This window comes from Mesobacillus sp., from assembly GCF_057785455.1.
Window position 1 is genome coordinate 1 of sequence record NZ_JBYNSB010000042.1, and the last position, 57,671, is coordinate 57,671.

Below are 57,671 nucleotides of genomic sequence, written 5' to 3' on the forward strand. Positions count from 1 at the left end.
CCCCGCAGGAGCAAAGCGACGAGGAGGCTCAGCGCACGCCCCAAGAAGAATTCGCTCTTGAAAAAGCCGGCATTTGGGCTTTTTCATAATTCTTCAGAGGAAAGCGAAGCGCCTGGAACGAAAATCAACAGCCTAGTTTAACAGAGCTTTTAACAAAAAAAGCGGATATAAAAAAGAGGTTGAATTTTAAAAGTATGCTTTTGCCTCATCTATCAAAAAATAATCTAGGCAGAAGAAAGGAGGGAATTCAGTGAGAAAAGGAGAAGGAAAGAATACTGAACTTGCGGGCCGGACATTTCACACTTCTGATTATCAGGGGCAGGACCAAATTTCGAATGGATTAGCAATCACACATGAACAGGCTAGTGATAGCTATATGGAAGGGGAAATTGGCGGCAAGATAGAACGCTCAGCTGGCTCTGAAGACGAATTGAATAATAGGGGTTACCAATAAGTAATACACATTGTTTGAAGAGAGGGAAGATGATGTCAAACAAAGGCGAGTTTCAATCCCACAGTGAGCAATATAAAATGCCAGAAGCATTAAAAAAAGAGAAAGATTTTGTCTACCGAGTTGGTTACACTGCCAGCACTGGGAACCAGACTAACCAACAGACTGAACCAGGAAAAAGGTCTGATTTATAGATGCAGAAAGGCCCTGATTATTGCAGGGCCTTTCCCGTTTGGATAGAAAGACTTATAAAAGTATCACCGGGGCCGGGCGATAATGCCGTTATGTACTTTGATGTAGCCATGTTTTAGAATATCCATTCCATTTTCGTATAAATAAAGTCCCATTTGTTCAACCGTCATGAGTTCCCGGTAAGTATGGTTCATCACGTCGGCCATGATTTCATAATACAGCTTTGATTTCAACTGGGCTCTAGGTGTAGTCATTATAATATACCCGCCAGGTTTTAGGAATTTCCTGTGCCAATCAATAACCTCTTTTTTTATGCTGTCAGGAAAATGTTCAAGAAGGCCTACGCTTAAGACGATATCAAATTCCTGTTGAAAAGGAAGCCTTCGGATATCTTCAACAACATATTCAGCAGTGAAGTCATTCTTATGGTAGATTTTTTCGCCACCTGTCGCAGGATTGACACCCAGAAAGGGATAAGCTTCAGGAAAATCAGCAAATCGTGTGTCTTTGCAAAAGGGGTCATAGTCTACAAGCACCATTTCACCACCAGGATACAGGGCACTTAACTGCATTGCTTCATAGCCCTCAGCAGCCCCCAGGAAAAGAATCCGGGGTTTAATCAAGTCAAGTCCTTCAAAAAGTGCCCGCTTTCCACGGGGATCCCAAATGCCGTCTTCAATTCTGTGAGCATAATTCCAAAGGTGGATTCTAATTAAATCGCCTATAGCGGATTTCGTATCTTCAAACTTGAATCGTGTAAGTGAGTTTATGAAATTCCTCTTGGTATGATCCATTTCAGAAGGCACATCTTTTACAAACCATTCATGAAAGGATTTATTAAACATTTGCCATGAAATTTCTGGAGGCATGCTTGCTTTATTTTCCTTTTCCCATTCTTTTCTTTCGCTGGCAAGTGAGGTAACCTCGTAGGGCCTGCCAATTTGTTTCCAGGATAGCTGGGACCAGTCATTCACTGAGTTAAGCTTTACGAATTTGTTGAATTCTTTCTCGGAAAATTTTCTGAGATCGATTCTGAATGATGCTTCAAGCCTGGTTCCATTAGGATCAAGGCTAACTCCGGTTTCATATTGAAGCAAATTTTACACCTCGCTTATTATTTTATTTAAGGCTGTTTTAAAAAGGCTAATTTCTATTACTTTGTTGCTAATCTCTTTTTTGAAATCTCCTTCTAAATGTATTTTAAAGAAGACTTTGCAATAAAAATGCTGTTGATTTCCGTTCCAGGCGCTTCGCTTTCCTCTGAAGAATTATGAAAATGCCCAACTGCCGGCTTTTTCATGAGCAAATTCTTCTTGGGGCGTGCGGTGAGCCTCCTCGTCGCTTCGCTCCTGCGGGGTCTCACCTGGCCCGCTTCATCAGGAAGAAGTCTGCGCGCCTTCCACTACAATCAACAGGATTTTAATTCAACATTGGTGAAAGCAACAATCTTTGCACAAACAGGCTTTAAAAAAGAGCCTTTTAAACCAATTCTGTGGTGATCTAAAAAATCCTTCAATATTCTAAAAATACCGAAATTAATAAATGTAAAAAGAAAAATCGCACCAAAAAGGTGCGATTTTCCTGGAAAGAGGATTTGCCCAATTAAAGCTTTCCACGTCGAATCATTTTGTTGGGGGTAAGGGTGCCATTCTTTAGATAGACAAATCCTCCTTCAAGTGCAGAGCCAATGACTAGTTTGGAAGATGCCGATAAAACCTTCATCTGCAATCCCTCCTATAAGATATGGCTTGCATTTGTCCTTTACCCCATCAACAGAGCATGAAACCTTCATTTATTATAAGAGGTAACAATAACCCATTCTGCAGCTTTTAGTTACCAGGGTAATTATAGGGATCGGCCGCATCATAATAGGCTTTCTCTGCTGCTTCCTGAGAGCTAAAGAGTGCATCATCATCCTCGATAACATGAAAGGTTTCGTTCAAGAACAACGCAAGCGCATTTGGATCCTTTGGGTGCTGAACGATTTCGGCAGCCTTAATATTCGAAACAGAGGGGACATGTGGATTTCGGTAAATCACATATACCTCATCACCATTCTTTAAATCCTTTGGGTCTATTGTATCCATAGAGCAACCTCGCTTTAGAAATTATAGATTTTCATTTTGCTGTTTAATTTCATCACCAGTCAGTATGATATTTCCAGCTTCGATGTCACGGTGCTCATCCACAGAGCCGCCAGGAACGAATCTTTGATTCGGTGTATATGTAGCTTTCAGTGTCTTTTCCTGATTTTTCTCACTCTTATGTTGGTCCATTGCTTTCACCCCCTGTTTAATAGTTTTTGTATAAGGTTATACAGTTATTCGTACAATTAGGAAAGTTGATTTTGACACGGATTTGTCACAAAAAGGTGGTTTTACTGCATTCTGTAGTTGGTATAATAAAAGTGTAAAAAGAATTCTAACATCTTAGGAGGCTCAACCAATTGTGTCCGTTCCGTAGTGAACGAGTATAAGATTATTCCTATTCAATTCTTGTAAGCGATTGCAAGGTGCTGTTTTAGCATAGTGACTAGCCTCAATAGCATTTGAAAGGTGTTATACCTGATAAGAGGTAATAATCAAAAGGGGAAAAACTGAAACTCAGCTTATGCTGTATAACGGTACGCTGATTGGAGGTTTTTCACCTAAAGAATCTGTTAACGTCATAGTTATCAGATTTGGATAAAGACCTCAAATCCTTCCCGGGAAGAACTGTATCAGGATTGTTCTATCGCCTTTTGAGCGAAAAAGCTATGTTAGGCCAGTTTGACATTTAAAAATGAATGCTATAAGAACAGCATTAATCGTATATCTTGCTTACAGAATTACAGGGAATATGAGTCTCTCGGTGATTATACCGAAAAATGTGTTTGTAAAGGATCGCCATAAAATCAGGTAAAACCTTTTTATGGATAGATACCTTTTATGCGGAACAAGCACACATCGGCTATAGTAATGAAGATCATACAACTAAATAGCTCCAAAAAAAGTTTTGGGCTGATGCTGGTTGGGTCTCCTAAGATGTTAAAAAAGAAGCTCTTGTATGGAGCTTCTTTTTCTTATTTTTTGTATACAATTATATATAATCCTGAATGCCATTCCTTAATGCTGCTTCATCACCATTTTCTATTCCATGCAGTGCTTCCTGCAACGCAAAAGTACTTCTGTAAAAATAAACTCTATCCTTTATCTGCTGGCCACCCGGATAAAGCTCTGTACATATATTAAAGAAATCTTCCCCATAGCTGGATAATAAGCCAGCAAAATCATAGGCAGGATCTCCTTGTTGTGATCCCCCAAAATCTATGATTCCAGTGATTTCTTCCGTTAGTGGATCCCATAAAATATTGGATGCTCCGAAATCTCCATGAATCAAAGCTGTAGGAGTACTTTTAGTCTTCTGTTGTTCAATGAAAAGCTCAAACCTTTCTGATACTGATTCGCGGGATATTGGACTAATTAAAGGGAAGATGTTGTCCTTTAGCTTATCATATAGGATTTCAACTGCCCGATGAGGTCTTTCCGCGTTTTCTTGAATTTCTCCAGGAAGATCATCAGTTGGAATTGAGTGGAGCTCATATAAGAAGTTAACGAGCTGAGAGGCAATTCTCTCCTTAGATTCTTTATCTGTTAGGCTAAAATCTTGGTTCCACATAGGTTGACCTTCAATCATTTTATAGCCGGCAAATGCCTTTCGAGGATTCTTATCTTTAAATGAATAATAAATTGGATATGGAATAGGAAGAGTGATGCGCTGTTTTATTGTTTTTAATAAAGTAACCTCCCGTTCCAAGTCGGAAATTCCTTTAAAATATTTGGGAAAGCGAAAAACATACTCATCGTTCACTATAATGACATCATTATTTTGACCATTCTCATTCCTCACAGCCTTATTAATCGCTAAATCAGGTGAAAACTTGGCTATGTGCATTTTTAACTCTTCAGTAACCATCTATAATGCTCCTCTGTTTTATATTTCCTCTTATAAATAATGAATAAATTCCTGTTCTGAAATTTATTTTAAGTTAAGATCTTTTCCTGTACTACTAAAAAATTAAATGTTCTGTTTAATTGATTTGCCGAAATGTATACACTGTGAACGAAAGTCTGCAGCTAAAGAAACTAGAAAAACAAAAAACTGCAGACAAGCACGATTTTCATCGAGATCGTCTACAGTTTGGGGATGCTAATCTTAAAGGAGCTGTATTTATTCTTCTCTTTTGGACAGGCAGCGATCGCATTCCATTAAGTAAGATTCAGCTTGCTCATGCATTCTTTCACCACATTCAGGGCAAACCTTCTTTGGTAAATTGCGAAAAAACTCAACCGGACTCATCATGAATAATCATTTCCTCCTTTTATAGTACAATTTATAAATTAATTAACCTGTTATAGTACAGTATAAACATTAAAAACAGAATTGTGTAGCCTTTTTTTGAAAATTTTTTAAAATGTGTTTTTGTACCCGATATAGGAATTGAATCCGGGACATACTTACCAGTTGAAAACGGTTTGTTTAAAAAGCCCTATACAGTGGGAAGGAAAGAAAATAAAAAGAAAAAGTCAAGCCATTAAAAGTGACAACTTTATTACAAATTGTTTAATAAACACTTTTAATCGAGACAGTTTTAACATACAATCGAAATGAAAACTTTAAACGGGGAATGATGCCTTAATGGATAATGCAGAATTATCCTATAATCCAATTTTATTATTAGTTGCCATATTGCTGACAGTAATGTCTTCTTATACAGCATTGGATTTATTTAGTTTGATTAAGTCCTCTGACAGGAATAAAAGATTTCTTTTCCTCGGCGGAGCTTTTTCACTGGGGATTGGGATATGGGTGCTAAACTTTTTTGGCATGCTGGCAATGGACTTGAACCGGTCTGTGACCTACCAAATTCCGATCACAATACTTGCGATTATACTGAGTATCTCTTTTACAGCAATTGCCTTTTATATTTTGACTGGTAAAAAGGTCACCAAAGGCAACCTGTTCACCGGTAGCTTTTTTATGATGCTTTCTGTACTGGTGGTCCATATTCTTGGCATGTATTCAAGAAAACTGGAATTCAGTTACCAGACTCCAATATTGATTATTGCATTGGCAATTGTAATAGGTTCTTTTTATTTCTCTTTTTGGCTGCTATTTTCAGCAAAAGGCTTTTCACAAATGAGTCACGGGTGGATTAAGCCTTTAAGCGCATTGGTTGTGACAGCTGCCATTGTCGAGGGACATCTCCTGCTTACCAGGGCATCTTCCATTTATCATATGGGTGGTGCAGTGGCACAATCTGCTTTGCCTGAATCGCTGCTTAGCTATTTAATCATTTTTGTCTCTGTTTTGATCCTGGCTGGTTTGATTGGGTCTAGTGCACTTGTCAGCAAGCGCCTTGCAGTTACGGATACAAATTTAAAAGATATAACTGATGCATTAAATGCATCAGCAATTGTAGCAATAACAGATCCAAAAGGAAATATTACCTATGTCAATGACAAGTTTATAGAGATTTCGAAATACAGTGAAGCTGAACTGCTGGGTGAAAATCACTCGATTCTCAACTCCGGCATTCACCCAAAGGAATTCTTTAAAGAAATGTGGAAAACCATTGGCGCAGGGAAGGTTTGGAAAGGTGAAATACGGAATAGAGCAAAGGATGGATCCTATTACTGGGTTCACACCACTATCGTTCCTTTCCTGAACAGCAAAGGAAAACCATATCAATATGTTGCGATACGTTCAGATATCACACAAAGGAAGGAAGCCGAGGCGAGCCTGAAGGAAACGCTCAAAGAAGTAACCGATATAACATTCGCCCTCGATCAATCTTCCATTGTTGCCATTACAGATGAAAAAGGAGTCATCAAAAGCGTTAATGATAAATTTTGTGAGATTTCCAAATTTAGCAGGGAAGAATTGATCGGCCATGATCATAGTCTTCTTAATTCAGGCTTACATTCCAAGGAATTCTTTAAAAACCTATGGAAAACAATTGGATCCGGCCAGGTATGGAAGGGTGAAATCCGCAACAGAGCAAAGGATGGGTCTTTCTACTGGGTTGATACCACCATTGTTCCCTTCCTGAATGACAAAGGGAAACCTTATCAATATCTCGCAATAAGAAATGATATAACTGAGAAGAAAAAATCTGAGGAGATGCTTCATCGCCAGGATAAATTAGCTGCAGTGGGACAGCTCGCCGCCGGGGTGGCCCACGAAATACGTAACCCGCTCACATCAATGAAGGGTTACGCTGAATTTCTTCAGCTAGATGAAGAAGATCCGCAAAGGCAGGAATTCTTGGGAATTATCCTAGATGAAATTGACAGGGTCAATAATATTGTGGAAGAATTCATGGTGTTGGCTAAACCGAAAGCTGTTGAACTTGAAGAGCGGAATATTGTCTCGATCGTTCAGAATGTCGTATCGATGCTGAAATTCGAAGCCAGGAAGAGAAACGTAAAACTGTCCTTTGAAGCCGATGCTGAAATCCTTCAGATTGAATGCGATGAAAACAGGTTGAAGCAAGTGTTCCTGAACTTCATTAAAAATGGTATTGAGGCTATGCCAAATGGCGGCGATTTAACAGTGAAAACTGAAATCCAGGATGGAAACGTGCTAATATCAATAAAGGATACAGGTGTTGGAATTCCGCCTGACACTTTGAAAAAAATTGGTGAGCCATTTTACACTACCAAGAAGAATGGAAACGGGCTGGGCTTGATGGTAAGCTTTAAAATTATCGAGAGCCATAACGGAAAAGTATATATCGAAAGCGAGCAAAACAAAGGAACAACCTTCAAAATTCTGCTTCCGGCTAAAACAGCATAAAATTGGAAAACAAGACAGGCCAAGGCCTGTCTTGTTTTATTGTGGGCATGTATTTTTTATATTGATGATCGGTTGTTTTTTCTGTGGTGTTAATTCAGCATTGGTGCGTCAATAATCTTTACGAAAACAGCCAAATTTTTCCATATTCCTTACTCAGGCTAATAACATGGATTAAAGATTTGACTTACTAACCCTGTATATGTATCTTGTCGATAAAATGTTGATAAAACGACAAAGTTTTCTTAGAAAATTCCAACATCACTGGCAAATTTTAGACTACTATGAAAGTAAGTAAGCTTTAGATAATAAAATGCCGGGAGGGGATATGTTTATGGTCAGCCAGGTTAAAACGGTTTGTGGTTATTGTGGAACAGGCTGTGGTCTTATCTTGGAAGTGGAAGACAACAAAATCATCAAAATAAGAGGAGATAAAGAAGCGCCGGTCAATAAAGGCCAGACATGTGTAAAAGGGGCTTTTGCCTACCAATATGTTCATGCACCTGAAAGGCTTTCTTCACCTATGATCCGCAAAGCGGGGAAGCTTGTAAAGTCAACATGGGAGGAGGCATACAAGTACATTGCTGATAAATTGTCAGCAATCAAAGCGGATTTCGGACCTGATGCGATTTCTATGTTTGCTTGTGCAAGGACAACGAATGAGTCAAATTATATTACGCAAAAATTCATGAGGGCAGCGATCGGCAGCAATAATATTGATGGCTGTAACCGAACGTGACACGCTCCTAGTGTCGCCGGTCTGGCGACTATTTTTGGAAGCGGTTTCCCGACTAATACGCTTGAAGATATTGATGAAGCAGAGGTGCTACTGCTTATGGGCTCCAACACGACTGAAGCCCATCCAATCATCGGCAACAGAATTAAAAAAGCAACAAAGGCCGGATTAAAGGTCATTGTCATCGACCCTCGAAGAATTGATATAGTCAAGTCTTCCCAGAAGCATTTGCAAATCCAGGTAGGAACCGATATCGCCCTTATAAACGCCATGATCCGGGTCATCATAACAGAGGGATTATATGATAAGGGATTCATAGGGAGACATACCGAAGATTTTGATGCTTTGCTGGCGAAGGTTGACAGGTATACTCCAGAATTCGCATCCGAAATAACAGGCATTGCTGCTGATGATATAGCAGAGACCGCTAGATTGTATGCATCCTCAAGCAAGTCCATGATTGCTTATACACTGGGAATAACAGAACACCACTGCGGTGTGAATAATGTATTTGATATCGCCAATCTTGCACTGTTAACTGGGCATATTGGCAAAAAGGGATCAGGCATCATGCCTTTGAGAGGGCAAAACAATGTTCAGGGAGCCGGGGATATGGGCTGTCTGCCAAACCAATTAACAGGTGCCGTCAGCTTATTGACTGATGAATACCGTTCTCGATTTGAAGACGCCTGGAATGTGGAAATCAGCCAAAAGGTTGGGGATACCCAGACTAGGACTTTTGACAAGATCGAAACAGGTGAAATCAAAGCACTTTATTGTATAGGAGAAAATCCTCTTCTTGCTGATGTTCACATGAACCATACAAAAAAATTATTAGAAAAGCTGGACCTTCTTATTGTACAGGATATATTCATGACAGAGACTGCCGAGCTTGCAGATGTTGTTCTTCCAGCTAAATCGTGGGGGGAGGTAGACGGAACCTATACAAATACTGATCGGAGAATCCAGCGTGTACGCACTGCTGTTAACGCTCTGCCTGACATAAAGGAAGATTGGGAGATTCTATGTGAGCTTTCCAAAAAGATGGGGTACAAGATGGATTATGAATCCAGTGAGGAGATTTGGGATGAGGTCCGAAAGCTTGCCTGGGAGATGTACGGCGGAATTTCATATTCGAGATTAGAGGAGCTATATGGCATCCATTACCCTTGTCCGGATGAATCGCACCCAGGAACCAAAATTCTTCATGAAAGGTTCCATATGGAAAGCGAAAATCACAGAAAATCAGGATTTGTGCCGGTAGGCTATACGCCCCCTTTAGAGCAGCCGGATGAACAATATCCATTCACGCTGACTACTGGGCGGAGGTATGAATCATATAACACGCATACTCAAACTAGACATTATGCAGCAGGAGTTAAAATAAAGCAGACAGAGGAAACACTCGATATCCATCCTGATGATGCAAAGAAGCTAAATATAAGTGATGGAGAAATGGTAAGAGTAAGTTCCAGGCGCGGCACATTGACGGTCATGGCGAAAATCACAGAACAAGTTGTTCCGGGACTTGTTTTTATGAGCTTTCACTGGTCAGAGGTCCCAACCAATGTATTGACCCTGAATGAATACGACCCAATTTCCGGAACTGCAGAATTTAAAGCATGTGCAGTAAAGATTGAGTCTATAGCATGATGATGAAGCTAAAACCTCTTGCGGGTTTTAGCTTTTTTTTGATGTGGTATGTAAAATTGCTATCAAGAAATGAGTAAGAATCTTAGTGGTAAAAACAAGTTTAAAGTCATAATCATAAGATTTCGTAAAAAAAATGCATTCGAAAGCAGATGGGAAATAATGGTTAAAAAGTAAATACATAGAACAAAATGTAATTTTTAAAAAAATTATTGATTAAAAAGTAATATATTATCTGAATATTAAGAAAAATAGTCATATTCTCGTTATATTCCTGTTATTCTCGTAATGGAATTTAAATCTGACTGTTCTTTTTCTCCGTGAAAATTATGTTACGATAATCCACGTTAGAAAAATTAGCCGATGGGAGGCAAACAAATGAAAAAGTCATTATTATCATTGGTTGCTGCTGCGGCAATTTCTGGAGCTGCCGGCGCACAAGTACAGGCTGAGGAAATCGTCGTACATAAAGGAGATACTTTGTGGGGTCTTTCAAAAACATACGACGTCTCAGTTGAATCCATTAAAAAATGGAATAACCTATCTAGTGATGTGATTCATCCAAACGAATTGCTAGAAGTTTCTCCTATTAAATACGTACAGGTTAGAGAAGGAGATACACTCTGGAATATTGCAAAAGCACACGGAGTATCCGTAAGTGAACTAAAGCAATGGAACAAATTAACGTCTGACCTTATCCGTCCAGGGTTCAGATTAACAGTATATACAAATATGCCGGCTGAAATGAAATCTAATGATACATCCGTTAAGACCGCTGCAGCACCTGTGTCTGCGCCTGCGAAGGAATCTGCAGTTCAGGAAAAGTCAGTTACGACTGCGAAAGCAACGCCAAAACAGCCAGCTGCAGCTTCGAAGGAAATAGTTGTAGAAGCAACGGCCTACACCGCAAGCTGTGAAGGATGCTCGGGCATTACAAAAACAGGTGTGAATTTAAAAGCGAATCCTGATGCCAAGGTTATTGCCGTCGATCCTTCAGTAATACCATTAGGTTCGAAGGTTCACGTGGAAGGCTATGGATATGCAACAGCAGCTGATATTGGAGGAGCCATTAAAGGCAACCGAATCGATGTGTTCGTACCGGAACAGAATGATGCAATCGCTTGGGGCAGAAAACAAGTTAAAGTGACAATTGTAAATTAATGCGAAAAGCATTGGCCGTTGAGCCAATGCTTTTTTTATTCTTCCCTGCGTTCTGTGATTTTAATCCTTTTCTCTTGGAGCATTTTCTTTTGAGAAATATTGGGCATGATAAGGCTGAGGAAAAATTGGGTTATTTTTGAGTATTGTTCTTCTATTTTATTTAATACAGCATTTGCTTTTTGGGATAAGGAAGTCTTGATATCAGTTAGCTGGCCAGTGATTGTTTCGCCTAAAGCATCCTGCTTGCCCAAGCGCTCCATGATTGTTTGATGGAATATTCCCTGCAAGTCAGCTTGCCTAGCCATCAGTTCATGAAGCTCTTCCTGCTTTTTTGCCTGTATGACGAGGGCCGTGGTAACGTCTTCGTATTCGAGCAGTTTTCGGTTTAAACTCTGGATCATTGACTCCTGATGGGCAAGCTGATCAAGTATAGCCTGACTTGTTAATTCCTTGCTCAAAAAGTTTTTAGCGAACTGTTCATGCATTTCCTCAAGCTTTACCAGCTTCTCATCTATTCCAGTAGTGGATTCCTGTTGTTCGTAAATATTTTCAATTACTTTTTCAGACAAATTTTCCTGCCTGGCAAGGACAGAGGCCAATTCCTGGAAATGTGTGTGCTGTTCTTTTCGTGATTTGGTTAATGTTTCATCAAAAGATGAAACAGTCCCTGTTAATTGAGTATTGATTTTCTGCTGCTCGTGTAAAAGTTCCTGTAAAAAATTCAAATGGTATTTATCCTGATTCTGATACTCTTTTATTTCTTCAGGCTTCTGAAAAACCTGTGGTGAAATACGTCCATTTACAAATAAAGGCATAGGCACCACTCCCTGTTGAAAGTTTTCATATATAATATGAAAACAATTCCAAAAGTGGTACTAGCGGAAAACATAACACTTATTACCTTTTATTAAATACCGCTTATTGCAGCAAGCTAAGAAAAACCGCTATTTAAGAAAGGAGCAGCTGATATGCTTACAAACGGGCAGCTGTCGGCATTCAAGGCAGAGCTTCTCAAAAGTAAAAAGGACCTTCAATCCCACCTTGACGAAAATGATCACTTTGATTTAAGGAGCGGGCATTTCCATGAGTCGATGGGAGAGCTTTCAAGCTATGATAACCATCCGGGGGATGAAGGAACTGAATTATACGAAAGAGAAAAAGATATCGCTCTAAATGATCATGTCGAATACCAGCTTCAGAATATAGATAGGGCATTACAGGCTATTGATAAAGGAACATACGGGAAGTGTGAGGAATGCGGGCGGGAAATACCTGTAGAGAGACTGGAAGCAATTCCGGAGACCACCTTTTGTATCGAACATACACCTGACCGCACGGTTTCCCATAACCGTCCTATAGAAGAAGGCGTTCTTATGCCGCCTTTTGGAAAATTCGATCTGGATAATAAGGATGAAAATGTGGCATTTGATGCTGAGGATTCATGGCAGGAAGTTTCCAGCTGGGGAACATCGGAGTCTCCATCAGATTTTATGACACCACAGGATCATTACAATGACACATATATAGAATCTGAAGAAAATGTCGGTTACGTCGAAGACTTTGAAAATTTTGTAGGTAATGATATTACAGGCAAAGAAATAACGGTTTATCCGAATAAGCAGCACGAAAAATATGAAGCTGAGCTGGATCAGGAAGGAATCATGACTGCATTTGGAGATCTTCCTGCCTATGAACATGACCCTTACGTTGAAGATGAAAAATAGTCAAGAAAGGACCATTTCCCTGAAGTGGTCTTTTTTTTGTGGGAATTTTACTGGTTATATTTATGATGATTAGAAATACCCTTGACGGGGAAAAGACAAGCATACTTAAAGACCATCGAGAGGTGAGGCGTAAATTGAAGGACAAAATAATATATTATGGGAAAAGCCTGTTAGGCGAATTAAAAGAAGACCGTGCTACTGGATTGGCAGCACAGCAGGCATATTATTATATGCTAGCTTTATTTCCAATGCTGATTCTATTAATTGCTATCGTTCCTTATTTAAATATCGACCCTCAAAAAGCAATTGATGTCATAAATAAATTGCTTCCTTCCGAATCTGCACAGCTGCTGAAAGACAATGTCATCAGGCTTGTTAGTGAACGGCATGGAGGATTACTGACATTCGGTATTATCGGAACGATCTGGTCGGCATCTAATGGTATGAATGCGTTCATGAAGGCGATGAATATCGCGTTCGATGTTGAGGAAACTAGATCCTTCATCAAAGCTCGGCTTGTATCGATCCTGCTGACAGTCGGATTGATCCTCGCATTTGTGGTTGCGCTTTTGCTCCCTGTGTTTGGGAAAGTATTGCTCGATTCCATACAGTCATTTATTCATATCCCAGAACCATTTGAAATAGTATTCCGCATTGTTCGCTGGGTTGTAGCGTTTGTTGTAATGGTAGCAGTGATTGCGGGTCTTTACCGTATTGCACCAAACAAGCATTATCCTTTCAAGCATGTAATTCCAGGAGCAGTCTTTGCTACGGTGGTTTGGCAATTGATTTCACTCGGTTTCTCTTTCTATGTGAGTAACTTTGGCAATTATTCGGCAACATATGGGAGCCTCGGCGGTGTCATTGTGCTGATGCTATGGTTGTTCCTGACGGGACTGGCACTTGTCCTTGGCGGGGAAATCAATGCCATCTATCACCGTGAGAAGTCGGGAGAGGAGCCTGTTGACAACAAAAAAACGATGTCAGCGAGAGGCTAAAATGGGCATAAGAAAAACAGCAGGGTTCCCTGCTGTTTTTTTAGTGTCCAAGCTTTTTGGTTTTTGAGGGTTTCAGGCCGAAAAACCACCAGTTCCAGTCTCCGAGAAGCTTCATCAAAGAAGGAACAAGGACCATTCGGACGATTGTTGCATCTATAAAAATTGCGAGGGCGATCCCGACTCCCATTTGCTGTACTGGTGCCACTCCAGTAAAGGCAAATGCGCCCGTTACGACTATCATGATGGCAGCAGCCGAGGTGATGATTTTACTGGTGGAAATCAGGCCGGTTAATGTTGCGTGATTATTGTCCTTCGTTTCCAAATATTCCTCATGTATGCGTGATATAAGAAAGACTTCATAATCCATTGATAACCCAAATACCAGGCTGAAGACAAATACAGGCAGAATCAGGGCAATGCTGGCTGGCTCAACCCCCAGATGTCCCTCCTGAAAAATCCATACTACAATTCCGAAGGTAGCGCTCAGGCTCAAAATATTCATGATGATCGCCTTAAGCGGAATCAATAGGGATCTGAAAGCCGTCATCAGAATCAAAAAGGTTGAAATAAGAATTAACAGAAGCCCTTGTGGAGCTTTTTGGAAAATTTCATCAAAGATTTCCTGCTCGAATTTAGGTGTGCCTCCAAAGGATATGGAAACAGGATAGTCTTTTGCCGCAGCATCCCTTACCCAATCCTGCGCATCATCCGCACTCAAGCTGGTTTTTAAATAAATGCTTGCTGTCATCTTATTACCCGCAATGTAATGGTCTGCTGCTTGCTGGATAGGACTGTTTTCCTGAGAAACAGCATAAAGCAGCGCTTCCTGATCTTCCATTTTAGTAACACTGAAGATGGAATCGATTGCCTGGACGGCTTCGTCATTCTTAAACCCTTCAAGCACATTTTGGAGCGCCTCAAGATTCTCTTTAGTCAAAACATCGCTTTCTGTTTCAAGTACAAGTTTGACTTCCTTTTCACCGCTTTTATTTTTATCAACAAATTCATCCTGGAATTTGTCATATGCAATCCTTGAATCATAGGAGGCAGGCAGGGCATCTACCCCAGGAACAGTGAGTTCCATTTGCTTAACTGGAATCAGTCCTGCAATCAATAAAGCAAGAGCCAGCAAAGACATAATCACTGGACGCTTCATTACAAAGTGGGCAAATGCGCTCCATATCCCCGGCTTGTCATTCTTTACTCTTAGCAAGCTTAACGCGTGGACTCTTTTACCCAATAGGGCCAATATCGCAGGAAGAAAAGTAATTGCAGACAGCGCAGAAATCAACACCACTGTCATGCCGCCAATTGCGACATTTTGAAAAATATCAATTTGAATGAATATCAGCCCAAGAAGCCCTATGAAAACGCACATTGCAGAGAATATGATGGAACGTCCTGCAGTTGCAATTGTAGTCTGGATAGCCTCTTCAACTGAATGTTTATCAATTTCCTCTTTAAAACGGTTTATGAACAGTAATGCAAAATCAATACTTAATGCCAGTCCAATCATAGGAATGATGTTTAAAATGAAAATAGTCAAGTCAAACCAGTAGCTGAAGAAATATACTGCTCCCATCGTTGTAAGGATTGAAAATATCCCCACAAGCAATGGAAGCCCTGCAGCCACGAGACCGCCGAATGCCAGGATCAGTACGATAAGGGCAATTGGAAGGCCGATCATTTCAGCCTTGGCAAGGTCCTCCTGGCTGGCCTGATTTAGGTCCTTTACAATGACTGGTTCACCTGTCAGCGATATCGTAAGGCCATTTTTATTCTTTAATACATCCCGCAAATTGTTTATTTCATCCGTCATGGATTCAGCTGATTTATCGAATAGGAGAATTCCATATGCACTGTTGTCTTTTAGCATATCCTCCTGCTGAAAGGGAGAAATACTATCCTCTGCTTTAGAAGCTTGTTCTGCTTTTTCAAAGGAATCCTTTATAAATAAGTGCCAATCTTCTTCTTTTATATCTTTGTCCTTTTCAAATAAGACAATGATGGAGGAAGTATGCTGACCGAAATCTTCCTCGAGAATTTTTTTGGTTTGTTTATACTCGCCATCAAATTCGAATCCATTTCCGCTCAATACCGACGGCAGCTGTAACGCAAAGAATCCGAAACAAATAATAATCCCTATCCAAATGAATAGTACAGCCTTTTTATATTTTAAAATTACGCTTCCTAATTTCTTCACTTTTACCTCCATTTAAAGGTTTTTCATAGAATAACTAGATTATATAACAATCATACAAGGGTGACATGGAAATTGATTGAAAGGTTTTAGAAGAAGATTGGTGAGGTTGTGAGTCGATGAACAGGGAGGAGGGTTCCTCCCTGATGGTTAAAAAAGCAGCTCATATACTTCATTTAATTGCTGGGCACGTTTCTCATCCTGTTCGTTCTTGGCATATTCAATAGCTTCTGGAAGGATTTTGTCGAGGAACTCGATCTCTTCAGCGGTCAATTCTCTGACAAAAGCTCCTTCTGTCGGAAAATTACCAGCTTCAATCCGCTGGTAAATCTTCTTGCTAAGAGGATATGTTTCTGTGTAATCAGATAAGATTTCCCTTAAGTAGGCTAATGTTTTTTCCATGGTTACTCCTCAAAATAGTCATTGAATTTTTCAGAATTTGATGTGTGTCCACTTTCAAAATAAGGGTTTTCCTCTTTAACATCTTTTGGGTCAAGATTCGTTTTTATAACAAGCTGTGGACCAGTAGAAGGATTTGCGATAATCCGGTCGTGCAATTCCTTGAAATCAGGCAGATTCTTGCTGCCGGGTTGATTCGGTTCCATATAAAAAACACCTCCATTTAATAAGGTGCATTATAGAGTGAAAGTTATGTATGCAGCTAATTATTGGAAAAGCTGCCAAACATGTTTTTATTTTAAAATCAAGGGAATTCTTCTTAATGTAAATAAAGGAATGGGGTGGAGTGAATTGAAAGCAGTTACGTATCAAGGTTCGAATGATGTACAAGTCAAAAATGTTGAAGCTCCGAAAATAGAACATGAAAAAGATATGATTGTTAAAATTACCTCGACTGCTATATGCGGTTCTGATCTGCATTTGTATCAGGGTAACATGCCATTGCGTCCTGGCTATATTATCGGCCATGAACCGATGGGAATTGTTGAGGAAGTAGGTCCTGGAGTTACAAAAGTGAAAAAGGGCGACCGGGTTGTCATTCCATTCAACGTATCGTGTGGTGAGTGCTTTTACTGCCAAAACCAAATGGAAAGTCAATGCGATAACACCAATGAATTTAAGGACACTGGCGCGTATTTCGGTTATACAGAACAATACGGGAACCATCCGGGCGGGCAGGCTGAATATCTAAAGGTGCCTTTTGCGGATTTCACTTCATTCGTGGTACCTGAATCCTGTGAGCTTGAGGATGAGTCTTTGTTATTCTTATCAGATGTTATCCCGACCGCGTGGTGGAGTGTTGAACATGCAGGTGTGAAAAAAGGGGATACTGTCATCGTCCTTGGGTCCGGGCCGGTAGGATTGATGACCCAAAAGTTCGCCTGGATGAAAGGCGCAAAGCGAGTGATCGCAGTGGATCATCTGGATTATAGGCTTATGCATGCCAAATCAACAAACAATGTTGAAATTTTTGATTTTACCCAGCAGGATGACCCGGGGAAATTCCTTCAGGACCTGACTGATGGCGGGGCAGATGTCGTCATTGACTGCGTGGGTATGGATGGAAAAAAATCAGCAGTTGAGAAAGTCGAACAAAAATTGAAGCTTCAGGGCGGAACTCTATCTGCAATTGAAATTGCCCATACAGCAGTTCGGAAATTTGGAACCGTCCAGCTTACAGGCGTTTACGGTTTGCGTTACAATATGTTCCCGCTTGGCCGCTTCTTCGAACGCAATATAACAATGAAGATGGGTCAGGCACCAGTCATCCATTACATGCCAAAGCTATTCGATATGGTCGTGAATGGAGAATTTGATCCAACCGATATCATCACTCACAAGATCCCATTGGAGGACGCTGCAAAGGGATATGAAATATTCAATGATAAGAAAGATGACTGTATTAAGGTAGTGTTGAAGCCTTAAAACGGTATAGAGAGACAGACGCTTATGCTGGCGCCTGTCTTTTTAATGAGGAAAGTTTTTCAGATGATCAAGCAGATTGGTTTGAACTGTAGTCGGGAAGAAAATGTATCACGGTTACATACGGCTGAATATGTACCACATCCTTCCTGTTCTATTTAGGGATTACATGAATAGACTTATCAAAGGAATTGTATGAACTTCTCCCCAAAACCTGTAACTTTTAAGGGGGTAAACAGAATTGGCAAATACCTATATGACCGACAGCGAGATTGCTGCCACTTTTTCTGAAATGCAATATATAATGAGCATGATTTATTCAGTACGGGAGCTTCAGGTACGCAATTATGCATTAAATCAACTTTGGACTATGATTGCTCGTTTAGAATTCCTGACACATCTTATTCAGATTGAACGGAATAAAGCTTTACAGCAGCTGCAGAGGCCAAATAGCACTCATCCTTTCCAACAATTTAATATACCGGCAATTCCTGTTCAGGGTGTTCCTGTTAAAGCCAACGGCCGCAAGACTCAATCAGCACTGCCCGGATACTCAGCAGCTCCTCAGCCCCTTACACAGCAGGTTTATCCCACAGCCCCACCAATTCCATTCCAGCCAGCAAACCAGGATACACAGACGCTCTCAAGTCAACCTGCAAATCCCCTGACATCAGATACTGGAAATCCAAATGGCCAGACTTTCACAAGGGAGCAGCTTGCTCAATTCACGGGGCTGAACGGAATGCCTGCATACGTTGCGGTGAATGGGATTGTCTATGATGTTACCAATAATGCGGCCTGGTCTGCTGCGACTCATTTTGGACTGAGAGCAGGCAGGGAATTGACCGCGGAATTTGCAAGCTGCCATGCTGGGCAGCAATGGATATTGGCTCAGCTAAAAGCGATTGGGAGGCTGGCAGGATGAAGAACTCGAAAGCTGAAGGAATACTGCCTCCTGAGCCAATGACGAATGAGGCGGTGGCGAAGAGATTATATGCTCAGGCAATGAATGGTTTGCAAAATAGGCAAGTGGAAAAGAAGAAGCTTGTCTGGCTGGAGCTTAATGGCTGTTCCGGTAATGTGATTTCTTTGTTGAATGGATTTCAGCCTGACTTTGAGTACGCGATCACCCAAATGGTTGATTTAGTCTATAGCAACAGCATGATGGTTGCAGATGGGGATAACGCAATAGACAAATTATTTGAGCTTGCTGAAAGTGGAGAGGAGTTCATTCTAGCTGTCGAAGGAGCTGTTGCATTAAGGAACGAAGGAATGTTTCAGCTAGTCGGCAGCAGGCAAGGAAAACCTGTTACCGGTTTGCAGGCAGCCAAAATGCTTGGGGAAAAGGCAAGCTCCATTATTGCAATTGGTGCTTGTGCTGTTGATGGTGGCCCGTCAGCTGCCAGGCCGAACTTGTCGCAGTCGGTCGGGCTCCAGGCAGTATTGACAGAAAGGGAAATGATCAAACTGCCTGGATGCCCTGTCCATCCCGACTGGTTCCTCGGCACTCTGGCACATCTGCTGCTTTATGGACAGCCGGAACTCGACAGTCAGCAGCGGCCGAAAATGTTCTATAGTGATTTAATCCATGATCGATGCCCTCGCAGGCCATATTTCGATAAGGGGATTTTCTCTGAGACGCTGGGAGAGCCTTATTGTTTATTCAAGCTCGGCTGCCGCGGCCCGGTAACAAGAGTAGATTGCCCGACAAGGCAATGGAATGGACATGTGAACTGGCCAATAGGGGCAAGTACTTGTATAGGTTGTGCTCAATCAGGATTTCCTGATCGAATGGCCCCTTTCATTTCATACAACACCACAAGGGAGTAGAAGATATGTCAGGAAGCAGGAGGATTGTGATCAATCCGGTTACAAGGCTGAGTGGCTTTTTGGAGCTCGATGTGCAGGTAGAAAATAATGAAGTAGCAGATGCTAAAACCAAGGGCGTGATGTTCCGGGGATTTGAACAAATGATGGTTGGGAGGAGCCCTTTTGATGCGATTTACCTGACACAGAGAATATGCGGAATCTGTTCAACAGCACATTCTGTTGCATCGTCAACCGCACTTGAGTCAGCGCTGGACATTGAGGTAACAGACCAGGGCAGATATATCCGCGATTTAATTCATTGCTGTGAGTTTTTGCAAAATCATCTAAGGCATTTTTATCAATATTCTCTGCCAGATTACGTAAAGATGCCTGCGGAATTCCCGCTATTTCATTCTGAAATCACTGATTATAGAATACCAGAGAACATTAATAACAGGCTGGCGGAAAACTATTTCGAATCATTGAATTATAGCAGACTAGCCCACCAGATGCTTGCAGTACTCGGAGGGAAGGCACCTCATAACCATGGAGTTTTTGTAGGTGGATTCACCACACCTCCAGATGCTGAAAAAATCGTTCATATTAAATCAATCCTTGATAAAGTTAGCCGTTTTATAGAAGAAAAAATGATTCCAGATACTTATACAATTGCAAACTATTATCCTGATTTATACCAGCTGGGCGGGGGACCGGGGAACTTCATGTCGTTTGGTGCCTTTCATAATTATGAGAAGCTCGGTACTTTATACACAGCTCCCCTTGTTTATATAAATGACCGTATTGAAGCCTTTGACGCGGGCCAAATAGAAGAAAAAATCCGCTATTCCTGGTATAAAGGCAATGAATCTTCCCGCCCTTTTGACGAAATGACAGAACCCGATATGGAGAAGGAGGAGGCCTATACATTTGTTAAGGCGCCTCGCTACAAGGGTGTTCCAATGGAAGTAGGCCCTTTGGCAAGGCTATGGCTGAGCGGGGATTATCGTAATGGAATATCAGCGATGGACCGGACAATTGCCAGGACTTTGGAGGCTAAAAAAATATCTGAGATTATGAAGGTGCTAATTGATCAAATCATACCTGGTACCCATGTCCAGAAAAAGTGGCAGATACCGGACCATGCCCAGGGAGCCGGGCTGGTTGAGACAACAAGGGGCTCATTAGGGCATTGGGTGAAAATCGAAAATGGTGTAATCTCGTTCTACCAAATTATCACTCCTTCCGCATGGGATTTTTCAGCAAGCGATGAATCAAGCAAAGGAACAGCAGAATTGGCCCTAATGAATACAGTTCTTAAGGATCCTGATAATCCAGTTGAACTCGGCCGTATTTTACGTACATTTGACCCCTGCATGTCATGTGCCACCCATGTTTATCGGCCAGGGAAAAAAACGCGGTCCATTAAGGTGTTTTAGATGCTAGTTATTGGGATTGGAAATATATTGATGCAGGATGATGGAATAGGTGTGTACCTTGCCAGGGAGCTGCAAACGGAAAATAAGAACGAAAATATCCGTTATCTTGCAGGCGAGACAGATGTAGATTACTGCCTTTCAGAGGCTGAAGAGGAGGAATACCTCATCGTCCTTGATGCCGTGCAGCAAGGAAGGGAAAAGGGGAATGTTTTTCAATTTGACCTTGCTGAATTGTCCCGGCTGGATTCAGGTTTTGCAGCCCATAATTTCCATTTGCTTCATATGCTTGGGAATAAAAAGGGCAAACTTATTGGGATTGAACCATATCATATTGATTTCAATTACGGACTCAGCAGCCCAATGAAGTCAAAATATAATAAAATTAAAGAAGAAGTAAAAGAATTGATCAGCATTGCCGCCAATATCTATGAACAGTATAAAAATAGCCTTGAATAAGCTGATTAGCTTTTTTAGGCTATTTTTTTTATAATAAACAAAATGCGATGTTAGGAGTTTGAATGTGGCCAAGTTATTTGCTAGTTTATATGATACCTTAATGGGTCCTCTTGAGAAAAAGTGGATTGCTAGAGTCCGAAAAAATATTGTATCCGGCCTTGAGGGAAATATACTGGAAATAGGTGCGGGAACCGGGGCGAATTTTCAGTATTATTCCTCGGACAAGGTAGCAGCTGTAACTACAATTGAACCTAATCCCTTTATGATCGAGCAGGCTAAAGAGAAGGCAAAGGAAAGTGGCTTACCAATAATCTTCCATCAGGGGGTAGCCGAGGATATGCCTTTTCGGGATGGAGAATTCGATACCGTTGTTGCAACATTAGTGCTGTGTTCCGTCAATGATCCACATAAGGTTTTTCAGGAAATGAGAAGAGTCTGTAAAAAAGGTGGCAGAATAATTCTATTTGAGCATGTAAGGACAGAATCCGCTTCTTTGGCAGCTTTACAGGATATTCTGACTCCCGCCTGGAAGAAGCTTTGTGACGGCTGCCATCTAAATAGGGATACAGGCAGATATATGAAGGAATCGGGCATCGACGTAATTAATGAAAAGCAATACTTAAAAGGGATCTTTATTGAATTTGAAGGAATTAACAATAAATAAATACATGCACAGTAATCACGCCTTCCCATAGAATGATAAAAATAATTTGGGGAGGTTCGTGTATGTATCCTTATTATTATCATTACAGACAAAATGAAAAGCTGATCAATGACCTGACGAAAGCGATCAATGGGGAGTATACTGCAACGCAATGCTATGCGCGACTCGCTCAAATGGCACCCAACGAGGTGCAGCGTGGGCAAATTAACGAAATACTAAGAGATGAAAAAAAACATCTTCAGCAGTTTACCCAAATCTATGTAAACCTGACTGGAAGACAGCCTCAGCCGCAAATGTCAGAGGAATGTGCAAATACTTACCTTGAAGGACTTGAAGCTTCTATAAAAGATGAACAATTGACTACGGATTTTTACCACGAAATTGCTGATGAGGCAGCAGATCCTGCAGTTAAAGATGTTTTTCGCAGGGCTGCTTTTGATGAACAAAACCATGCGGTGTGGTTCCTTTACTTTTTTACAAAAGAAAAATAGGCTGCTATTGAAAGAGTAGGTAAATCCTGCTCTTTTTTCTATTTGAACAGTTTTCATCATTTATACATATTTAACCTGAAAAAAATGAATCCATTTATACTAATATGGGTATATAGGAAGTTGATTATGAATCTGCATAAGGAGGAAATAGCATGAAAAATAGTCTTGCAATCATTATTGGTTTTTTAATTTTCGGTTCATTATTGGTCGGCTGGAAAATCAGTCAGGACCTGGGCCCTACAGAAACTGCAGTGGCACCGGAGACACAAACTGAAACTGCCAGCAACGAAATTGAATTCAATCCGCCAAGTATGGATGATGTCCCAGACGGTCCACTCGGAGAAAGCATCAAATATGGTCATCAATTGATGATGGAAACGAATACAGTAGCGGATGGGAATGTAGGAAATAACCTGTCATGTGCCAGCTGCCATGCGAACGGCGGAATTGTTAAAGAGGAAGCGCCAATGGTCGGTTTATCAGCGGTCTATCCTGAATACAGACCTCGTGAGGGTGAAGTTTATACGCTGGAAGATCGAATCAATGGCTGTATGATCCGCAGCATGAATGGTGAAATGTTTCCGAATGACAGTAAAGAAATGCGAGCGATGATTGCCTATCTGCAATATATGTCAGAAGGTGTACCAGCAGGGGCCGAGCTTCCCTGGAGAGCAGCGAAAGAACCTAAACAATTCCCAGTCCCAAGTGTTGAGGATGGCGAAAAGTTATATGCACAATCATGTGCAAGCTGCCACGCAGCTGACGGTGGAGGAACCGGTGCAACTACTGGTCCAGCAGTCTGGGGTGAAAATTCCTTCAATGATGGAGCAGGGATGGCCAGGCTGACTAAGATGGCTGGTTATGTGCAGAAAAACATGCCTAAAGGACAGGGAGGTACTTTATCAGATCAGGATGCTATCAATGTAGCCGCGTATATCCTGTCACATGATCGTCCTGAATTCGGCGGCCATGACAAAGATTGGCCAAAGGGCGGGAAACCTGCTGATATCATGAATAAGGAAAAGCGTGAACAAATCAAGAATGGAACCATCGATTGGGAAGCAATCGTGTCTGCAAAATAAAAGCTAGAGGAACCCGGCACAAAAAAGTGCCGGGTTTCTTCATAGTTCACCGTTATAGATCCGGAGGAATCCAAGCTCATAGGAGGACCAGGCACTGATTAAAATGACAGAAATCATGATAATCATGAATAGCCAGTCGGTTCCTGAGATTCTGATGACCCGGTAAAACTCCCTGTTTTTTTTGCCTGTAAACCCTTTTGACTCCATAGCTAATGCTGTCCGCTCTGCTTTTCTGATGCCGCTTGCAAGCAGAGGAATGGAATACTTCTTGATTTGTTTTACCTTATCCATAAGCGTCAGGGTCCTGCCGGCGCCTCTAACCTGATGTGCACACTTGATGATTTCATATTCTTCCTTCATTAGAGGAATGAACTGATAGCCTGCCATGATGGAATAAGCAAGTTTCGGAGGCATTTTGCATTGCTGCATCAGACTGAGTAAAAAATCGACAGGATTAGTAGTCAAAGCAAACATTAGCGATAAAGATGCAAAGCTAAGCATCCTTAAACCAAGAGACATGCTTCTTTCAAGGCCGTCCGCTGTAATGGAAATGAAAGCCCATTCCCATATTATTTTATCGCCAGGATCCACTCTTGGAAATACAAGTGATGACCACACATAGACTGCAGACATAAAAAGAAATGGAGCAAATAAAAGTATCCATTTCTTGAAGCTTACCTTACCCAGTATAAAGGTTAAGAATATCGTTATACCCAAACTGACCAAGGGTGTAACCGGGTCAAAGAAAATTGACAGCAAAAAGATGCAGATGACAATGCTGATTGCTTTGATACTCGGATTCAAATCATTTAACAGCATAACTTCCACCTTGATTCTGCTTCATTTTGTTTTCAAATTCCATACTGAAAGGGAGCTTTAACTTTGCTGTTGAAAGGATTTCTTCATTTCTCCATAATTCAGATGGAGTTCCAAAAAACAAATCTGACCCTTTGTGCACTACCAGTACCTTATCAGCATATTGATCGATTATGTCCATGTCATGTGTAATCATGATTACGCAGCCTGTTTCTGGTACAGAATCAGTGACCCACTCGATTAATTGCCTGGAGGTATTAGCATCCTGTCCAAATGTTGGTTCATCTAGAATTAAGACCTGCTGGCCATTAATCAGCATAATTCCTACACTTAGCCTTCTTTTTTGCCCCTGGCTCAGGGAAAAAGGGTGCTGGGAAAGTCGACCTGATAAATTGAGCGAATCAGCAATTTCTTTTATCTTCCCATCTGTATCGCCGTCTGTATGAAGACTGAATTTAATTTCTTCAAATACTGAATCTGTAATAAACTGATGTTCAGGGTTTTGAAAGACATACCCAATTCTCTTCCATTTTTCTTCTTCTCGCCATTTAATGAGGGAGATTCCTTCAAATGAAATACTGCCTGCGGCAATCGACTGAAGTCCTGTCAAGCATTTGGTTAAGGTGGTTTTGCCCGAACCATTCATACCTGCAATAGCAATGAACTCTCCTGATGCGATTGAAAAAGAAAGATTACTAATGAGTGTTGTACCAGCTTTAGAACAACTTATTCGATCGACATGGAAAACAGGTTTTTTTTCGAGTGGAAAAGAGCTGATTCTTGTATTTTTTAATAATGACAAAGCTTTTTCTGTGTCGTCGATCTGTTCAATTAGTTCTTCGACTGACAGTGGATAGGCAGAAGAACTTATCAACCCTGATTCCTCCAACTTAATAGCAGCGCAGACAGTCCTGGGAAGCCAGATGCCTTCCTTTGCCAGCTCATGTGCATAATCAGTAAAACAAACTCTTGGATTCCCATCGAAAATCAATTGTCCTCTAGCATTTAAAATCACGCAGCGGTCAATGATTCCAATCCAATTTTCCAGATTATGCTCTATGATTAAAATGCTCAGAGAGTTCTTAAGCTTTAGTTCCTTCAATGTCTCAGTCAATTCCATGCTTGATACAGGATCGAGATTAGCTGTTGGTTCATCCAGGATCAGTAATTCCGGTTTCATTACAAGGGCACATGCAATTGCTAACTTTTGCTTTTGCCCGCCGGACAAAGTATGGATCATTCGCTCTTTCATTGATAACATATCGACTAAACTTAAAGCCCAATCGATTTTCTCTGTCATCTGTGATCTTGGTGTCTGGATGTTCTCTAGTACGAAAGCGAGCTCATCTTCCACTGTCAGCATACAAAATTGTGCATCTGGATCCTGGAGGACAAGACCAACTTTTTGATTTATTTCGCCCGGGCCAAAGGATGATGTGTTTCTGCCGTGAAACTGGATTGTACCCTCCATAATTCCATCAACGGAAGATGGGTATATATTATTCAGGCAATAAGCTAATGTGCTTTTACCTGAACCGCTTGGCCCAAGCACCAGTACAGTTTCATCTTTTTGCATGCTGAATGAAATGCCATTTAACACTTTGCCTCCGGTATCGAAAGCAAAGGAGAGACCAGATACAGTTAGGAGGTTTTCTTTAGGCTGAGAATTCATGATTCTGCTTTGCCTTTCTGGTTTCTTTGCCAATTGGGAAGCTGTTCAGTGCGCCAGTCTTTGCCAGGCTGTCACTAATAAATTTCCCCAGAAGACCGGCCAGGAGTGCCCCGCTTGCAAGTCTAACCAAAAACATGGCTGTTACATATCCAGGAGATAAAGCGGTGTAACCGGACAGAAAATAACCCCACAAAAAACTTGTTACAGACGATCCCATTCCTGCTGCCATAAGAACCCAAACAGAATAGTTTTTCCATCTCCCAGCCGCAAAGACAGCCTCTGCACCGAATCCCTGTATGATTCCTGCAAGGATTAAACGTGGGCCTGCTGCGTTGCCAAGCATTACTTCAATCATCGCGGCAATTGTCTCAGAAAGAAGAGCTGCGCCAGGTTTTCTTATGACATAAGAAGCAATGATGGAAACGATGAACCAAATCCCGAAAATAAAATCATATCCGATCAATCCGAACATACCTACCAGCACATTACCAAGCTGAAGGAATAGGAGATATATAATCCCAAAGACAACTGCAAGGACAGATAATACTACCACCTCACGAAGTTTCCAGTTTGTAAGCATTATCTCTTCTCCTTTCTTGATGGGCTGTTGGCTGACATTGTGACAGTCATGACGATATGTGAAGAATCACTCTTTCTTGCGCCATCGAAAGCCATCTCGAGTGCTTCAAATACTTTATTTGCCTCTCCGTCCATCCTTGACGCATAGTGGACCCCGCCTGAAAAAACACCTTGTTGCTGTGCGGCTCTGACCTGTCCCATTATGACATCCATATATGTAGGTATCCCAAGCGGATATAAGGCGAATTGGACTGCTACCTCTTGTTTTATTTCACGCGAGCTCAATTCGTTCATACGTAAATGATCATTTGTCATAAAGGCATCTCCTGTGGTATCACCAGGACAGCCGTTAGAGAAGGTTGCATTCAAGACCACATGATGCCCTGTTTTAGCAGCGTTTAGATAGATAGCTTTTACTACATCGAATACGTGTTCAGAATTGCCCCTGACACATGTGCTTATATCGTCAGTCTCTATCCAGACCTTTGAAGTATCCACCTCATTTAAAGTTGACATAATGATTCCTGCAAAATTGTCTGACATAGGATAGATAGAAAATCTTGCTCCGGAAATTTCGCTTGTTCCACATAATCTTTTACTCACTGCTTTTCATCTCCTCTTCATTTTTAAGCTGGCTTTGTAAAGCAACAGAGATTCCTGTCGGCACAACAGTTGAATAACGCGATTGCCTTATAAATAGCCATATGTAAAAACAAAAAACTGCACCCCATGGGAAGGGTGCAGTAGAATACAGCCGTTTCTGAATAGCGTAACGGAAAGGTTCTTCTGCACTTCCCCACGCTGGTATTATCCAGATCGAGTAATAAGGGTCAGGACGTAGTCCTTCTCAGCGAATAGCTCCCCTAGTGCCAAAAATATGCAGTTATTGTTTCAAAATCATCTTAAAGCAGTTGGTTGAAGTTGTAAATATAAAAATATTAATTTATTTTTCATTCGAATTTTTTTGGTGCTTCCTCAGTCGATATTCGTGGGCAGATCCAAGCTCTTGGTTAAGCAGCCATTCCATTTCCTCAAGAGCTTCCCTGGTGACAACAGGATCATGCCAGGACCAGTGTACCGTGTATACGAAATAATAGTTTTTGATTTTCCTAAATACGACGATTGAGTTTGGATAATCATTAAACTGGGCTTTGATATTGTATCTCTTTGCGTATGACCATTTAGTTAATTCCATGTCAAAACCCCATGTCTATGTTTTCATTACAATTACCCTGACTGACAAAAGGCAAAACAGACATAAAGCCAAAGGAAGTGTCAATACCTGTCTGTATGTGGTAAAATAAGTGGCATTGAGAAATTGTTAGCGACAAATATCTGCATGATACCACCTGCTAGCAGGTTGATAGTTAAATAATATCGAGTAAACGCGAAACCTGGAGGGAAATAAGCAATGAATGAACCCCAAAGAATACAACTCAATGTAAGAGTAGCTAAGGAAACCTCAGATATGTTGGATGAGATTGTGGAATATTATCAGGAGAATACCAAAATCGGCAGGATTTACAAAGGTGATGTCTTGACAGATATTATCCAGAAGTCGTATGAAATTATGCAGAAACAAAAAAGGCTGAACAGATAAAACAGTATTGATGCAATAAAGCAATTTTACGGCGAATGTTAAGACAAATTGTCATAGCTAAATGTGGCAAAATTATGAACAAAACAGTTGCACTTGGCAATAATAAGTCGTATTATTTTAATAATCTGATAATTAGACTTAAGGTGGTTATACTTATGATGAGAATGGCTATTGCTGGTGTTGCTGGTTTTGTTCTCGTGTTTATAGAGTCTTATATTGTAATGGTTATAAAACAATATGAAGCAGTAGACTTTGGGGGAATTGCTCCATTTGTCAGTGTATGGACGATGAATTTTTTCCTTGTGTTCTCAATTCTTACTCACATCAAATTCTGGTATGAGGAAAGAGAGGCACAGCGAGAGGAAGAAGCTGCAGAGAGAGACCGGTTTATTAATTAGAGATGTTAAAGGCAGCCATGATGGCCGCCTTTTTTTCGTTCACAATGAAATCATTCTTTCGCGACAATTTTAGTTTTTATTACCTTTGATCATCATAGTCTTTCTCAGCTTCTTCAGCAGCAATTCTCAACTCCTGAAAAAATAATTGGTCATTGCATACCATGCTATGTTTTTGCTCCTCATCATTCAGATTATGATTTTGTGTTGTCTGATCTTTTTTCATTTGTATACCTCCTTTTGTTTTATTCCTATTTCCCTTTCAAGAAGGCTGTTATGCATCTTGGTGAAAAGAAGCAGGGAAAGCAATGCTCCGCTGAATGTAAGGAACATATCCCATTGAGTATCCCAAAAATCCCCCTGTGCTCCGAGAAAATCGTGAGCCGCTTTACCTCCTCCTGTAAGAGTTGCAAATAGCCATTCAATAATTTCATACAGAGCTGCAATCGACAGGGTTACTGATAAAGCCAACCAATTTACCAGTGCTCCTATAGAGAGAGGAGTTTTTCTCATCAGGATCTCGCGGAAAATGATGACGATTAGCCCTTTCATCAAGTGTCCAAACCGGTCATAATGGTTTCTTTTTAAATTAAAATGATCTTTCAGCCAATCGAATAGCGGAACATTTGCATAGATATAGTGCCCGCCAATGAACATCAGAATTGTCACAAAAGCAATGATGGTATAAGACAGAGTGGTTAATGGGAATCTTTTGTATAGAAAAGCCGTTACTGCGATCGCCACAATAGCTGGTAAAACCTCTGCCACCCACGTTGGTAAATAGGCAGGCTTTATCGCTGACCAGGCAAAAAAGGCTAAGACAATAATAAATAAAAGAATATGTAGATTTCTTTTCTGCAAATAACCAACTCCTATGAACAAAATGATTATGTAAAGTATTTGATTTATTTCCATTTTTAATCCTTAATTCTACTTTTCTTAACTAAACTCATACATAATGGAGGTTTCCCATGTCTGGAATCAAGTGCATATACAGCTTTGATGAGGAAGAGCAATATTTAAAGATCGATTTTTTACCGGCGGACAGTGATGGATCTCAGTCCTGGAAGGCTTATGTATTTGATGAAAATTGGACTGAATTAATTGGCACGGCAGCATCTGTATCAAAACGATTTGCAGATGTTTTGGAATATGCGTATGAAAGGCTGAGTCTTAGGGGGAGGATTGCCGTTATCTCAGGTCTTGATGCTGCAGGCAGAAATGTATCAGCGGTAGATACTTCGCTTTTCCACCTGCAGGCATTGCTGTATTCTTCGGCGATCCTTGTCATTGAGGATTGGAAAGAATTCGAAGAGTTTGGCTTCAAGAGTGATAAATTATCCAATGGCGAAATATTTTATTACCTTGCATCAGAAGATACAGCACAGGACTCTTGCCGTTTTTTGTAATTTTATCTAAATGCGTTTCGTGAATTTTGTTGATTTGCGTACTCTGGACATAGAATTTGGTGCAAGGAATACGGGTTCAAAGAGTTAGTCGAAATGAAATATTAAAACGTCATAGAAGCTTTTTAAAAGAGTGAATGGTCTGTCGCAGATTGTTTTTATCAGGCAAAACAAATGATCAAAGCCCTTTCGATTTTTCGAAGGGGCTTTTTAATTTTAAGCTCTGTTAAACTAGGCTCTTGATTTTCGTTCCAGACGCTTCGCTTTCCTCGGGGCGTGCGGTGAGCCTCCTCGTCGCTTTGCTCCTATGGGGTCTCACCTGCCCGCTTCATCCCGAAGGAGTCTGCGCGCCTTCCACTTCAATCAACAGGGGTTAAAAATCAACAATCGGACTTAACAGAGCCTAATTTTTTTAAAAAATTAGCTTTAAAAGGTTAAGTTTTTATTTCGATAGGGTAGTGAGGAATAGGGCTATTTTAAAAAAGAAAGGAAGATGAGGCTTTGTCTGGCAAAATTAATGTAACCATCAACGGTGCTGAAGTGGCAGCAAATGAAAATCAAACAATCCTTCAATACCTTTCTGACAGCTCGATTGAGGTTCCCAGTGTATGCTACCATCCGAGTCTGGGCCCAATTGAAACCTGTGACACTTGTTTAGTCGAAGTAAATGGGGAAATGGTCAGATCGTGTTCAACAAAAATGAAAAACGGAGATATTGTTGATACAGTCTCTCAACATGTGAAAAAAGCACAAACAATCGCCATGGATAAAATTCTTTTTAATCATGAATTATATTGTACGGTTTGTGATTACAACAATGGGACTTGTGAGGTACATAATACCGTCAAAGAAATGAAAATCAACCACCAGAGCATCCCGTTTGATCATAAGCCATATGAAAAAGATTATTCGAATCCATTCTACCGGTATGATCCTGACCAGTGCATTTTATGCGGAAGATGTGTGGAAGCATGCCAGGACGTACAGGTTACCGAAACTCTTAGAATTGACTGGGATCGTGACCGTCCCCGTGTAATCTGGGATAACGATGTCCCTATCAATGAATCTTCCTGTGTTTCATGCGGACATTGTTCAACTGTTTGTCCATGTAATGCAATGATGGAAAAGGGAATGGAAGGAGAAGCTGGATTCCTGACTGGAATTGCAAAAGAAACACTCCGTCCGATGATCGAAATTACCAAAGGTGTTGAAACTGGATACGGTTCTATTCTGGCTATTTCGGATATGGAAGCAGCCATGCGCGAATCCAGAATCAAGAAGACGAAGACCGTTTGTACTTATTGCGGTGTAGGCTGCAGCTTCGATGTTTGGACGAAAGGCCGGGAAATACTTAAGGTTGAGCCGCAGATTGAGGCACCTGCCAATGGAATTTCAACATGTGTAAAAGGGAAATTCGGCTGGGATTTTGTTAATAGTGAAGAACGTCTGACAAAGCCGCTTATCCGTGAAGGCGACAGCTTCCGAGAAGCAGAGTGGGAGGAAGCACTTAACCTGATCGCGTCCAAATTTACTGATATCAAGAATGAATATGGACCAGATTCTCTTGGTTTTATCACTTCCTCTAAGTGTACAAATGAAGAATCGTATTTAATGCAGAAGCTTGCAAGAGCAGTCATTGGGACAAATAATATCGACAACTGCTCAAGATATTGCCAGACTCCAGCTACTGTGGGCTTATTCAGGACTGTTGGTTATGGAGGAGATGCGGGGTCCTTTAAGGATATTGCCATGTCTGACTTAGTCATTATCATTGGCTCTAACACATCAGAGGCCCATCCAGTCCTGGCGACTCGCGTAAAAAGGGCCCAAAAGCTGAATGGCCAAAAAGTCATAGTTGCGGATTTGCGGAAGCATGAAATGGCTGACCGCGCGGATCTGTTTATTAGGCCAAAATCGGGAACCGACTTAATCTGGCTTTCGGCAGTTACAAAATATATCGTAGACCAAGGATGGGCAGACGAGGAATTTTTAAATAATAAAGTTAATGGACTTGCAGAATATGTAGATAGCCTCGAAGGGTTCACATTGGAGTATGCGGAAAAGACAACTGGCCTTTCCAAAGAAACATTAATCGAAATTGCTGCTCATATTCATGAAGCAAAGAGCGTATGTGCTTTATGGGCCATGGGTGTAACGCAGCATCTCGGCGGCAGTGACACCAGTACAGCTATCTCCAACTTGCTGTTGATTACTGGCAATTATGGCCGTCCGGGAACAGGGGCGTATCCTCTTCGCGGCCACAATAATGTACAGGGAGCCGGTGATTTCGGAAGCAGCCCTGACTCACTTCCGGGATATCAGAAGGTTTTTGATGATGTTGCTCGCGAGAAATTCGAACGGGTATGGGGCACGAAGCTTCCGGCTGAGCCAGGGATCAATAATCATGACATGATTGATGGCATGCATAATGGAACGTTGAAAGCTCTGTACATCAAGGGTGAGGAAATGGGACTGGTTGATTCTAACATCAACCACGTTCATGCAGCCTATGAAAAATTGGATTTCTTTGTTGTACAGGATGTGTTCTTCTCAAGAACAGCTCAATTCGCTGATGTAGTATTGCCAGCAAGCCCAAGCTTTGAAAAAGAGGGAACATTCACAAATACTGAACGCAGAATCCAGCGTTTATACCAGGTATTCGAACCGATGGGTGAATCGAAGCCTGATTGGGAAATCCTGGTTGAGGTAGCTAACCGCCTTGGTGCAGGCTGGACATATCAGCATCCAGGTGAAGTCATGGCGGAAGCTGCAAGCCTGATGCCAATTTACGCAGGAGTTTCATATGAACGGCTTGAAGGCTACAACAGTCTGCAGTGGCCCGTAGCACAGGATGGTACTGACAGTCCAGTCCTTTATTTGGATGATTTTCCATTCCCTGATGGCAAAGCCCGACTTCACCCAGTAAAATGGTCAATTCCAGTGCAGTATGGTGAAGAATATGACATCCATGTAAACAATGGGCGTTTATTGGAGCATTTCCATGAAGGGAATCTAACATATAGATCTGAAGGGATCACGTCAAAAACTCCAGAAACGTTCCTGGAAGTTTCTCCAGAGCTTGCGGAAGAACGGGGCTTAAAGGATGGCACACTTGTAAGGCTGACATCGCCATATGGCAATGTGAAGGTTAGATGTGTTGTTACCGACAGAGTCCAGGGGAAAGAAGTTTACCTGCCTATGAATGACCAGGGTGACGCTGCGATCAATCTGCTTACAAGCAGTTATGGCGACAAGGACACTGACACTCCGGCTTACAAAGAGACAAAAGCGAAGATGGAAATTTTACAATACGAAGGAGTCAATCCTTTGCCGAGGAACAATTTCCGATATGGGAACCCACAGCCGCAAATCGGCGTCCAGGTACAGAAGAAGTGGGCTCGCCGTGATTATATCTTCCCGGGTGATCTTGTGAAAAAGGAGCGGACCCAGCATGGCTAAAGCGATAAAGAAAATACAGCATATCGAGTTGACCGAGGAGCAAAAAAGAAAAGTAGATTTAGAGGAAGTCGAGACTGCTTTACTTGATAACAAAGAAGCAATCCTGGAATCGCTGGATGTCATTAAGCATATGCATAACCGCGGTGTTCTTTCATTGCTTGGAGGATTGTTCGCAGAGGGCGATAAGGTAATGCATGTCCTGGTGAAGGCTGCAGATAAGCCCGAAGCAACCAATACTCTTAAAAACCTGCTTTTGATGGTTGGAGTTCTTGGAACAATCAACGTGCAACAGCTCGAACCACTGCTGCTTAAACTGAACTCTGGAATTGCGAGAGTTGCAGAATATAGGGAGAACGATGATAAGTTGGGATACTTTGATATCGTCCGCTCCCTGAAGGATCCAGAGATTAACCGAGCCCTCTCTTTGCTATTCGAATTCTTGAAGGGTATGGGTGAAGATACAAGCGGACTTGAAAGAACAACACAGCTTCCGGAAGAACAGGATATACACCAGAATAAAGAAGGAACTTTGGAACCCAAATAGGACTCAGTCAGGCAGGCTGCAGGTATCACTACCTGTAGACCTGCTTTTTATTATTCCACTCTATTAATCTAACAATTAAGACATGTGCCTGGACTGAGCGGGTTTTAAAATTTGGAAGTTAGGGTTATAGGATAGTAAAGAAAAACAACTTTAGAGAGGGTGTCTGTCATGGAACCTGTTGAAGTGAAAAGAGAAATTCTTCGTTTTGGGGATGGCCAGGCCGAGAGAGTGGAAGACACGATCGTGACAGAATACACCGTCACCGTAAAAGTGAATGGACAGGAATTTGTTACGATGGTCTGTACTCCCGACTACATTGAGGATATGGTAATTGGCTATCTGGCATCAGAGGGTATTATTAAAAAATATTCTGAGATTGAAGAAATCTGGATTCAGGAAAAAGAAGGCTTTGTACATGTCAAAACGACCAGGGAAAATCCATTTTATAAAAATTTGCAAGGGAAGCGCTATTTAACCTCCTGCTGCGGAGCAAGCCGTTCAGGCTTCGTCTTTGCTGCAGATGCTCTGACAGCCAAAAAGCTGCATAGATTCCAAAACAAAATAGAAGTAGAGGATTGCTTCAGGCTAATGGACGAAATGCAAGGTTCTGCAGAGTTGTTTAAAAACACGGGCGGGGTCCATAATGCAGCTTTATGCACTTTGTTTGGCCCGGTCGTCTCGCGTGTGGATATTGGAAGGCATAATGCACTTGATAAAATTTATGGGCATTGCTTGAAAAATGAAATTCCAATCCATGATAAAGTAATCGTGTTCAGCGGCAGGATTTCTTCTGAAATTTTACTTAAGGTTGCTAAAATTGGATGTCCAATTGTGTTATCCAAGTCCGCCCCTACAGAGCTGGCATTAAAACTTGCGGAAGAATTGGGAATTACAACGATTGGATTCATTCGTAATCGCTCGCTTAATGTCTATACACATCCAGAACGTATAGCAGAACAGGCTGCCATCTCTCAGTAAGCCGGGGTAAAAAACTCCCGTTTTTTTTAGGCTTCAGCCTTTGCTGAAAGCAAAGCGCATGGAAGGCAAAACAGCACTCAAATTTATGAAAGCCTTTTAAAATAGTATAATGATTGGGGAACTATGGAAAAATGGAGGTGAAAGCCGGAGGTATAATTGAATGGGAGAACATCACTTAGAAGAAATGTTTGATTGGGCAGGATTGTCCGAGGTTTATGAAAAACATGGTTTCAAGATGTGGCTGTCAGGGATGGAAAATGAATTGGACGCAGAGCTTTTAGACCATTTTTCAGATGCATACTCACTGGAAAATGCAGCGGAGATGTATTATGACGAATTTCTTTTTCACCTGAGAATATTCCAGGGAATCCGAAATTTCAATGATCTGCCTCCGCGATTTTGAAGAGTAGATAAGAAACCAAAACCTTGCAGGAGGGAATAGGAGAAATGGGGATGGATACAATTGCGGATCATTTACGAAAAAATCTGGATGTCATTTTCGTTGGATTCAATCCAAGCATCCGTTCTTCAGAAACGGGACACCATTATGCCAATCCAAATAACAGGTTTTGGCGAATTTTATATGAAGCAGGCATAACACCCAGGAAATACGATACAACTGAAGACTTCAAGCTATTGGATTTAGGTTTTGGAATGACGAATATTGTAGCCAGGCCAACTAAAGCTGCAGACGAAATTACGAAAGAGGAATATCAGCAAGGAAAAGAAGAGCTCAGGTTAAAAATAATTGCTTTTAAGCCGAAAATTGTTTGTTTTGTTGGAAAAGGGGTGTACCAGCAATACAGCGGCAGAAAAGAGATTTCATGGGGAAGACAGGATAATTCAGTCGTTCCTGGGGTTATTGACTATGTTGCTCCATCATCTAGCGGTCTTGTCAGGATGAAAATGGATGATGTTGTTGAAATCTATCGAGGAATTCCCAGGCTGATCAAAGAAGCTCTTAAAGGCAATCCTGAAATCTAAGGATTGCCTTTAATTTTCATAGAAAGCCTGATCATGTCACGGCATTGGATTCCATTTTCGAAAATTGGCTGGTCATAATTCCGGATAAAAAAGTCATGGTCGATTTTCATAATCCTGAAACCTGTTTTCTGGTATAAGGCAAGCTGACTAATGCTTGAATTGCCGGTACCGATTTCGAGCGTTTTATAGCCTTTACTCCTGGCAGCCTCGATTCCCTGCTTTATAAGAGCTTGTCCGATTCCTTTTCCCTGCATGTGGGTATGTACTGCAAGGTTCATGATTTCTGCAGTTTCATTATCTCTTGGCTGCAGGACGATAATCCCAATTATTGAATTATCTACCTTAGCACAATAGCAAAAGCTATTTTTAAGATAGGCCGAGACGAGTTCACGGGATGGATCAGCTGAAAGCAGCAGATCCCATGGCGGCTGTTCATTTTGACCGAATGGTGTAATGAGCATTTTATTGTCCTCTATTTCGAAGATAGTTAAAAATCATTATAAATATCAAATAGCCAATGGCGCCTCCGAGGGTATTCAGGATAATGTCATCAATATCAAAGCTGCCCACCATTGTCATGAACTGTATGATTTCAACAGAAGCAGTTGTTAAGAAAACTGCTCCAAAAGTTTTCCAAAAACGATTATAGCTCATAAAAAGCAATGGAAGGAAAAATCCTAAGGGAAGGAATGCAAGCACGTTGCCAAAAAGATTTGTTATCCAAATATCCTGATTAATGTGGGAGGAAGCTTTAAGGTAATTGCCAATTGTTTTGAAGGGTACAAGATTGTAAGGGTTGGTTCCCGCAGAATTGATTTCGTAAGCAGCTTGTCTATATGGACTGAAAAATAACAATATAGCTGCAATAATCATGTAGAGGCTAAATAACCCATAAGCTGCCCTTTTTATCCATTTTATATATTTTAATTGCAATTGGTTAATCATACTGGCTCCTTAAAAAATGGTAATCTATTTTTGTCCATTCTTGCAGATGACAACAAGTAAAATATAAAAATACGATTAATAAAGTGGCTTTGAAGAATCAATGTGTGTATTACGAAAAAAAACTGGATTGAATCTGGATAATTAGAGATTGAAGGAGATTGGGATGTCCTGTTGGTGCTGTCGTAAATCGGGGTTCTCGCCAGAATCAAACGCAGCAAATCGGAGAGAAGCTGATCAGCCTTTTGTATTAATAAGAGATCCTGCAGAGCAGGGCCCCTGCCGTCCGTACAGTGGTTAAGTGTCCCGCAACAAGCGAATGTTCGGCAGGGGCTTTTTTATTTTAACACAAATAGCGGGTGAAAATACATTTTTATTAATCGAAGGGTACATGACTTTCCTTTTTAATTGGAAAAGTGTATGATAACAGTGATTTTAACATAAGGAGATGATTTTCATGGCTAAAAAAGGATACATACAAATGCAAAATGGTGAGAAAATCGAATTCGAACTTTATCCAAATGAAGCTCCTGGTACAGTGGCTAACTTCGAAAAGCTTGCTAACGAAGGTTTTTACAATGGTTTGACTTTCCATCGTGTGATTCCAGGTTTTGTAAGCCAGGGCGGGTGCCCTAACGGAACAGGGACTGGCGGTCCTGGTTATACAATTAAGTGTGAGACAGAGGGCAACCCTCATACGCATGTACCTGGTTCACTTTCTATGGCACATGCAGGCAAAGACACTGGCGGAAGCCAATTCTTCATCGTACATGAATCACAGCCGCACTTAAACGGTGTTCACACTGTATTCGGCAAAGTAACTTCTGGCCTTGAAGCTGCAAAAGCTATGCGCAATGGCGATGTAATGGAAAAGGTTGTCGTAACAGAAGCATAAAATCAATGAAGAGCCCTTGTGGCTCTTTTTTTATTTCTTCTATTGAGGAGAACATATGATCTTGTTAAAATGAAGTGGATTGCAATAAATAAAGAAAGATTCAATTAAACAGGCTAATAAAACAAAAATTTGACTATATAAACTAATTTTATTTATATTAACTAATATAGTCTAATTTATTTATGTTAGGTGGTATGGTCATGTACCCGGCTTCTGTATTTATCATGGATATTTCCAACTCCTCTGCTGCAGAATCGGTTGAGGAATTAAGCAGTTATCTAGCTGAAGTGGAAGGCTGGATTAATGAATGGTTCAAAGAATCAATCTCTGTCAAGGTGAAGCACCGGGCTGGAGATGAGCTGATTTTGTTGGCGGAGGGATACGGGTCTGCATTTGTTGCTGGATTCTATATTAACCGGATTTGGAAATACCGAAAGAACAGGCCGTATTTTGGTTTGTCGTTTGGCAATATTGAAAAGGACGTAAACGAAATTGATTTGGAAAAGTGGATACATCCTCTAGTGAAACAGGCAAGATTATCAAATGAAATACTGAAAAAACAGAAGGACAGGGAAGTTTTCCTCTTTCAAAATGAGGAAACTCCCTCTTACTCTGAATATCTGACTCTGGTTAATGGGATGTTGAAGCTGCAGCATGCGCTTTCCATGGAACAAACTGAGGTCCAGAGTCTGGTTTGTTCGCTATACCTTGTTTATGAAAAGCAAAACACAGTTGCAAAGCTGCTGGACAAATCGGCACCGACTATCTACAGCCATGTTAAAAAGGGACATTGTGAACTGATAATTGACAGTTTCCATGAAATTGTTAATGTCTTGGAATCAATCCAGAACCGTGTCTTTAAGTTTGATTCTCAAAATAATACCAGGCAGCTGGAAGAGGGCATTCAAAAACATATTACAGCTCTTGCCAATAAAGTCTTTAATCTTTAGCTGCAGCCTTGGAAGGAGAAGTTATGCTTATTTTAAGTTTAATATTTGCCCATTTGATAGCGGATTTTTATCTCCAGACAGATAAGATGGTTCAGGACAAGCTGAGGAGTATCAAAAAGCATATTCTCCACCATGCGGTCGTGAATGCTTTCGTTCTTGCTGGCGCCTGGGTGTTATTCTACCAGGACATGAACCCGTTTCAGGCAATCCTCTGGCCTGGGCTGTTTATTGCAGGCACCCATTTCGCAATCGACCTGGTAAAGATTATGGTGGTCGATCGGTATATAGATAGTGATAATCTTAATAAGCTTTGGTTTTTCATCATTGACCAGTTTTTGCACCTTGTTATGATCATGGTATCGCTGCAGCTGTTTTTTGGTCAGACGCTTACATCTGTTTTAGATAGATTCATAGGGATTTTTGCGGGGGACGGAAGACAGCTTGATATTCCGGAGACCCTCCTGTTTATTATCATTGTTTTGATTCTGGGGACTACTGTCAGCGGACATGCCATCAGGATCCTGTTGGGATCATTGCCTGGCCAGCTTCTAACCTTTGAAGGGAAATATACCTTCAAAAATGATCTGAAGGAAACAGAATATCCTAAAAGCGGCAATGGGGAAAAAGGATTGTCAGAACAATATAGCTATATGGTATTCAATAAACATGATTTATCTAGAGGGAAGCTGATAGGTTATATCGAACGGCTGCTTGTCATCCTTCTTACATATTATGGTTCATATCCTGCGATTGCTTTCATCGTTACAGCAAAGTCAATCGCAAGGTTTAAACAGATGGACGATCGTGACTGGGCTGAGTACTTCCTTCTTGGAACATTGACCTCCATGTTTTTGGGGATTTTGTTTGGTATTCTTTTACGTGAGGTACTAAACTAATGTCGGACCGCTTTATTAATATCCTTTGAGCAAATATTAATGTATTGATCATCGGCAGTTTTTGTTACTAGTTATGTATTAATTCAATGTCCATTGGATAGTGGGGTGAGGAAAATGAATCTTGTGCTCTTCAATAAGGATTTGCGGGTAAACGACCATCAGCCCTTAGCTGAAGCGGCGAAATTGGGTGAGTTTTTACCCCTATATATCCATGAAACATCTGTTTGGAATGGCGGAAGGTTTACTGCCCGCCATTTTCAGTTTGTCATTGAAGGACTTGAGGAATTATCCAGGCAATTCACTGTCATGGGTGGCAGATTGTTTTTGGCTATTGGAAAAGCTGAAACGATACTGGATGTTCTTTTGAAGGCATATGGCTCACTAACCATTTTTACGCATAAAGCAAGCCCAAGTGTGCAACAATGGGCAGAGAGTAATCATCAAAACTGCTATGTGTTTGGCCCTGAGTTCGAAAAGAAAGCTGCAAAAAGCTTTAAAAAACAATGGGAAGCATACATAAACGATCCAATCATCAGCCCGCCAAAAGACATCAATATACCTGATCGTATTCCTGAAGTTCTTTTTACCGATTTAAAAAAGTTCAACAATGTTAAGCTGCAGGGGAGCAGAATCCGTTTCGGGCAGCAGGGCGGGGAATTAAATGCAATAGAAACTCTAGATACATTTCTTGAGGAACGATTCCTTCATTATATTGAGAACAGCGACAAACCAATACCATCTTCGCTCTCGTCAAGCAGACTTTCTGGCTATATCACCTGGGGAAATATTTCTGTACGTACAGTCTATCAAAAAACCCGCGACAGGCTTGAGAGCATCAGCGGAGAGAATAAGAAACAGCTGGAATATTTTTTGGCTAAGCTTTATTCCCGTGAAAAGTTACTTTATGAATCTTTGGGACATTTAACCCTTCATAGAATGGACACAAGCAGGGACAATCAGGATGAAGAGTTCTTTTCACGATGGCTAAGCGGAAAGTCGGGAATCCCGTTTATGGATGCTGCTATGAGGAGTCTTCACAAAACAGGCTGGCTCAATTTTACTTTGAGAGGGATGGCGGCTTCGTTTGCCTGCAATATCTTGAAGCTGGATATGACCAAGGTATCCACAGAGCTTGCTGGCCTATTTCTTGATTATCAGCCTGAAGTTCACAATTACCTTATGCACGAGCACATAGGCAAAGAAAAAATAAAGCTGGTTAACCCGGTGAAGATGGGCAAAAAACTGGATCCAGAAGGGAACTTGATTAAAAGGCATATTCCTGAATTAAGCCAGCTCTCCATTGAATATATTCATGAGCCCTGGTTATATCCGGGATTTTATCAGCTTGGCTATGAGACGCCGATTGTCGATGTTCAACGGGCAAATAAGCGTGCCAGACTAAACAATGAAACAATGCTAGACAAGAAAAAAGCTGTCCCATCGGACCCTAAAGAAGGTGACTCGGAACAGCTTGCTTTTGATTTATGAGATTCCAGTTGATGTGTTTCTTTTTTCAGAAGCCGGTGCCTTATCCTTCATATACGTAAGTGATACACCTATAAGCGTGACCAAACCGCCGATGACTGTCACTGCTGCCGGAACTTCTCCAAGCCAGATCCAGGCAATGATGAAGGCAGCAGCAGGTGTAAGATACAAAGAGCCAGCAGCATCAGATACACCTGAATGAGAAGTGACATATGCTAGCGCAAAATAGGCAATGACCGTTGGGAACAGCCCAAGATAAACAGCGCTGATTGTTGCCCCGACAGGTGCCTCCATTATCTGTGGAACAAGGCCGCGGGCGTATAACAGCATAATAATTGTTGCTGCCCAAATGGTATAGGCAGTAAAGGGCAGCGCTCCATATTTTATAAGGTATTTCTTTTGGAACACAAAATAAAGAGACTCAGAAAAAGAGGCTATCAAAATAAAGATCAGACCGTTTCCAATTCTGAAGCTTCCTGGGCCGCCAAATGAAATCAGCGCAATTCCCGTCAAGCTTATTACAGCTCCGAGCCAATACCACTTGCCGGTCCGTTCGTGAAGAAGAAAATTCGTGATTAATCCAATAAACAATGGCGAAGTCGAAACAAGCAGGCTTGCGGTTCCTGAGCTTACTGTTTGTTCCCCAATGCTAAGCGCAGTCTGGTAGACAGCGAACCCTAAGAAGCCGAAGATGAAAATAACCGGCAAATCCACCAGCTCGGGCAGCCTCATCCTTGTAAAGGATGCATAAATGATGAGTGCAGTCGAGCCTATCATGAGCCTTAGCAAGGACAAATGCTCCGGAGAGTAACCTTCAAGACCATGTCTTATTCCTGCAAATGCTGATCCCCACAGCAGTATAATGAGCGCGTGCGCAATTACTATTCGCATTTTTAAATTCACCACCCTAAAAACCATCCAATTTAACCCGGTAACGTATTATGTCTTTCTAATATAGCCGGGTCTTGTTAAAATGTATCCAACCAATCAATATTTCAAAAGACCATCCAATTTTTTAATAAAGGAATGGAGCCGCAAGATGAAAACCCCAAAATATCAAATGATCATTGACTATATAAAAAATCAGATTACCAACGGAACCTGGCCAATAGGCAGCAGGCTGCCAAGCCAGAGGGAATTGGCAAAGCAATTTGGCGTTAACCGCAGTACAGTCATTACCGCGCTGGATGAGCTGACAGCCGATGGTTTGATCGAGGGAAAATCAGGGATGGGGACAATCGTAATCAATAATACCTGGACGCTGATGCGATCCAATCCGCCAGTGAATTGGAACGAGAAGGTTCAGCTGGGCTCTCATCAGGCAAGCCTCGCTACGGTTCAGGCTATAAATCTTGCAGAATCAGATGGCAATCTCATTCAGTTAAGCAAAGGAGAATTATCAAAAGATTTATTTCCGCTTGAGGAAATGAGGTCAGTTATCCAAAAGGTTGGCGATGAGCTGACTCCATTCGGTTATGAGGATCCAAAAGGAAACCCGGAATTGAGGGCTGCGATAAGTGAATATCTAATGAAAAAAGGAGTAAAGGCACCGCAGTCGTCAATCCTTATAGTATCCGGGGCACTTCAGGCTCTGCATTTAATTTCAATTGGGTTATTGGAACGGGAATCTACAGTGTTCCTTGAAAATCCTTCCTATATCTATTCTTTATCAACTTTTCAATCTGCTGGCTTGAAACTTCAGGGTATCCCCTTGGACGAAGAAGGAATAATACCTGGAATAATGGAAGAACGAATGGTCAATAAAAAATCAGTTTTGTATTGCCATCCCAATTTTCATAATCCTACTGGAACGCTTATGGGTACAGACAGGCGGCTTGAGCTGCTGAGCCTGGCCGAAAAGGCGCAGCTCCCAATTATAGAAGACGATGTATATGCTGATTTATGGCTGGACTCACCTCCGCCTCCGCCAATTAAATCCCATGACAGGCATGGAAATGTACTGTATGTGGGAAGTCTGTCCAAAAGCTTGAATCCTGGCTTGCGGATTGGATGGGTTGTTGGGCCCGAGGCTGTAATTGACAGACTTGCTGACCTGAAGATGCAAACAGATTATGGCTCAAGCTCCATATCCCAAAAAATAGCTGCAGAATGGCTTTCAAGCGGGAGATATAAAAATCATCTATCCAGGGTACGAGAACAGCTAAAAAGCAGAAGAGACGCAGCCTTACAGGCACTGGATACCCATATGGCGCATCATGCCGAATGGAACCGGCCTGCAGGAGGGTTTTTCATTTGGGTAAAACTAAAGCCGGAGATTCAGGCAGCTGACTTATATCGAAAAGCACTTTCAAAAGGTGTCCTAATCAATCCTGGCCGAATATATGCCACACAAAAGCTGCAATATTTCAGGCTGTCATTTGCGAATGCGCCCGTAGAGGATCTGTATAAGGGAATTTCCATATTAGAATCGATTCTAAATGAATGCTAGAATGTAAGAATACTTGCCAATTAAGTGGCACAATACAAGAGACAATCACAGGGGAGAACATTAAAATGAAACTGGTATCGTGGAATGTGAATGGAATAAGAGCTTGTTCCGGAAAAGGTTTTCTGGATTTCTTTAAAGCGGCGGATGCTGACATATTCAGTATTCAGGAAACAAAGCTCCAGGAGGGGCAAATCAATTTGGAGCTTGACGGTTATCACCAATTCTGGAATTATGCAGAGAGAAAAGGTTACTCAGGTACAGCAGTATTCACAAAAGCGGAACCACTTTCTGTGAAATATGGAATTGATGCTCCAGAATACGATTGTGAAGGAAGAGCAATTACACTTGAATTTGAAGATTTCTTTTTAGTGAATGTATATACTCCGAATTCCCAGCGTGATTTGGCCCGTCTAGGATACAGGCTTACCTGGGAAGACAGGCTGCGTGAATATCTTTTAGAATTGGAACGAAGCAAGCCTGTTGTCCTTTGCGGTGATTTGAATGTTGCCCATAATGAAATCGATCTGAAAAACGCAAAATCAAATCGTGGCAATTCTGGTTTCACGGATGAGGAACGTGCAAAGATGACTGAGCTGCTGAGCAGCGGATTCGTCGATTCCTTCCGTTATCTGAATCCTGACACTGCGGATGTTTATACCTGGTGGTCTTACATGAATAAGGTCAGAGAAAGGAATATTGGCTGGCGTATTGATTATTTTATCGTGTCAGCGAAGCTTGCGTCTTCCATAGTTTCAGCCGGTGCCGAGTGCTTTGTAATGGGCAGCGACCATTGCCCGGTGACTCTTGAATTGGATTTAAGTAAATAGTTTGAACCCCCTGAAGGAGATTGCAGGGGGTTTTTTAGTTGTTTTATTTAGGCTCTTTTCGTAAAAATTGTTGCGTTAACACCCAAAGTAAAACTGTTTATTGGGTTTTTACAGACATTTTTGCTCATCCGCTGCAGAGACATCTTCAAAAAGAGCCCCAAACCTTTAAAGTTGAAGAAAAGTATGAGAATTCGAATAGCAATGATCAATTTGAAGACAGCCTTTGTGTATGAGTATAGCCTATTTAATGCAAAAGAAAAGCGGAGTTTATAAGAATTTTAGATTAATTAAATCCTTTTCTTTTGATTTTTCGTTAAATGTTATATACTATAAATTAATAAGGATAACACATTTAAAAAATCCTTGATAATGTAACATAATAATTATTGGGGGTAAGTTGGTGGTGAGTTCTATTAAACTGACAAAACGGCAGGAAGAAATCGTACAAATCGTCAAGGAAGATGGTCCGATTACCGGCGAACAAATAGCGGAAAAATTGAAGCTGACCAGAGCAACTCTCCGTCCGGATCTTGCCATCCTAACAATGGCAGGCAGCCTGGAGGCAAGACCGAGAGTCGGATATTTTTTTAATAAGGACAGAGAAAAGCTATTGAAGGCAGAAACCTTTATTGATATGAAGGTGAGTGATTACAAAGGACATCCAATTGTTGTCCAGAAATCATCTTCTGTTTATGACGCAATTGTCCAGATGTTTCTTGAAGACGTAGGCACTCTGTATGCCGTGGATTCAGAAGGCTGTCTGGCAGGAGTTATTTCCAGGAAGGACCTTTTGAGAGCTGCAATCGGCAATAAAAATCTCGAGGACCTGCCTGTAAGCGTCATCATGACAAGAATGCCGAATATTATCACCGTAAAACCTGAGGAAACGATGCTGCAGGCTGCAAAGAAGCTTGTGCAGAACCGGATCGATTCCTTGCCTGTCGTCCGCGAACTCAACAATAACCCGGATACATACGAAGTTATTGGACGAATAACAAAAACGACAATCACAAAGATTTATTTAGAACTTGTTGAGCAAAAATCTGTCTAGGAAGTGAGCGCATTTTGGATATGAAGGAAGTAGTCTACGTTGTATCCGATTCGGTCGGAGAAACCGCGGAATTTGTAGTGAAAGCCGTGGCAACGCAATTCAATGGCGGCCAGGTTGATATTCGCCGCAACTCGTACGTCGAGGATGAAGAAGATATAGAGGATGTCCTCCTGCTTGCAAAGCAAGGGCGCTCAATCATTGCTTATACCATTGTTGTTCCTGCCCTGAAGTCGTACCTCGATAAACGGGCACAGGAAGAAGGGATCTATGCAGTCGATCTCCTTAATCCACTGATGAGCGCGTTCGAAAAAAAATTCAACAAGCAGCCTAATAACCGTCCCGGAATGATGAGAAAGCTAGATGATGATTATTTCAGGAGGATCGAGGCAATTGAATTTGCAGTAAAATACGACGATGGCAGAGATCCTCGCGGCATATTAAGGGCTGATATTGTATTGCTCGGAGTGTCTCGCACCTCCAAAACTCCTTTATCTATGTATCTGGCTCATAAGCGCTTCAAGGTAGCGAATGTACCGATCGTTCCTGAAGTCAAACCGCCGGATGAACTCTTCCAGGTTCCGCGAGGCAAATGTGTAGGCTTAATTATCTCCCCTGATAAATTGAATGAAATCAGGACTGAAAGGCTGAAAGCGCTTGGGTTAGGTGCAAGGGCCAACTACGCGAGCTATGAACGTATACTGGAGGAGCTAGACTATGCCGAAAAAATAATGAAGCGTGTTGGATGCCCAGTCATCAATGTATCAAATAAAGCGATTGAAGAAACAGCAGGCTTGATTCTTGATATTCTAAAAAGTGAGAGGAGTTTTACGTGATGTCTAAATTTGTTTATCTCTTTAATGAAGGCAACAGCAGCATGAAAGAAATCCTTGGAGGGAAAGGTGCTAACCTTGCTGAAATGACCCGGATCGGCCTTCCTGTGCCATTTGGATTCACTATTTCGACAGCAGCCTGCAATGCATACTATGATGCAGGAAAGACGATTTCAGCTGAAGTCCAGGCTCAAGTACTTGAAGCTTTGGGAAAACTTGAAGAGAATACAGGCAAGAAGTTAGGCAACCCGGAAAACCCACTGTTAGTTTCTGTTCGGTCAGGTGCAGTGTTTTCTATGCCAGGAATGATGGATACCATCTTGAATCTTGGCATGAACGATGAAACAGTTGAAGGAATGGCGAAGCTGACAAACAACCCGCGTTTTGCTTATGATTCCTATCGCCGTTTTATTCAAATGTTCAGTGACGTAGTTCTAGATGTAGACGTCTTTTTCTTTGAGAGATTGCTAGAGGAAATAAGGGAAGCGAAAGGCTATCATTCTGATCCTGAAATGACTGCGGAAGACTGGAAGGAAGTCATCGAGGAATATAAAAACATTGTGACAAAGCATACAAGAAAGCCTTTCCCTCAGGATCCTAAGGAGCAGCTATTCCTTTCAATCCAGGCAGTATTCGATTCATGGAACAACCAGCGTGCAATCGTCTATCGCCGCCTGAATAAAATTCCTGCCCATTTAGGTACGGCTGTGAACATTCAAAGCATGGTATTTGGGAATATGGGAGATGACTCTGGAACAGGTGTAGCTTTCACAAGGGATCCGTCGACCGGGGAGCATATTCTTTATGGAGAGTACCTGATCAATGCTCAGGGTGAAGACGTAGTAGCAGGGATACGTACTCCGCAGCCAATCCAGACGCTGAAAGAGGAAATGCCTGATGTTTACGGACAGTTTGTCGATACATGCAAACGTCTTGAACAGCATTATGCCGATATGCAGGATATTGAGTTTACTGTTGAACGAGGGAAGCTGTTCATTCTTCAAACGCGTACAGGTAAACGCACAGCACAGGCTGCTATCCGTATTGCTGCAGAATTGGTCCATGAAGGGATTATTGATAAAAAAACTGCGCTGCTTCGTGTGGATCCAGAGCAGCTCGACCAGCTGCTGCACCGCAGGATTGATGAGAATTTTGAGCGGGAACAGCTTGCCAAAGGCCTTCCTGCTTCCCCAGGCGCTGCTACCGGGAAGGTAGTGTTTGATGCAGATGAAGCAGAACTGCTTACAAATGATGGCCAAAAAGTGATTCTTGTACGTCCAGAAACGACTCCTGATGATATACATGGAATCATTGCTGCACAGGCAGTTGTGACAAGCAGGGGAGGAATGACCAGCCATGCAGCAGTAGTTGCACGCGGTATGGGTAAGGCATGTATTTGCGGCTGTGAAGCGATGAAAATTGATTTGCATGAGAAGCAATTCCGTGTCGGCGACACTGTCGTGAAGCACGGTGAGATCATTACAATTGATGGCGGAACTGGCGAAATCATGCTTGGGGAGATTCCGATGATTGAACCTGAATTGTCAGAGGAATTCCAGTTACTGCTATCTTGGGCAGATGAAGAGAGGAAGATTGGTGTCCGTGCAAATGCAGATAATCCAGAGGATGCAGCCAAGGCACTAGAATTTGGTGCCGGCGGAATTGGGTTATGCCGGACTGAGCATATGTTCATGGATGCTGCAAGAGTTCCGATTGTCCAGAAAATGATTCTTGCTGACAATTTTGAAGACCGTACCAAGGCACTTGATGAACTTCTTCCGATGCAGCAGGAGGATTTTGAAGGAATCTTCGAGGCTATGCAGGGACTGCCGGTAACCATCCGTCTGCTGGATCCGCCGCTTCATGAATTCCTTCCAGATAAGGAAGAGCTTCTAGTCGAAATCACTAAATTACAGATTCTTGATCCAGAATCGAAAATATTGAAGGAAAAAGAAGCACTTCTGAAAAAGGTCCGCCAATTGGATGAATTCAATCCAATGTTAGGCCACCGCGGCTGTCGTCTTGGAATGATCCACCCGGAAATTTATGAAATGCAGGCCAGGGCAATTTTTTATGCAGTGGCTAAACTGGCCGATAACGGGATCGAGGTTCAGCCTGAAATCATGATTCCATTAGTAGGGCACGTGAATGAACTGAAGGAAATGCGTGAGCTTGTAAATCTGTCAGCACAAAGCATTATGGAGGAAACTGGCAAGGAATTCAACTATACGGTTGGAACGATGATTGAGATCCCACGTGCTGCTTTGACTGCAGATCAAATTGCTGAAGAAGCAGATTTCTTCTCCTTCGGAACGAACGATTTAACCCAGACAACTTTCGGCTACAGCCGTGATGACGCGGAAGGCAAGTTCCTCCAGGCGTACATCGAACAGAAGGTACTGCCTGAAAATCCCTTCGCTGTACTGGACCGTGAGGGAGTCGGAAAATTGGTTGAGACCGGGGTAGCCTTAGGCCGTAAAACAAAGCCAGGACTTAAGACTGGTATTTGCGGAGAGCATGGCGGTGAAAAGAGTTCGATTGAATTCTGCTACAACGCAGGACTTGATTATGTCAGCTGCTCACCGTACCGGGTACCTCTAGCTCGGCTTGCTGCCGCCCAGGCAACCATCAGACATGAGAAACTGAATGAAAAACAAGCAGTAACGGCAAATTAATGGATAATTTAGAGAGCGTGTGCAATCGCACACGCTTTTATTAATGGCTGAGCCCTAATAAAACAACAATCAGCAAGAATATTGCCTTATTAATAGGTAACCAATGGAAAACAGGGTATACTATTCATATAAGTTTAATCCTTAGGTCTTCTGGTGTTACGACTCACCATGAGAAGGCGTGAGACCAAACCAGAAAGGATGAGGCAAATGATCGTAAAACTTTATCAGGCAAAAGCAGGGGACGGCAAGAAAAAGAAAGGTCTATGGAGGACTAAATCATACTTTACTTCACCGAACGAAGCTGTATCAGAAGCATTGGCACTGAAAGAAAAGATGGACTCGAGGTATAGTAATGAAATTGAATGGGATTATCAGAGTGTCTTTACCGGCAAAGCCGATAAAATGAAAATTCTTAAAGGCTACTTAAATGGAGATCGGGAAAGTACACCATTCTATTTGGAAATTCTTTGCGCTGATCATCCAGAAAAAATAGACGCAGTATCACCAATTAAGCCGAAACATATTTCTGAACAGGATAAGGAAATAATAAACAGAGTAGTGAAAAAGTTAGAGGTTAAAAACGCCTGATAACAGCGTACTCAGCTTAGAAAAATAATAAGTGGCAATATAGAGGTGCGCACAATTTTTGTGCGGCCTTTTGTTTATAAAAGTTATAAGTTATAAGGAGCTTTTACATGAAACAACTCGAAAGTATTTATGAGCTAGCGATTGAGCATACAAAGAGCAAGGTTATGGAGGATATTGAGAAATTCCTTGGAGAGCATGAATCGGCTCCAGCATTCGATGATTATCTTGGAAATAGAAATACATACCTGACACAAATTTGGCTTAATGTCTGGCTGACTAAATCGACAAATGATTTTTCGAAACGGGACAAGAAAGCTTTTTTGAGTGAGCGTGGGTTTACGGTCGAGGGTGTTGACCGGAAGCTGATCAATAAACTTTTCCGTAATGAAGTGAGGGAATATCAGCCTTTTGATGTGCTTTCTTGGATTAAAGGAATTATCAGCGATCAAAAATGGCTTGGAATGTATGAAAGTGCCCGGAAAAAGTTTCTCAGAAAGGCAGAAGAAGAAAAAACACTGGAAAAGAAATCGGCAATCAAGGAACGGATCTATCAAAAGGCAAGAGGTACTTTGGAACAGTTTCAAGAGCTTGCATATTTAAGGCTCAGGCATGAAATCTCAAAGGATTTAATTCATATTTTTAAAGAAAATCCTCGTTATAAAGATATAGATACGTTCATGCTTGAAGAAAAACTGACTGAACTTGGTCCATTTAACCCGGAGGATTACCGGACAATGGCTGATTTTTATGATGAGCTGACAGGACAGATCCACCAGACCGCCCATTGGGGAAGACATTATTTTGAATATGAAACCTATCAATATTTTTTTGAAAAACGAGTGATAAAGTTATTTGGAAAAATCGGGTCAGAAGAGGTAATGAATCATCTGCCTGCTGACATTATCAAGGATTATGAAGAGATCTTTGAAGACCAGGTTAATATGAATGAGGTAAAACGTATTATAGACGACCTGCTGTTTGCTTATACAGATGGGTTTCTTTATAAACTTCAGGAGGAATATGTAAATGACCTGTTGAAGTTAGCTGAAATCCCATTTGATGAAACTGTTCATCGTGAAAGATATGAAATGGACCTGGCAGTGAGGGCACGCAGGAAAGCTGAAGAAGAAGCCGAAATCCGCAGGAAAAAAGAAGAAGAAGCGAGGATGCTGGAGGATATCTTCGGCAGGGAATACAATCCTTCCCTCAGAAGGAATGTCCGTTACATCCTTCATATAGGAGAAACAAACACTGGGAAGACGCATCATGCACTTGAGCGGATGAAAGCTGCGAAGAGCGGACTGTATTTGGCACCATTGCGGCTTCTCGCTTTAGAAGTTTATGAAAAACTGAATAACGAAGGAGTCCCTTGTTCTCTAAAGACAGGGGAAGAGGAAAAGATTTCTGAAGGGGCGGCCCATATTTCCTGTACTGTAGAGATGTTTCATGAAAAGGATTTTTACGACGTGGTCGTGATTGATGAATCCCAGATGATCGCTGATAAAGACAGAGGATTTTCGTGGTATAAAGCGATCACAAAAGCAAACGCGGAAGAAGTCCACATCATTGGAAGCAGGAATATCAAAGGGATTATGATGGAGCTGCTGGAGGATAATCTTGTGGAAATATATGATTACACCAGGGATATTCCACTTCAGGTTGAGAATAAGGAATTCAGCCTGAATCATGCAAAAAAGGGGGATGCCCTTGTCTGTTTTTCACGCAAGCAGGTGCTGGAAAACGCTTCGAAGCTGCAAAATAGCGGAAGGCAGGTAAGCATGATTTATGGCAGTATGCCGCCAGAAACAAGGAAAAAGCAAATGGAGCGCTTTATCAAAGGCGAAACCACTGTTGTAGTAGCCACTGATGCAATCGGGATGGGCCTTAACCTTCCAATCAGGCGGATTGTCTTCCTTGAAAATGAAAAGTTCGATGGCACAAGGAGAAGAAGGCTGACATCACAGGAAGTAAAACAGATAGCAGGCAGGGCAGGAAGAAAAGGTATCTACAATGTGGGCAAGGTAGCGTTCACGTCGGAAATCAATTCAATGGCCAAGCTTCTGGAAAAAGAGGATGCACCGGTTGCGACCTTTTCTATAGCTCCGACTTCGGGAATCTTTGAACGGTTCCAAAAATATCATCGTTCTCTTGCTGTATTTTTTGAGCTATGGGACAAATTTGAAAGTCCTAAGGGGACAAAAAAAGCAACCCTCTCTGAAGAGCGTGAATTATATGAGTATGTCAGGGATACTGAGATAGAGGCGAGGCTGCCAATGATGGAGCTATACGGATTCCTGCACTTGCCATTTTCCTCAAAAGAACCTGCTTTGATTGAGCAATGGCTTGAAACAATCAAGGCCATTGTCACAGATGAAGAGCTTCCTGAGCCGGTAGTTAAGACTGCCACTCTTGAAGAACTGGAGCTTTCATACAAAGCGATTGGGCTTCATTTGTTATTTTTATACAAGCTTGGCCGAAAGACTGAAGCGGTGTACTGGGAAAGAGTCAGAACAGGGCTTAGTGATGATGTTCATGAATTTCTGAAATCTGAAGTGAAAAATTATAAAAAGAAATGCAGGCACTGCGGAAGGGGAATTCCTGTTGATTCTCCTTACCAAATTTGTGATGCCTGCCATACAGCCAAAAGCCGAAACCGCAACGAAGGTAAGAGCAGATGGCGATAAACTGATTTGGCAGGGCCCACGATATATGGGACCCTGCCTCTTTTTGTCCCGCAAACATATTTAATCGTCCCGATAATGATAGCTGCGGGACTTTAAAGTAAGATGTATCTATTTTGACGATTTAAAAGTAATATAAACAATCTGTTCAGCCATATGATGGTAAGAGATATTTCCCAAAAGGGTGTGATTCAGATGGCTGTGCATGTAGTAAAAGCCGGTGATAATTTGTGGTCTATCGCCAGGAGTTACGGTGTAACAATCCAAAGCATCGTCGATCTCAACAGGCTGCCTTCATCAAGCTTAATTGTTCCAGGGCTTGCTCTTTATATTCCAGATAATCAGCCGGTCATTCGGTTTTATAAGATAAAATCAGGAGATACACTTTGGAAGCTCGCTGTTCAATTTAGAACATCAGTTGCCAGTATATTGAATGCAAATCCGGGAATGGACCCAAACAAGCTGTACATTGGCCAGAATATTAATATCCCATCACCTCTAAAGCCTCCCTTAGCTACCCTTGGCTTTATCGTGCCTTCTTCACTGCAGTCTTTTCTTGCCGGCTTTGATGCGTTGGCTCCAAGACTTACCTTCCTCGCTATTGTAAACTACTCTTTCACAAGTGAAGGATATGCTTATGCTGGGGTGGATGATTTAGCATATATTAAGAGAAGCAAAGAGTTGAATGTGATTCCTTTGCTGGTACTTCAGAATACTACAGCGGAAGGATTCAGCAGGGAGCTTGCAGGAACGGTTCTTGCGAATCCAGCCTACCGTAAAAATCTCGTAGCGAGCCTAGTAAATCTTTCGAAACAGAGAGGCTTTGGAGGCATCAGCATAGATATGGAATTCGTACCTCCTCCGCAGCGTGAGAATTTTAACCAATTCTTACGTGAGCTTAAGGCTGCTATGGGCAATTTGATTCTGCATGTAAATGTCCATGCTAAAACAGAAGATATCCCAACAAACCCGATCATTGGTGCATATGATTATAAAACCATTGGCGAGATTGCTGACATCGTCGCTGTAATGACTATTGACTATGGATACCCCGGCGGTCCGCCGGATCCGATAACACCGCTCTGGTGGTTAGCTTTAGTGATTCGATATTCAATCTCTTTGATTCCTCCGGGTAAACTGCAAATTGCCCTTGGATTATACGGACATGATAAAATACCAGGATCTAGTCAGTTTAGGGCAATTTCTGTTTTGGAGGCGCAAAATTTGGCTATCACCACGGGATCAGCCATCCAGTTCGATCCTGCGGCGAAATCTCCCTGGTATCGTTACTGGAAAGGCACAGAGGAGCATATTGTCTGGTTTGAGGATATTCGAAGCTATATAGAAAAATACCGGCAACTCGACCTTTATCAGCTTTACGGAACGACTTTCTGGCAGCTAAGCCTGCCGGCTCCTCAAAATTGGGCTTATTTAGAGAAGTTTGATATCTTGAAGGCTTAAACCTGGGCAACCGAAAAGATCGCATCTGCTATGAAGCAGGTGCTTTTTTGTCGTAAAAGGGTGATTAACACAAGTTTTTGGGTATTGTTAAGTTAACAGTTAGTTTAAAGGAGGATTCCAAATATGAATAGTTTTCTTAAAAGCGGCTTTTTGCTGGGACTCGGTGCTGCTGTGGCAGGAAAAGAAAAGTTCGATGAAAGCATTATGAAGCTTGTTGAAAAAGGGAGCATGACCCAAACTGAAGCGGATACCATATTTGATGAATTTTATAAAAAAGGAGAAAGCAAAAGTGACGAATGGAATCAGGATTTTAAGGAAATGGCGAAAAACCAGCTTACGGAACTGGGCTTCGTAACAAGAGAAGAGCTGGATGTAGTCAAGGCACAGTTAGTCCTGATCCAGCAGGAATTAACCCAAATGAGAAGCAAAAATTTAAAAACGGACTTAGATCTGACGGATCAGGGAATTGACAATATACCGCCGGGCTTTTCCAAAGACATGAAATAAACAGCAGGTGACGGAATGTTGACAGATCGCTTAAGAAGATTAAATAGATATAGAGAAATAGGTTCGATTTTAGTGAAGTATGGATTTGGCTATGTTCTGGAAGAGGTAGGACTTTTTCAGGTCTTATCCCTGAAAGACAGACTTGTCGCAGACATGAAGACCGGAAATACACAGGAAGCAGGTTATCGCATTAGGTGCATGCTTGAAGAGCTGGGACCTGCCTTTGTAAAGCTTGGGCAGCTTCTCAGTATCAGGACTGATTTGCTTCCGGCGGATATTGTAAAGGAACTGGAGCTTTTGCAGGATCAAGTCCCGCCTGTGCCTGCCGGGGAAATAAAAGAAAAAATCTATCAGGAATTCGGGAGGGAAGCGGAAGAGATTTACCTTTCCTTTAATGATGAATGTGTTGCAGCTGCTTCTATCGGACAGGTCCATGAAGCTGTTCTTCCGACAGGTGAAAAGGTGATGGTCAAGGTCCAGCGGCCAGGTATAAAACAGGTAGTTTATACCGATTTGCAAATTTTACAGGATCTCGCCAAATTAATTGAGGACCGCTATGACTGGGCACAATATTATAATATTACTGAAATGGTTGAAGAGCTGTCAGAGTCCATCCGGAGAGAACTGGATTACTCAGAGGAAGCCAGGAATACCGATATGGTCCAAATGCAGTTTGAGGACTGCGAATCCATTAAAGTACCCGAGGTATTCCATGAATTTTCTACATCGCAAATCCTGACGATGGAGAAGATAGATGGAATTAAATTGAATGAGCTGCAAACGATGGCAGCTGATAAGGAAGAGAAACAAAAAATCGCCGATTTGCTGGTCAGGGCCTATATTACGCAAATTCTTAGAGAAGGTTTTTTTCATGGAGATCCTCATCCCGGAAATATCCTGTACATTCCTGGAACAGAGCAGCTCGTCTTTATTGATTTTGGACAAGTCGGCAGGCTTTCAGCTAGGATGAGATATGATACCACATCCATGATGGTGGGTATCATGCAAGAAGATACAAATCAAATTGTCAAAGCTATCTTCAGGCTGGCTGACATCCCTCCGGATATCGATAAAGATCACTTTTATGACGATGTAGATGCCATCCGTAAAACGGTAGATCTCCAGCCTCATGAGGGGCTGAGATTAGGGCTGACGGTAAAGGAACTTTTTGCTGCAGCACAGGAGCATAGGATAATCCTTCCTAAAGAGATGACGATGATGGGAAAGGCACTGGTTACAATTGAAAGCATCATTTCCGAAATGGATCCAGAGCTTGATATGATTTCGCTTGCGAAGCCATATGGAGAGCAGTTGATGAGGGAGCGATATGATCCTATTAAAATGGGCAAAAGGTTTTTGAATAAAGCCGAGGATTTGACTGATACTATCACTGATATTCCCAATAAGGTGGATACTGTATTAGATCAGGCATCCAAGGGGGATTTAAAATTTGAAATCAGCCTTTCAGAAATCAATCGGATCCTTAATAAATTCGATCGGATCAGCAATCAGGTTTCCTTCAGTTTGACATTGCTTGCATTCAGCATCGTCGTGTTAGGGCTGATAGTTGGTGCCACCTTTGGAAACAATACGATTCTTACAAGTGTACCGGCCATCGAAATCGGTTTTATGATTGCCTTTTTGATGTTTCTCTGGATTATCTATTCTATTTTAAGATCGGGCAGATTTTAGATTCATTAAAAAGGTGGCGGCACAACTGTGCCGCCTATTTTTTAGGGAATGACAGGGAAACTGGCAGCGGGTTTTATAATAAGATTCTTATCATTCAATGGAGGAAATGTTATGCCGTGTAGATCTACTGATGAGTTGCAGCAGCTTGTAGACGATGCAAAATTTTACACAAGACTAGGAAAGGTAGCAGATTATATTCCTGCACTTGCCAAAGCACACCAGGAGGAACTGTCAGTCGCCATTTACCATGCTGATGGGACTTGCATATCCGCAGGGGATGTCAAGCAGAAGCTTACATTGCAAAGTGTCTCGAAGGTATTGACGCTGGCTCTTGCCTTGATGGATTACGGTGAAGAGGCAGTTTTCAACAAGGTTGGCTATGAACCTACTGGTGACCCGTTTAATTCAATTATCAAGCTGGAATTCAGCCCTTCTAAACCTTTGAACCCAATGATCAATGCCGGAGCACTTGCAGTTACTCATATGATAAAGGGCAGCAATGAAAGCGAGCGTTTTAACAGGATTCTTGCATTTATCCAGGATCTCGCGGGCAACAAATCTATTGGATATTCAAAAGAGGTAGCTGAATCTGAATATATAACCTCAGACCTTAATAGGGCTTTATGTTATTTCATGAAACAGCATGGAGTGATTGACGAGGATGTTGAAGAGCTTTTGAGAGTATATACAAAACAATGCGCTATCGAAGTGGATTGCCTGGACCTTGCGAGAATCGGCTGTATTTTTGCGATGGATGGTGTTGAGCCGGTTACCAGCAGAAGGATTATCCCTGCGTATGTAGCAAGGCTGTGCAAGACCTTTATGGTAACCTGCGGTATGTATAATGCATCAGGCGAGTTCGCGGTAAGGGTTGGAATTCCGGCAAAAAGCGGTGTATCTGGAGGAATCATGGGCTCAGTTCCTAACCGCTTCGGCATTGGCATTTTGGGCCCGGCTCTTGATGAAAAAGGGAATAGTATTGGCGGGATCAAACTGTTGGAAATGATGTCTGAAAAATATTCAATGAGCATGTTTTAAATGAGCGATTTTAAATTGTAAAAATTCAGACATATTTTTCCCGAAAGCGTTGAAATTATTATGCTAGGATAAGGAGGTGAGAGTAATTCCTGAAAGGAGAAGCAAATGATTAAAGAAAATGAAAATAAGATTATTTTAATGCAGGAAAAATTGAAGATTGCTGCTTTTGATGAATTAGATGAACTTTTTTATTTTGCTGATGAGTATTACGGAGAGTATCTGTTGGACCTTATGGATGAGTTTACTGAAAAAGCAAATTCCAATGATGAAATTATCTCAGCCATGATACCTCATCTGTTTTCTTGGGCCATACTGTATCATCGGGTAAGGGGTGGCAGAAAAACCATACTCCAATATTATCTTGATTCTGCTGAATACAGGCACAGAAGAAGACCAAAAGTGCATCGCATACTTAGCGAATGGAAATATGCCATGCCCGGCTTTTATTTTGTTGAAGAAATAACAGATATAGCCAATGGAAGGGTATTGGTGATGTCGGATCTTTT

Annotated in this window: 58 protein-coding genes and 1 riboswitch (1 of these 59 running past the window's edge); of the genes, 39 read left to right on the forward strand and 19 right to left on the reverse strand. The window is 41.6% G+C overall.

Annotated elements, in window-relative coordinates:
* The first annotated feature begins 250 nt into the window (after window positions 1–250).
* Complete coding sequence (locus AC3EBE_RS16515; protein WP_488596138.1) at window positions 251–454, forward strand: YozQ family protein; 204 nt, start codon at window positions 251–253, stop codon at window positions 452–454.
* A gap of 29 nt (window positions 455–483) precedes the next feature.
* Window positions 484–645: a hypothetical protein gene (locus tag AC3EBE_RS16520; RefSeq protein WP_488596139.1), complete on the forward strand. Its 162-nt coding sequence runs from the start codon at window positions 484–486 to the stop codon at window positions 643–645.
* A 63-nt stretch (window positions 646–708) separates the two neighbouring features.
* Here AC3EBE_RS16520 and AC3EBE_RS16525 read toward each other — a convergent pair whose 3' ends face one another.
* The 5 genes from AC3EBE_RS16525 to yhfH all read right to left on the reverse strand — a co-directional run bounded on the left by AC3EBE_RS16525 (window position 709) and on the right by yhfH (window position 4,984).
* On the reverse strand, window positions 709–1,740 hold the full coding sequence (locus tag AC3EBE_RS16525) for a class I SAM-dependent methyltransferase (RefSeq protein ID WP_488596140.1): 1,032 nt from the start codon (window positions 1,738–1,740) through the stop codon (window positions 709–711).
* Window positions 1,741–2,472: 732 nt separating this feature from the next.
* Complete coding sequence (locus AC3EBE_RS16530) at window positions 2,473–2,730, reverse strand: transcriptional regulator SplA domain-containing protein (RefSeq protein WP_488596141.1); 258 nt, start codon at window positions 2,728–2,730, stop codon at window positions 2,473–2,475.
* Between the two features lie 21 nt (window positions 2,731–2,751).
* A complete protein-coding gene (locus AC3EBE_RS16535; protein ID WP_488596142.1) occupies window positions 2,752–2,919 on the reverse strand; it encodes a hypothetical protein in 168 nt (55 codons plus the stop codon).
* A gap of 802 nt (window positions 2,920–3,721) precedes the next feature.
* Window positions 3,722–4,597: a phosphotransferase family protein gene (locus AC3EBE_RS16540; RefSeq protein WP_488596143.1), complete on the reverse strand. Its 876-nt coding sequence runs from the start codon at window positions 4,595–4,597 to the stop codon at window positions 3,722–3,724.
* Between the two features lie 255 nt (window positions 4,598–4,852).
* Window positions 4,853–4,984: a protein YhfH gene (gene yhfH / locus AC3EBE_RS16545; protein WP_488596144.1), complete on the reverse strand. Its 132-nt coding sequence runs from the start codon at window positions 4,982–4,984 to the stop codon at window positions 4,853–4,855.
* 336 nt (window positions 4,985–5,320) lie between these two features.
* Between yhfH and AC3EBE_RS16550 the strand changes: the two genes are divergently transcribed.
* The 3 genes from AC3EBE_RS16550 to AC3EBE_RS16560 all read left to right on the forward strand — a co-directional run bounded on the left by AC3EBE_RS16550 (window position 5,321) and on the right by AC3EBE_RS16560 (window position 11,024).
* Entirely contained in the window at window positions 5,321–7,480 is a 2,160-nt protein-coding gene (locus AC3EBE_RS16550) for a PAS domain-containing protein (RefSeq protein WP_488596145.1), read from the forward strand.
* A gap of 331 nt (window positions 7,481–7,811) precedes the next feature.
* Window positions 7,812–9,866: a formate dehydrogenase subunit alpha gene (fdhF, locus tag AC3EBE_RS16555; protein ID WP_488596146.1), complete on the forward strand. Its 2,055-nt coding sequence runs from the start codon at window positions 7,812–7,814 to the stop codon at window positions 9,864–9,866.
* A 375-nt stretch (window positions 9,867–10,241) separates the two neighbouring features.
* Window positions 10,242–11,024: a 3D domain-containing protein gene (locus tag AC3EBE_RS16560; protein ID WP_488596147.1), complete on the forward strand. Its 783-nt coding sequence runs from the start codon at window positions 10,242–10,244 to the stop codon at window positions 11,022–11,024.
* Window positions 11,025–11,059: 35 nt separating this feature from the next.
* Here the strand turns inward: AC3EBE_RS16560 and AC3EBE_RS16565 are convergent, their stop codons facing one another.
* On the reverse strand, window positions 11,060–11,839 hold the full coding sequence (locus AC3EBE_RS16565; RefSeq protein WP_488596148.1) for a hypothetical protein: 780 nt from the start codon (window positions 11,837–11,839) through the stop codon (window positions 11,060–11,062).
* A gap of 153 nt (window positions 11,840–11,992) precedes the next feature.
* On the opposite strand from AC3EBE_RS16565, the gene AC3EBE_RS16570 reads away from it, so the two are divergent.
* Window positions 11,993–12,748, forward strand: coding sequence for a TraR/DksA C4-type zinc finger protein (locus AC3EBE_RS16570; RefSeq protein WP_488596149.1), 756 nt, complete (start codon window positions 11,993–11,995; stop codon window positions 12,746–12,748).
* Window positions 12,749–12,882: 134 nt separating this feature from the next.
* A complete protein-coding gene (locus AC3EBE_RS16575) occupies window positions 12,883–13,746 on the forward strand; it encodes a YihY/virulence factor BrkB family protein (RefSeq protein ID WP_488596150.1) in 864 nt (287 codons plus the stop codon).
* Between the two features lie 40 nt (window positions 13,747–13,786).
* On the opposite strand, the gene AC3EBE_RS16580 is transcribed toward AC3EBE_RS16575, so the two are convergent.
* The 3 genes from AC3EBE_RS16580 to AC3EBE_RS16590 all read right to left on the reverse strand — a co-directional run bounded on the left by AC3EBE_RS16580 (window position 13,787) and on the right by AC3EBE_RS16590 (window position 16,551).
* Window positions 13,787–15,949, reverse strand: coding sequence for an MMPL family transporter (locus tag AC3EBE_RS16580; protein WP_488596151.1), 2,163 nt, complete (start codon window positions 15,947–15,949; stop codon window positions 13,787–13,789).
* Between the two features lie 147 nt (window positions 15,950–16,096).
* On the reverse strand, window positions 16,097–16,348 hold the full coding sequence (locus AC3EBE_RS16585; RefSeq protein ID WP_488596152.1) for a sigma-G-dependent sporulation-specific acid-soluble spore protein CsgA: 252 nt from the start codon (window positions 16,346–16,348) through the stop codon (window positions 16,097–16,099).
* Window positions 16,349–16,350: 2 nt separating this feature from the next.
* A complete protein-coding gene (locus AC3EBE_RS16590; RefSeq protein ID WP_488596153.1) occupies window positions 16,351–16,551 on the reverse strand; it encodes a hypothetical protein in 201 nt (66 codons plus the stop codon).
* Window positions 16,552–16,696: 145 nt separating this feature from the next.
* On the opposite strand from AC3EBE_RS16590, the gene AC3EBE_RS16595 reads away from it, so the two are divergent.
* The 8 genes from AC3EBE_RS16595 (at window position 16,697) to AC3EBE_RS16630 (ending at window position 23,765) form a co-directional block, all read left to right on the forward strand.
* Window positions 16,697–17,830: a zinc-dependent alcohol dehydrogenase gene (locus AC3EBE_RS16595; protein WP_488596154.1), complete on the forward strand. Its 1,134-nt coding sequence runs from the start codon at window positions 16,697–16,699 to the stop codon at window positions 17,828–17,830.
* A 238-nt stretch (window positions 17,831–18,068) separates the two neighbouring features.
* Window positions 18,069–18,752: a cytochrome b5 domain-containing protein gene (locus tag AC3EBE_RS16600; RefSeq protein ID WP_488596155.1), complete on the forward strand. Its 684-nt coding sequence runs from the start codon at window positions 18,069–18,071 to the stop codon at window positions 18,750–18,752.
* A complete protein-coding gene (locus AC3EBE_RS16605; RefSeq protein ID WP_488596156.1) occupies window positions 18,749–19,657 on the forward strand; it encodes a hydrogenase small subunit in 909 nt (302 codons plus the stop codon). The genes AC3EBE_RS16600 and AC3EBE_RS16605 overlap by 4 nt, the downstream gene beginning before the upstream one ends.
* Before the next feature lie 5 nt (window positions 19,658–19,662).
* Window positions 19,663–21,072 (forward strand): nickel-dependent hydrogenase large subunit, encoded by a 1,410-nt coding sequence (locus AC3EBE_RS16610; RefSeq protein WP_488596157.1) that lies wholly within the window; start codon window positions 19,663–19,665, stop codon window positions 21,070–21,072.
* Window positions 21,073–21,528: a hydrogenase maturation protease gene (locus AC3EBE_RS16615; protein ID WP_488596158.1), complete on the forward strand. Its 456-nt coding sequence runs from the start codon at window positions 21,073–21,075 to the stop codon at window positions 21,526–21,528.
* 64 nt (window positions 21,529–21,592) lie between these two features.
* Window positions 21,593–22,192, forward strand: a complete 600-nt coding sequence (locus tag AC3EBE_RS16620; protein ID WP_488596159.1) for a class I SAM-dependent methyltransferase — start codon at window positions 21,593–21,595, stop codon at window positions 22,190–22,192.
* 62 nt (window positions 22,193–22,254) lie between these two features.
* Entirely contained in the window at window positions 22,255–22,683 is a 429-nt protein-coding gene (locus AC3EBE_RS16625; RefSeq protein ID WP_488596160.1) for a ferritin-like domain-containing protein, read from the forward strand.
* 152 nt (window positions 22,684–22,835) lie between these two features.
* A complete protein-coding gene (locus tag AC3EBE_RS16630; RefSeq protein WP_488596161.1) occupies window positions 22,836–23,765 on the forward strand; it encodes a c-type cytochrome in 930 nt (309 codons plus the stop codon).
* Between the two features lie 39 nt (window positions 23,766–23,804).
* Here AC3EBE_RS16630 and AC3EBE_RS16635 read toward each other — a convergent pair whose 3' ends face one another.
* The 5 genes from AC3EBE_RS16635 to AC3EBE_RS16655 all read right to left on the reverse strand — a co-directional run bounded on the left by AC3EBE_RS16635 (window position 23,805) and on the right by AC3EBE_RS16655 (window position 28,027).
* On the reverse strand, window positions 23,805–24,584 hold the full coding sequence (locus AC3EBE_RS16635; protein WP_488596162.1) for an energy-coupling factor transporter transmembrane component T family protein: 780 nt from the start codon (window positions 24,582–24,584) through the stop codon (window positions 23,805–23,807).
* On the reverse strand, window positions 24,571–26,253 hold the full coding sequence (locus AC3EBE_RS16640; RefSeq protein WP_488596268.1) for an ABC transporter ATP-binding protein: 1,683 nt from the start codon (window positions 26,251–26,253) through the stop codon (window positions 24,571–24,573). Before AC3EBE_RS16640 ends, AC3EBE_RS16635 begins: the two co-directional genes overlap by 14 nt.
* Window positions 26,237–26,833, reverse strand: a complete 597-nt coding sequence (locus AC3EBE_RS16645) for an ECF transporter S component (protein ID WP_488596163.1) — start codon at window positions 26,831–26,833, stop codon at window positions 26,237–26,239. The genes AC3EBE_RS16640 and AC3EBE_RS16645 overlap by 17 nt, the downstream gene beginning before the upstream one ends.
* Entirely contained in the window at window positions 26,833–27,435 is a 603-nt protein-coding gene (locus tag AC3EBE_RS16650) for a YkoF family thiamine/hydroxymethylpyrimidine-binding protein (protein ID WP_488596164.1), read from the reverse strand. Before AC3EBE_RS16650 ends, AC3EBE_RS16645 begins: the two co-directional genes overlap by 1 nt.
* Window positions 27,436–27,608: 173 nt before the next feature.
* Window positions 27,609–27,707, reverse strand: a riboswitch (TPP riboswitch).
* Between the two features lie 68 nt (window positions 27,708–27,775).
* Window positions 27,776–28,027, reverse strand: coding sequence for a hypothetical protein (locus tag AC3EBE_RS16655; protein ID WP_488596165.1), 252 nt, complete (start codon window positions 28,025–28,027; stop codon window positions 27,776–27,778).
* A gap of 216 nt (window positions 28,028–28,243) precedes the next feature.
* Here AC3EBE_RS16655 and AC3EBE_RS16660 point away from each other — a divergent pair, with 216 nt between their 5' ends.
* Together AC3EBE_RS16660 and AC3EBE_RS16665 are read left to right on the forward strand one after the other, a co-directional pair.
* Window positions 28,244–28,432 (forward strand): hypothetical protein, encoded by a 189-nt coding sequence (locus tag AC3EBE_RS16660; protein WP_488596166.1) that lies wholly within the window; start codon window positions 28,244–28,246, stop codon window positions 28,430–28,432.
* Window positions 28,433–28,587: 155 nt separating this feature from the next.
* The gene (locus AC3EBE_RS16665; protein ID WP_488596167.1) at window positions 28,588–28,830 is read left to right on the forward strand and encodes a hypothetical protein; all 243 of its coding nucleotides are present in this window, start codon (window positions 28,588–28,590) and stop codon (window positions 28,828–28,830) included.
* A 79-nt stretch (window positions 28,831–28,909) separates the two neighbouring features.
* Here the strand turns inward: AC3EBE_RS16665 and AC3EBE_RS16670 are convergent, their stop codons facing one another.
* On the reverse strand, window positions 28,910–29,053 hold the full coding sequence (locus tag AC3EBE_RS16670; protein ID WP_488596168.1) for a hypothetical protein: 144 nt from the start codon (window positions 29,051–29,053) through the stop codon (window positions 28,910–28,912).
* Window positions 29,050–29,688 carry a DUF2238 domain-containing protein gene (locus AC3EBE_RS16675; protein ID WP_488596169.1) on the reverse strand — a complete coding sequence of 213 codons (639 nt, stop codon included), beginning with the start codon at window positions 29,686–29,688 and terminating at the stop codon, window positions 29,050–29,052. Before AC3EBE_RS16675 ends, AC3EBE_RS16670 begins: the two co-directional genes overlap by 4 nt.
* Before the next feature lie 110 nt (window positions 29,689–29,798).
* Here AC3EBE_RS16675 and AC3EBE_RS16680 point away from each other — a divergent pair, with 110 nt between their 5' ends.
* From AC3EBE_RS16680 to AC3EBE_RS16705, 6 genes are all read left to right on the forward strand, one after another.
* Window positions 29,799–30,236, forward strand: coding sequence for a hypothetical protein (locus tag AC3EBE_RS16680; protein WP_488596170.1), 438 nt, complete (start codon window positions 29,799–29,801; stop codon window positions 30,234–30,236).
* 498 nt (window positions 30,237–30,734) lie between these two features.
* On the forward strand, window positions 30,735–33,692 hold the full coding sequence (gene fdhF, locus AC3EBE_RS16685; protein ID WP_488596171.1) for a formate dehydrogenase subunit alpha: 2,958 nt from the start codon (window positions 30,735–30,737) through the stop codon (window positions 33,690–33,692).
* Window positions 33,685–34,236: a helical membrane plugin domain-containing protein gene (locus AC3EBE_RS16690; RefSeq protein WP_488596172.1), complete on the forward strand. Its 552-nt coding sequence runs from the start codon at window positions 33,685–33,687 to the stop codon at window positions 34,234–34,236. The genes fdhF (AC3EBE_RS16685) and AC3EBE_RS16690 overlap by 8 nt, the downstream gene beginning before the upstream one ends.
* Before the next feature lie 168 nt (window positions 34,237–34,404).
* A complete protein-coding gene (gene fdhD / locus AC3EBE_RS16695; RefSeq protein ID WP_488596173.1) occupies window positions 34,405–35,214 on the forward strand; it encodes a formate dehydrogenase accessory sulfurtransferase FdhD in 810 nt (269 codons plus the stop codon).
* A gap of 160 nt (window positions 35,215–35,374) precedes the next feature.
* Window positions 35,375–35,617: a hypothetical protein gene (locus tag AC3EBE_RS16700; protein WP_488596174.1), complete on the forward strand. Its 243-nt coding sequence runs from the start codon at window positions 35,375–35,377 to the stop codon at window positions 35,615–35,617.
* A 50-nt stretch (window positions 35,618–35,667) separates the two neighbouring features.
* Complete coding sequence (locus tag AC3EBE_RS16705; RefSeq protein WP_488596175.1) at window positions 35,668–36,198, forward strand: mismatch-specific DNA-glycosylase; 531 nt, start codon at window positions 35,668–35,670, stop codon at window positions 36,196–36,198.
* Here AC3EBE_RS16705 and AC3EBE_RS16710 read toward each other — a convergent pair.
* Window positions 36,195–36,659, reverse strand: a complete 465-nt coding sequence (locus AC3EBE_RS16710; RefSeq protein ID WP_488596176.1) for a GNAT family N-acetyltransferase — start codon at window positions 36,657–36,659, stop codon at window positions 36,195–36,197. The two genes, AC3EBE_RS16705 and AC3EBE_RS16710, sit on opposite strands and share 4 nt — an antisense overlap.
* A 1-nt stretch (window position 36,660) precedes the next feature.
* A complete protein-coding gene (locus tag AC3EBE_RS16715; RefSeq protein ID WP_488596177.1) occupies window positions 36,661–37,143 on the reverse strand; it encodes a VanZ family protein in 483 nt (160 codons plus the stop codon).
* A 454-nt stretch (window positions 37,144–37,597) separates the two neighbouring features.
* On the opposite strand from AC3EBE_RS16715, the gene AC3EBE_RS16720 reads away from it, so the two are divergent.
* From AC3EBE_RS16720 to AC3EBE_RS16735, 4 genes are all read left to right on the forward strand, one after another.
* Window positions 37,598–38,035, forward strand: coding sequence for a peptidylprolyl isomerase (locus AC3EBE_RS16720; RefSeq protein ID WP_488596178.1), 438 nt, complete (start codon window positions 37,598–37,600; stop codon window positions 38,033–38,035).
* A 200-nt stretch (window positions 38,036–38,235) separates the two neighbouring features.
* Window positions 38,236–38,985 carry a hypothetical protein gene (locus tag AC3EBE_RS16725; protein WP_488596179.1) on the forward strand — a complete coding sequence of 250 codons (750 nt, stop codon included), beginning with the start codon at window positions 38,236–38,238 and terminating at the stop codon, window positions 38,983–38,985.
* A 23-nt stretch (window positions 38,986–39,008) separates the two neighbouring features.
* Complete coding sequence (locus tag AC3EBE_RS16730) at window positions 39,009–39,881, forward strand: DUF3307 domain-containing protein (protein WP_488596180.1); 873 nt, start codon at window positions 39,009–39,011, stop codon at window positions 39,879–39,881.
* 114 nt (window positions 39,882–39,995) lie between these two features.
* Window positions 39,996–41,369 (forward strand): FAD-binding domain-containing protein, encoded by a 1,374-nt coding sequence (locus AC3EBE_RS16735; RefSeq protein WP_488596181.1) that lies wholly within the window; start codon window positions 39,996–39,998, stop codon window positions 41,367–41,369.
* Here AC3EBE_RS16735 and AC3EBE_RS16740 read toward each other — a convergent pair.
* Window positions 41,364–42,257: a DMT family transporter gene (locus AC3EBE_RS16740; RefSeq protein ID WP_488596182.1), complete on the reverse strand. Its 894-nt coding sequence runs from the start codon at window positions 42,255–42,257 to the stop codon at window positions 41,364–41,366. The genes AC3EBE_RS16735 and AC3EBE_RS16740 overlap by 6 nt on opposite strands.
* Window positions 42,258–42,405: 148 nt before the next feature.
* On the opposite strand from AC3EBE_RS16740, the gene pdxR reads away from it, so the two are divergent.
* The 12 genes from pdxR to AC3EBE_RS16800 all read left to right on the forward strand — a co-directional run.
* The gene (pdxR, locus tag AC3EBE_RS16745; protein ID WP_488596183.1) at window positions 42,406–43,815 is read left to right on the forward strand and encodes a MocR-like pyridoxine biosynthesis transcription factor PdxR; all 1,410 of its coding nucleotides are present in this window, start codon (window positions 42,406–42,408) and stop codon (window positions 43,813–43,815) included.
* Window positions 43,816–43,880: 65 nt separating this feature from the next.
* A complete protein-coding gene (locus AC3EBE_RS16750; protein ID WP_488596184.1) occupies window positions 43,881–44,642 on the forward strand; it encodes an exodeoxyribonuclease III in 762 nt (253 codons plus the stop codon).
* Between the two features lie 403 nt (window positions 44,643–45,045).
* Window positions 45,046–45,693 (forward strand): transcriptional regulator CcpN, encoded by a 648-nt coding sequence (ccpN, locus tag AC3EBE_RS16755; protein ID WP_488596185.1) that lies wholly within the window; start codon window positions 45,046–45,048, stop codon window positions 45,691–45,693.
* A 14-nt stretch (window positions 45,694–45,707) separates the two neighbouring features.
* Window positions 45,708–46,526 (forward strand): pyruvate, water dikinase regulatory protein, encoded by an 819-nt coding sequence (locus AC3EBE_RS16760; protein WP_488596186.1) that lies wholly within the window; start codon window positions 45,708–45,710, stop codon window positions 46,524–46,526.
* Window positions 46,526–49,198 (forward strand): pyruvate, phosphate dikinase, encoded by a 2,673-nt coding sequence (ppdK, locus tag AC3EBE_RS16765; RefSeq protein WP_488596187.1) that lies wholly within the window; start codon window positions 46,526–46,528, stop codon window positions 49,196–49,198. Before AC3EBE_RS16760 ends, ppdK begins: the two co-directional genes overlap by 1 nt.
* A gap of 207 nt (window positions 49,199–49,405) precedes the next feature.
* Window positions 49,406–49,786: a hypothetical protein gene (locus AC3EBE_RS16770; RefSeq protein WP_488596188.1), complete on the forward strand. Its 381-nt coding sequence runs from the start codon at window positions 49,406–49,408 to the stop codon at window positions 49,784–49,786.
* 107 nt (window positions 49,787–49,893) lie between these two features.
* A complete protein-coding gene (locus AC3EBE_RS16775; protein ID WP_488596189.1) occupies window positions 49,894–52,470 on the forward strand; it encodes a DEAD/DEAH box helicase in 2,577 nt (858 codons plus the stop codon).
* A 192-nt stretch (window positions 52,471–52,662) separates the two neighbouring features.
* The gene (locus AC3EBE_RS16780) at window positions 52,663–53,928 is read left to right on the forward strand and encodes a LysM peptidoglycan-binding domain-containing protein (protein WP_488596190.1); all 1,266 of its coding nucleotides are present in this window, start codon (window positions 52,663–52,665) and stop codon (window positions 53,926–53,928) included.
* Between the two features lie 123 nt (window positions 53,929–54,051).
* Window positions 54,052–54,435 carry a phasin family protein gene (locus AC3EBE_RS16785; protein WP_488596191.1) on the forward strand — a complete coding sequence of 128 codons (384 nt, stop codon included), beginning with the start codon at window positions 54,052–54,054 and terminating at the stop codon, window positions 54,433–54,435.
* Window positions 54,436–54,450: 15 nt separating this feature from the next.
* Window positions 54,451–56,127 (forward strand): ABC1 kinase family protein, encoded by a 1,677-nt coding sequence (locus AC3EBE_RS16790; RefSeq protein WP_488596192.1) that lies wholly within the window; start codon window positions 54,451–54,453, stop codon window positions 56,125–56,127.
* Between the two features lie 111 nt (window positions 56,128–56,238).
* Window positions 56,239–57,165: a glutaminase A gene (gene glsA / locus AC3EBE_RS16795; RefSeq protein ID WP_488596193.1), complete on the forward strand. Its 927-nt coding sequence runs from the start codon at window positions 56,239–56,241 to the stop codon at window positions 57,163–57,165.
* Window positions 57,166–57,270: 105 nt separating this feature from the next.
* A protein-coding gene (locus AC3EBE_RS16800) for a hypothetical protein (RefSeq protein WP_488596194.1) crosses the window boundary here: on the forward strand, window positions 57,271–57,671 show its 5' portion. Its footprint extends 277 nt past the window's final position; 401 of the gene's 678 nt are visible here — the first part of the coding sequence; it begins with the start codon at window positions 57,271–57,273; its stop codon lies off the right edge, out of view.

Bases quoted from the DNA above. Each gene is read 5' to 3' on its own strand.
- AC3EBE_RS16520 (WP_488596139.1), top strand. From the start codon at position 484: ATGATGTCAAACAAAGGCGAGTTTCAATCCCACAGTGAGCAATATAAA.
- AC3EBE_RS16530 (WP_488596141.1), bottom strand. From the start codon at position 2,730: ATGGATACAATAGACCCAAAGGATTTAAAGAATGGTGATGAGGTATAT.
- AC3EBE_RS16535 (WP_488596142.1), bottom strand. From the start codon at position 2,919: ATGGACCAACATAAGAGTGAGAAAAATCAGGAAAAGACACTGAAAGCT.
- AC3EBE_RS16540 (WP_488596143.1), bottom strand. From the start codon at position 4,597: ATGGTTACTGAAGAGTTAAAAATGCACATAGCCAAGTTTTCACCTGAT.
- yhfH (WP_488596144.1), bottom strand. From the start codon at position 4,984: ATGATGAGTCCGGTTGAGTTTTTTCGCAATTTACCAAAGAAGGTTTGC.
- AC3EBE_RS16550 (WP_488596145.1), top strand. From the start codon at position 5,321: ATGGATAATGCAGAATTATCCTATAATCCAATTTTATTATTAGTTGCC.
- AC3EBE_RS16560 (WP_488596147.1), top strand. From the start codon at position 10,242: ATGAAAAAGTCATTATTATCATTGGTTGCTGCTGCGGCAATTTCTGGA.
- AC3EBE_RS16565 (WP_488596148.1), bottom strand. From the start codon at position 11,839: ATGCCTTTATTTGTAAATGGACGTATTTCACCACAGGTTTTTCAGAAG.
- AC3EBE_RS16570 (WP_488596149.1), top strand. From the start codon at position 11,993: ATGCTTACAAACGGGCAGCTGTCGGCATTCAAGGCAGAGCTTCTCAAA.
- AC3EBE_RS16585 (WP_488596152.1), bottom strand. From the start codon at position 16,348: ATGGAAAAAACATTAGCCTACTTAAGGGAAATCTTATCTGATTACACA.
- AC3EBE_RS16590 (WP_488596153.1), bottom strand. From the start codon at position 16,551: ATGGAACCGAATCAACCCGGCAGCAAGAATCTGCCTGATTTCAAGGAA.
- AC3EBE_RS16605 (WP_488596156.1), top strand. From the start codon at position 18,749: ATGAAGAACTCGAAAGCTGAAGGAATACTGCCTCCTGAGCCAATGACG.
- AC3EBE_RS16610 (WP_488596157.1), top strand. From the start codon at position 19,663: ATGTCAGGAAGCAGGAGGATTGTGATCAATCCGGTTACAAGGCTGAGT.
- AC3EBE_RS16615 (WP_488596158.1), top strand. From the start codon at position 21,073: ATGCTAGTTATTGGGATTGGAAATATATTGATGCAGGATGATGGAATA.
- AC3EBE_RS16625 (WP_488596160.1), top strand. From the start codon at position 22,255: ATGTATCCTTATTATTATCATTACAGACAAAATGAAAAGCTGATCAAT.
- AC3EBE_RS16630 (WP_488596161.1), top strand. From the start codon at position 22,836: ATGAAAAATAGTCTTGCAATCATTATTGGTTTTTTAATTTTCGGTTCA.
- AC3EBE_RS16635 (WP_488596162.1), bottom strand. From the start codon at position 24,584: ATGCTGTTAAATGATTTGAATCCGAGTATCAAAGCAATCAGCATTGTC.
- AC3EBE_RS16640 (WP_488596268.1), bottom strand. From the start codon at position 26,253: ATGAATTCTCAGCCTAAAGAAAACCTCCTAACTGTATCTGGTCTCTCC.
- AC3EBE_RS16645 (WP_488596163.1), bottom strand. From the start codon at position 26,833: ATGCTTACAAACTGGAAACTTCGTGAGGTGGTAGTATTATCTGTCCTT.
- AC3EBE_RS16655 (WP_488596165.1), bottom strand. From the start codon at position 28,027: ATGGAATTAACTAAATGGTCATACGCAAAGAGATACAATATCAAAGCC.
- AC3EBE_RS16660 (WP_488596166.1), top strand. From the start codon at position 28,244: ATGAATGAACCCCAAAGAATACAACTCAATGTAAGAGTAGCTAAGGAA.
- AC3EBE_RS16665 (WP_488596167.1), top strand. From the start codon at position 28,588: ATGATGAGAATGGCTATTGCTGGTGTTGCTGGTTTTGTTCTCGTGTTT.
- AC3EBE_RS16670 (WP_488596168.1), bottom strand. From the start codon at position 29,053: ATGAAAAAAGATCAGACAACACAAAATCATAATCTGAATGATGAGGAG.
- AC3EBE_RS16680 (WP_488596170.1), top strand. From the start codon at position 29,799: ATGTCTGGAATCAAGTGCATATACAGCTTTGATGAGGAAGAGCAATAT.
- AC3EBE_RS16690 (WP_488596172.1), top strand. From the start codon at position 33,685: ATGGCTAAAGCGATAAAGAAAATACAGCATATCGAGTTGACCGAGGAG.
- fdhD (WP_488596173.1), top strand. From the start codon at position 34,405: ATGGAACCTGTTGAAGTGAAAAGAGAAATTCTTCGTTTTGGGGATGGC.
- AC3EBE_RS16700 (WP_488596174.1), top strand. From the start codon at position 35,375: ATGGGAGAACATCACTTAGAAGAAATGTTTGATTGGGCAGGATTGTCC.
- AC3EBE_RS16705 (WP_488596175.1), top strand. From the start codon at position 35,668: ATGGATACAATTGCGGATCATTTACGAAAAAATCTGGATGTCATTTTC.
- AC3EBE_RS16710 (WP_488596176.1), bottom strand. From the start codon at position 36,659: ATGCTCATTACACCATTCGGTCAAAATGAACAGCCGCCATGGGATCTG.
- AC3EBE_RS16715 (WP_488596177.1), bottom strand. From the start codon at position 37,143: ATGATTAACCAATTGCAATTAAAATATATAAAATGGATAAAAAGGGCA.
- AC3EBE_RS16720 (WP_488596178.1), top strand. From the start codon at position 37,598: ATGGCTAAAAAAGGATACATACAAATGCAAAATGGTGAGAAAATCGAA.
- AC3EBE_RS16725 (WP_488596179.1), top strand. From the start codon at position 38,236: ATGTACCCGGCTTCTGTATTTATCATGGATATTTCCAACTCCTCTGCT.
- AC3EBE_RS16730 (WP_488596180.1), top strand. From the start codon at position 39,009: ATGCTTATTTTAAGTTTAATATTTGCCCATTTGATAGCGGATTTTTAT.
- AC3EBE_RS16735 (WP_488596181.1), top strand. From the start codon at position 39,996: ATGAATCTTGTGCTCTTCAATAAGGATTTGCGGGTAAACGACCATCAG.
- AC3EBE_RS16740 (WP_488596182.1), bottom strand. From the start codon at position 42,257: ATGCGAATAGTAATTGCGCACGCGCTCATTATACTGCTGTGGGGATCA.
- pdxR (WP_488596183.1), top strand. From the start codon at position 42,406: ATGAAAACCCCAAAATATCAAATGATCATTGACTATATAAAAAATCAG.
- AC3EBE_RS16750 (WP_488596184.1), top strand. From the start codon at position 43,881: ATGAAACTGGTATCGTGGAATGTGAATGGAATAAGAGCTTGTTCCGGA.
- ppdK (WP_488596187.1), top strand. From the start codon at position 46,526: ATGTCTAAATTTGTTTATCTCTTTAATGAAGGCAACAGCAGCATGAAA.
- AC3EBE_RS16770 (WP_488596188.1), top strand. From the start codon at position 49,406: ATGATCGTAAAACTTTATCAGGCAAAAGCAGGGGACGGCAAGAAAAAG.
- AC3EBE_RS16775 (WP_488596189.1), top strand. From the start codon at position 49,894: ATGAAACAACTCGAAAGTATTTATGAGCTAGCGATTGAGCATACAAAG.
- AC3EBE_RS16780 (WP_488596190.1), top strand. From the start codon at position 52,663: ATGGCTGTGCATGTAGTAAAAGCCGGTGATAATTTGTGGTCTATCGCC.
- AC3EBE_RS16785 (WP_488596191.1), top strand. From the start codon at position 54,052: ATGAATAGTTTTCTTAAAAGCGGCTTTTTGCTGGGACTCGGTGCTGCT.
- AC3EBE_RS16790 (WP_488596192.1), top strand. From the start codon at position 54,451: ATGTTGACAGATCGCTTAAGAAGATTAAATAGATATAGAGAAATAGGT.
- glsA (WP_488596193.1), top strand. From the start codon at position 56,239: ATGCCGTGTAGATCTACTGATGAGTTGCAGCAGCTTGTAGACGATGCA.